Below are 57671 nucleotides of genomic sequence, written 5' to 3'. Positions count from 1 at the left end.
TTTCTCGGGGGTAGCCGTCCTGGTCGGCGCCTTCCTCATCGCCAACGCGTTCTCCATCGTCGTCACTCAGCGCACGAAGGAACTGGCCCTGCTCCGCGCCCTCGGCGCCAACCGGGGTCAGGTCCGGCGGTCCGTTCTCCTGGAGGCGTTGATCGTCAGCGTGCTGTCGTCGATCGTCGGCTTCGCCCTGGGTCTGCTGATCGGCCGGGCTGCGGCATCCGCTCTCGGCGGTTCGACCGGCGTGCCGATCGCCGGCTTCCGCCTCCCGGTGGCCGCGCTGCTGGTTTCCTTCCTCGTCGGAATCGGCGTCACGCTGATCTCGGCCCTCGTGCCGGCACGCCGGGCTTCCCGGGTCGCGCCGGTGGCGGCCATGCGTCAGGCGTTGCCGACCGAGCGGCCCGGCAAGGTCCGCACCATCGTCGGCGCCGTGCTCTTCGGCCTCGGTGTGGCGGCCCTGGTCGCCGGCGCCGCAGGCGGGGCGGTCGGCGCGATCGGCGTCGGCGGGGTAGCGACCTTCGTGGGCATCGTGCTGCTGACCCCGGCCCTGGTGAGGCCCGCGACCGGACTGATCCGGGGTCTGACCCGCTCGACTCCGGCTCGGCTGGGCCGGCTCAATGCCGCGCGGAACCCGCAACGGGCGGCCCTCACGGTGGTGTCGCTGATGATCGGCGTCATGCTGGTTACGCTGGTCAGCACCATCCTGACCTCGTACCGCAGCACGGTCACGCAGACCGTGCAGGACAACCTCAACGCCGAACTCATCATCTACAGCTCCTCGGCCGGTCCCGGCACGACACCACCGAGCATCGACCCGTCCGCGCTGCAGAAGATGCGTCAGGAGCCGGGCGTCGCCGCGGCGGCCGGCTTCTCGTACGAGACGGCACGGGTGGACGGCAAGGACCAACTCGTCTATGCCTGGGACGACGTCGACCAGATGAGCCGGATCGCCTCGGTCCGCGCGCTGAGCGGCACGATCGGCACCGACCGGGTGATGGTCAACGAGTCGACCGCGAAGAGCATGGGTCTCGCGGTCGGGGACCGGACGAACGTTCAGCTCGTCCGGGGACCGGAAGTGCAGCTCGAGGTGGGCGCGATCTTCGCGGACACCCGGGTGGTGGACGGCTTCGTCGTTCCGTGGAGTCAGGCCGGCACCGGATTCCGTTCGCCCCAGCCCAGCCAGGCCTACGTGCAGCTCGCCGACGGCGCGACCCAGGCGGACGTCCGCAACCGGATCAGCACGCTCCTGGCGGGTAGTCCCGAGGTTGACGTGCACGACCGGTCCGAGCTCATCGACGACAACGCTCAGGCCCTGAACATGATCATCTCGATCGTCCAGGTGCTCCTCGCGATTGCCATGATCATCGCGATCCTCGGTGTGGTCAACACGCTCGTCCTGTCGATCCTCGAGCGGGTGGGCGAGCTCGGCATGCTTCGCGCCGTCGGCATGTACCGCCGCGAGGTCCGTCGCATGATCGTGACCGAATCGGTTGTCATGTCGGTGCTGGGTGCGGTGCTCGGAGTCGTACTCGGCGCGGGCGTGGGACTGGCTGCCGTCCGTGCCTTCAACGACCAGGGCATCACGGACGTGGCCATCCCGTGGCCGCTGATGCTGGTCTACGTGGTCGCCTCCGCGATCGTCGGCGTGCTGGCCGCGCTGGCCCCCGCGGGCCGGGCGGCGAAGCTGGACGTGCTCACGGCGGTCCGGGCGGTCTGACCGAACGAACGAGCCGGGAGTCGCGGTCCTGCCGCGGCCCCCGGCTCGTCGGTTTCATCAGGTACGGGCGTACGCGGCGACAAAATCTCGGAGCCGCTCCACACCGTCGACGATCTGTTCCGGCGCCAGAGCGCTGCACGACAGGCGAATCGCGCGGTCCCCACCGCCGTCCAGGTAGAACTCACGCATCGGCGTCCACAGCACCCCGAAGTCGGCGGCCGACACCGCCAAGGCCCGCTGATCGGCCGGGAAAGGCAGCTCCATCACCACGAAGAAGCCCCCGTCGGGGCTGTTCCACCGGGTCCCGCCATCCGCCGGAAAACTCTTCCGCAGGCTGTCGAGCATCAGGTTCATGTTGTCGCGGTAGAACGCCGCCGAGGGCGCGTTCGCTTCGCGCAGCCGGCAGTCGTGCTCGAGCAGCATGCCTCCGATGACCGCCTGGCTGAGGCTGGGGGTGTTGACGGTGACCATGCTTTTGATCTTTGAGATCTCGTCCGCGAGCAGAACGCGCTCACCGTCAGGAACCGCGACCAGCTGATCGGCGACGACGTAGCCGAGACGGGCGCCCGGAAAGCAGGTCTTGGCGAAGGAACCGAGATAGATCACCCGCCCACCGGCATCCATCGACTTCATCGTCGGCCGCGCGGTGCCCTGCCGGACGAAGAACCCGTACGGGTTGTCCTCGATGATCAGCAGGTTCTCGCGTTCGGCCAGCTCCAAGAGGCTTTCACGTACGTCGGGGGCAAGGCTGTGCCCGGAGGGGTTGGCGAAGTCGGGGACCAGGTAGAGGGCGCGTGGGCGACGTCCCTCGGCTCGTACGGCCGCCACCGCCGCCGTCACCGAGGCCACGGTCAGGCCGTCCTCCGACTCCGGCACCGCCCGCATCGTCACGTCCAGGACCCGCGCCGCGCCGCCGATGCCGACATAACACGGGTCCGCGACGAGCAGGACATCGTCGGGCGAGGCGAACAGCGCGCGCAACACCAGGATCATGGCCTCCTGGCAGCCCACCGTCACCACGATGGATTCGGCCGGCACGTGCATGTCCTCGTCGTTGGCCAGCGTCCGGGCGATCAGGTGCCCGATGTGCCCGTTGGTCCGGCCGTACTGAACCAGGTTGTTGTGCACCTGCTCCTTCGAGAAGCCGAGATCGTCACGCAGGTGCGCGGTGTATCGGCCGACGTACCGGTCGAGCTCGGACGGCTCGAAGAGGCCCAGATAGGGCCGGCCCGGCGCGAACGAGATCGCCCGCGGGTAACGGTTCACGATCTCGTTCAGGAAGTTCATCGAGTCCAGCAGCGGATCGCGGAGGCTGCTGTGCAGGTCGGCCGCGTCGAGCACCACCCGCTTTTCTTCCGCGGTCATTGTCACGTCGCCTGCCTCCAGGGCCGAGAGGATGAAGGGTTCCGCGCCGACCGTAGATATCAACCGGACAAAGCGGGACCACGCATCGAATAATCGATGGCAAGCTTTTCGCGGACACCACCCGGAAACGCATATTGACTATTCGACATCGCTGTATCAGCACGCGGAATGCGGCGTTAACCTTCTGGCGTATCCGATCATCTCGGAAGGATCTGGCAATGGATATCACCATTGACAAGACCGCGGCCGACATCTCGGCCCTGCGCGCCCGGATCGACGGCATCGACAACTCGATCGTCGCGCTGTTCAAGGAACGGGCCGAGGTGTCCCGGCACATCGGCTCGGCCCGCATGGCAGAGGGCGGCACCCGCATCGTGCTCGCCCGGGAACGGGAGGTGATCGCGCACTACCGGGAATCCCTGGGCGAGCCGGGTGTGGAGATCGCGCTGCTCCTGCTGCGGGCGGGACGGGGGCGCCTGGGCTGACCACGGCGAACTGAAACGGCTCCGAGGCAGCGTCGCCTCGGAGCCGTGCCGTTTCTCAGCCGCGCAGCATCTCTGCGACCAGGAAGGCGAGTTCGAGGCTCTGCTGGGTGTTCAGCCGCGGATCGCAGGCCGTCTCGTAACGGTCTGGCAGGTGCAGGTCCTCGATGCCCTGCGCCCCGCCGAGGCACTCGGTCACGTCCTCACCGGTCAGCTCGATGTGGATACCACCGGGGTGGGTGCCCAGGGCCCGGTGCACCTCGAAGTAGCCCAGCACCTCGTCGACGATCCGGTCGAAGTGGCGGGTCTTGTATCCGTTCGACGACGAGTAAGTGTTGCCGTGCATGGGGTCGCACTGCCAGACGACCTTGGCGCCGCTGGCATGCACCTTCTCCACGATGACGGGCAGCGCGTCGCGCACCTTGCCGTTCCCCATGCGGCTGATCAGCGTCAGCCGGCCCGGCACATTGCCGGGGTTGAGCCGCTCGCACAACGCGACAGCGGTCTCCGGAGCGGTACCCGGGCCCAGCTTCACGCCGATCGGGTTGGCGATGCGGCTCACGAAGTCGATGTGTGCGTTGTCGAGCTGGCGGGTCCGCTCGCCGACCCAGAGGAAGTGGCCGCTGAGCCCGTAGGCGCGCCCGTCCGAGACCCGGGTCTGCGCACGGTCGTACTCGATCGCCAGGGCCTCGTGTGAGCAGTACAGGCTGGCGGTTCGCAGAGCTTCGCTCTCGGTGAGCCCGCACGCGCGGATGAACTCGAGCGTCCGGTCGATCTCACCGGCGATCGCCTCGTAGCGTTCTCCCGCCAGCGAAGCCTTGACGAAGTCCTTGTTCCAGCTGTGCAGACCATGCAGATCGGCCAGTCCGCCGGCCAGGTAAGCACGAAGCATGTTCATCGCGGCCGCCGAGTTGGCGTGCGCGCGGATCATGCGCTGTGGGTCGGCGATACGGGCGGCCTCGGTCGGCTCCAGCGAGTTGATCATGTCGCCGCGGTACGCCGGCAGGCCCATGGAGTCCGTCAGCGACGATCGCGGTTTGGTGTACTGGCCGGCGACCCGCGCAATCTTCACGACCGGCATGGACGAGCCGTACGTGAGTACCACCGCCATCTGCAGCAGTGTGCGGACGTTGGCGAGCAGGTGGCTCTCGGTGTTGCCGGCGAACGTCTCGGCGCAGTCGCCACCCTGGAGAAGGAACGCACGGCCCTCACACACCTCGGCGAGCTGCCGGCGGAGCTGATCCACTTCGTACGGGACGACAATCGACGGCGCGTTTTCAAGAACCTCGCACACCGCGGCGACCTCGTCCGGGTCGGTCCACGGCGGTGTCTGTTCCCGCGGCAGGGTGCGCCACACGTCCAGTCCCAGCGCCTCGTCCTCGGCCGAGTCGGTCGACGGGCGTGAGGTCTGCAGAACTTCGGCGCTCAGGCCAGGATGGCTGAGCTGGTGCCACTCACGGCGTACGGCCGGTCTGGTCTCGACAGTCATTCTTTACCCTCTGATTCCGTTGTCGACGGCCTTCTCGTCGGCTGTCGTCCAGGTATCACCCGCTTCACGGCAACCTCAGAGTCGCCGTGATGTGTGCCATGACCTCGGCGGCGCGGTCGGTGAGATAGAAGTGGCCGCCCGGGAAGACGCGCAGCCCGCACCCGGCGGTGGTGTGGTGGGCCCAGTCCTTGGCCTCGGCCACGGAAACGCGCGGATCGCTGTCGCCGATCAGCACCTCGATGGGTGACCGGACGACGGCGCCGGGCGGGTCGCACCGGTACGTCTCGACGGCCGTGTAGTCCGCCCGTAACGCCGGCATGATCATTTCGACCACCTCCGGGTCGGCCAGCAGGTCGGTGTCGGTGCCGCCGAGCCGCTTCATCTCGGCCAGCACGCCGGCGTCGTCGCGCTGGTGCACGTCCTCCTCGCGGACGAGGGAGGGCGCGCGGCGGCCGGAGACGAAGAGCACCTGAGGCGCCGGCGCACCACGCCGTTCCAGGCGACGGGTCACCTCGAAGGCGACCACGGCGCCCATGCTGTGGCCGAGGAAAGCGAACGGTCCCGGAACCGCGCCGGCCAGCACGTCGGCCACCCGGTCGGCGAGCTGCCCGAGCTCCGTGACCGCCGGTTCCCGGTAGCGGTCCTGGCGGCCCGGGTACTGCACGGCCAGAATCTCGATGTCGTCACCGGCCCGGCGCCCGAGGGGCAGAAAGGCGCTGGCCGCGCCGCCCGCGTGCGGGAAGCACACGAGCCGGACCGGTGCCTCCGGCCGCTCCCGCACCACCCTGATCCACGTTCGGTCCATGCTCGCCTCACTCCCGGCCACGTCGGTCCCGAGCAGCGGCCAGCATGGCCCGGCCCGGCCGTCCGGCGCGAGCCTGCTTCGAAAATCCTGAGCGACATGTACGCCTGGCCGGGCGGCCCGGGCGTCAGAGAGGCGGCGGGAACCTTCCGTCCGTACGCATCGGCCAACGCGCATGGAACGCAGAACCCTGCTCGGGGCCGCCTGCTCCGGTGGTCCTCGGACGGGCTTCGGCGGTCGGGGGCGTGTGCCCGCCGGCGAGCCGGTCTTTATCGAGCAGGGCCACCGGCTCGGGCGTCCCAGCCGCATCCGGGTCGACCTCGCCGGAAACCGCGTACCGTTCCTGGAACTTACGGCAGAGGTCGTGTCGCCGTGGAAATGGCGCCCGGTCCGTCATAGATTGACAATGCTCGATTTATGACGATGTTGGGAGCATCTGGATGAAGCTGCTGGCCGCCACCCTGACCGCCGCGCTGGTCGTCGCACTGCCGGCACCGGCCTCGGCCGCGCCGCCCGGTTTCGACCCCCTGACCGGCCTGGGCCGCCGGGCGACCGCCGTAGCGACGACAGCCACCGCGGCGGCGGGCTGGGAGTCACTGGGTGGCACCGCGATCTCCCAGCCCGCGGTGACCTCCGACAGCACCGGCCGCCTCGACGTCTTCGTGATCGGGGCCGACAACGCCTTGTGGCACAAGTCCCGCAGCGCCGGGCGATGGTCGAACTGGGAATCGCTGGGCGGCCGCCTGACCTCGGCCCCGGCCGCGGTCTCCTCGGCCCCGGGCCGCATCGATGTCGTGGCCCGCGGCGCCGCCAACGACGTCCTGCACCTGTCGTACGCCGACGGCGCCTGGTCGAGCTGGGAATCCCTGGCCGGGCCGGTGATCGCGGCGCCGGGCATCTCGTCGCGCGGCCCGGGCCGGCTCGACGTCTTCGCGGTCGGCACCAACCGCGAGATCCATTGGAAGTCCTTCGACACCACCTGGTCCGGCTGGACCTCGCTGGGCGGCTACGCGAACTCGCTTCCCTCCGCGACCTCGTGGGGCCCCGACCGCATCGACGTCGTGGTGGCCGGCACCGACGAGGAGGTCTACCAGAAATCGTTCACCGGCGGCGCGTGGTCGGCCCGCTGGACCTCCCGCGGCGGCGCGCTGGCCTCGGCGCCGGCCCTGACCTCGACCGGTGAGGGAAGGCTGGACATCCTGGCCGCCGGTCACGACGCCAACCTCTGGCGGAAGTCCCTGCGGGGCACGTGGTCCGGCTGGTCCTCGGTGGACGCCCGCCTGAACTCGGCGCCGGCCGCCACCACCTCTCCGGCGGGCGTCGAGGTGATGGCGATCGGCAACGACGACGCGGTCTGGCACCGCGTCCTGCCCGTCAGCTGAGTCAGCTGCTGAGCTGAGCGATCCGGAACTCGGAGGAACCGCCGCCGGCGGTGTGGGCCACCACGCGGATGGTGTCGGCCTCGCCCGCTTCGGGGCCGGGCCACCAGGCCGTCCACCAGCCGTCGGCGGTGCTGGTGTGCACCGTGCGGCCGTCGGCCAGAATCAGGTCGATGCCGGTCACCTTGGCGGTGGTGAAGCCGACGACGTGCGAGTACTGGGTGTCGCCGGAGCCGTACGAGCTGCGGGTGTCGACCGACAGCAGGCCGTTGGGCGGGGTCAGCGGCGATCCCGGCAGCAGCTGGGAGGCGAACGTCTTGTCGTCCTCGACGCTCATGCACTCCAGCGCGTCCGCGCCGTGCTTGACGATCAGCGAGATCGCAATACCGCGCTGGTCACTGAGCACGACGTCACCCGCGGTCACCCCGGACGGATCGGCGCCGTACGAGGAGACGCAGTTCTTGGCGGCGGGCAGAACCTGCTGCGGGTCGATCGGCGTAGGGGTGGCCGTCCAGGCGGCGAACGCCTTGTCGGCGGCGCTGGGCAGCAGGGCCGGCACGGCGAGGGCACCGGCGACCGCGACGGCGACCGCGGCCACGCCGATCGCCGCGCGGCGCATCACCGTCCGGTGGGTGCGGCCGTCGCGGGTGGTGCCGGCGATGATGGCGTCGAGGGCGATCTCGGAGCGCCGGCGCTCGATCGGGTCGATCTGGCGGTCGAGGGCGGGGTCGAGGGCGGCGAGGTCGGTCATGGTCGGTTCCATCAGACGTGATCCTTCACAGCGGTTCGGGTGGGGGCGGGGGTGTCGTCGAGGGCGTCCCGCAGCCGTTGCCGGGCCCGGGCCAGCCGCATCGCGAACGTGGTCCGCCGGCAGTTCAGAACGGTGGCCGCCTGCTCGGTGGTGAGGCCGTCGAACGCGATCAGGGCCAGCACCTCCCGGTCGGCCGCGCTCAACGAGCGGAAGGCCCGTTCGAGGTCGACGCGGGCGGCCGCGCCGTGCGCCTCGTCCGGCGTCCCGGTGCTGGTGTGGCCGGCGATACGCACGTCGAGGGCCCGGCGGCGCAGCCAGGACCGGGACTGGTTGGCCATGGTCCGGCGGGCCACGGCGAACAGCCAGGCCCGGGCCTCGGCGGGGTCGGCCGGCACGTCGTCGAGCCGGCGCCACGCGGTCAGGAACACCGTCGAGACCACGTCGGGGGCCTCGCTGGCCGGGACCCGCCGCTCGACGAACCGCAGCAGGTCGGCGTAGCCGTCGGCGTGCAGGGAGCGCAATCGTTGCTCCCGGTCGCCGGGGTCGTTCATTGTCATGCCCCCTAGATGTCCGGCACGGCGAGGACTGTCACACCCGGGTTTCATCCCGTGGGCTGAGCCGGTCCGCGCGGCGCGCAACTACCCTGCTCAGCATGTCCTCCCCACTGCGCGACCGCGGCCGGTTCGTCGTCGCGGCGGCCGCGATGGGCACGTTCTTCGGGGTTCTCAACGTCGTCTACGCGCTGGAGTGGGGCTGGGCGCTGGCGGTGCTGATGGCGCCGGCGTTGATCGTGCGGGTGGTGTGGCGGACGATGCCAGGGTCAACGGCGGCCCCGAACGCACGATGACCTACCACGTGCCGTTCACCCGCATTGCCGTCGGATCCGTCCTGCTGCGACTCGAACCGTTCACCTCGGCCGACATCACCGCCTGGCTCGATGTCTGGAACCGCGTCAACCATGTGCGCATCGCCAGTGGGTGGATGAACGCGGTGGAGCCGGCCGCGGTGACGCGCCATCCGACCCTGGCCGAGCAACCGCTTCTTCTGCTCATGCTCGCTTCCTGCAGCGGGCGCGGCACATCGGCGCGTCGCGGCAGGGCCCGGCGGAAGGGCCTCCGGGGCCGTGCTCGCGCTCTGTCTCTGCGATCCAGGCGAGCAGGCGGATGACGGCGACGTCTCCATCACCATGCTCTACCAGCGGCTGCTGGAGAACCTCGCCCACCGCGAGCTGCGGTCGCAGGACCGGGCGGCCGAGCTCGTGCGCAAGCGGCTGTGGGAGCTCAGCGTCGTGGCGTACGGAATGTTCAACCGGGGCAGCCAATACGTGACCGACGAGGAACTGGGCAGCGATCTGACCGGGCAGGTCCGGCGGTCCGCCATCGCCCAAGAGGTCATCCGGGGATTCTTCTTCGTCCACACGTCCGAGCTGGACCTGCACCACGTCGATGCCCGGCGCAGCTACGAGTTCCTGCACGCCACATTCGGCGAGTTTCTGCTGGGCAACGCCCGGCTGGACCGCATTCGGAAAACGGTCCAGCCGGGCAGTCCGGACGACGGAGAGGTGCGCGACGCCAAGCCGGCGAGCCGGCCTGGATCTGGCCAACACGTCCGCCATCGACGAGTTTCTGGCCAGGGGTCCGGGGGACGCCAAGCTGTGGACGGACCTTGTAGACGCCGGACTGGAGCACGGTCCGGGTGATCTCAGTGGGCTCTTCGGACCGGAGGTCTCCGGAACCGTCCGATTCTGAGCAAGTCTCGGGAACCCTCGTCGACACGTCCCCGAAACGGGAACGCGGCGGTATCGTCCCCTAGCAACGCAGTGACGCGTGGAAGGGGCACGATGACCGTCCTGGGTGTGCTGTCCCCGTTTCTGGGCGGGTGGTATTTCGGCGGCGTGATCGAGGGCATCGCGCGGGCCGCGGCCGACGCCGATGCGACGGTCGTTGCCGTGCAGACGCTCGACGCGGGCACCGATCAGCTGGAACTGACCGAGCCGCCGCACCCGCCGTATCCGCTGGCGTGGGATCACGTGGCCGGGTTTGTCGTCATCGTGAATGCCGCCAGCGCCAAATATCTGCAGGAGATCCGGTCCACCGGGCGGCCGGTCGTGGTGGTCAGCCACGAGTTCGGTGAGCTGGACTGCCCCACTGTGTTTCCCGACAACCGGGTCGGCGTACGGGCGGCGGTCGAGCATCTGATCGGGCACGGGCACCGCCGGATCGGGTTTGCCGGCTTTCTGAACGCCGTGGATCAGCAGGAACGCTACGAGACTTATCGCCGGACGTTGCTCGACCACGGGATCGAACCGGATCCGGAGTTGCTCTTCGAGGCCGGCGACAACCAGGAGGCCGGTGGCGTCGAGGCGGCTCGCGCGATGCTCGCGGCGGGGCTGCCCTCCACCGCGGTCGTGGCCGGCACCGATCTGAACGCGATGGGCATCCTGCGGGTGCTGACCGAGGCCGGGTGCCGGCTCCCGGACGATCAGGCCGTCGTCGGCTTCGACGATCTGTCCGACGCGTCGTTCACCGAGCCGCGGCTGACCACCGTACGGCAGCCGCTCTTCGATGTCGGCGCCACCGCGGCGAAGGTTCTGCTGGCGGCGGTCGACGGCACCGGCGGGTCTCCGGCGCGGCACGAGGTCGCGACGGAACTGGTGGTGCGGGAGTCGTGCGGCTGCCGGGCCGAGGTCGACGAGGCGTCGCTGCAGGCCGAGGGGCGGTCGCAATATCGGGAGCGCACCCGGTTGCAACACTCGCTGAGCAGCCGGTACGACATCGGCCTCGACCTGTTGCGCAGCCACGAGGAGGATCCCCGGGAGTTGGGCTGGCTGCGCCGCACGTCGGCCCGCGCCGGCTGCCTCGGGTTGTGGACCGACGGCGATGCGAACCTCGAGATCCGTACGGCGTCCTCCCCGCCCCCGGCCCCGCCGCTTCCCCTGGTCACGGCGAGCGGGTTCCCGCCGGCCGAGATCCTGGACGAGGCCCGCGCCGAACCCGGCTCGCTGACCTTCGTCGTGCCGGTGCGGGTCGGCAACCGCGACTGGGGGCTGCTCGCCACGGTCGACCGGGTGGACCTGCAGGCGGCCACCGGGCGTGAGTCGATCAACCAGTGGGCCGCCCTGCTGACGGTGGCGCTGGATTACCAGGCCGTGCTGCAGACCCTGCGCGAGCAGGAGGAACAGCTGCGGGCGAGCGCGCTCCACGACCATCTCACGGGCCTGCCCAACCGGACCCACTTCCTGCAGTTGCTGGCCGCCGCCATCGAGCGCGGCCCCGACGTGGCGGTGCTGTTCGTCGACCTGAACGGCTTCAAACAGATCAACGACACGTACGGGCATGCCGTCGGCGACCAGATCCTGGTCGAGGTGGCCGACCGCCTGCGGGCCACGCTCGGCTTCTTCGGAACGGCGGGCCGTTTCGGCGGCGACGAGTTCCTGGTGCTGCTGGACGCCCTCGACAACGGCCACACCCCGGAGGCCACCGCCCGGCGGCTGCTGGCCGCGCTCAACCGCCCCCACCACGTGGACGGACAGGAGTTGACGGTCTCGGCCAGCATCGGCGTGGCCCTGGCCCACCAGACCCCGCACGCCGACGCGGACGCCCTGGTCCGCAAGGCCGACGCCGCGATGTATCGGGCGAAGTCGCGCCGCACCGGCGTCGAGGCCGGCCCGGTCAACCGTTAGCGGCGGGGCAGCACGCCCAGCAGCGTCGCCGTCAGACCCAGCTTCAGGGTGTCTTTCAGCCCGAGGTGGAACTGGGCCAGCTCGGGCTCAGCGTCGTACGCCTGCTGCAGGCTGGGCGGGGGCGTGCTGTACGCCGGCAGCGCACCGGCCAGGACCATCGCCTGCAGGCTGAACAGCACCGCGTCGTCGCCGAGTTCGGGCAGGGCCGTGCGGATCAGGGCGGTCATCGTGGTCAGGCGGCCCAGGGAGGCGCGCTTGTAGCGGGCGGCGACCTCGGCCGAGACGTTGTGTTCCAGGACGCCGCTCTGGGCCCCGAAGAGATCGCACATCACCACACGACCGGCGAGCGTGCGGCTGAGGATCTCGGCCACGGCCTCCGCCCGTACGGGCATGGGCTGCTCCTGGTCGACACCCGCGGCCAGCTCGGTGGCCAGCTCGGTCAGCCACTCCCCCAAGAAGACGTCGAGCAGTTCGAGCAGCACCGCCTCACGGGACTCGAAGTAGCGCAGCACGTTCGGCTTGGCCAGGCCGACCCGGCGGCTGAGCTCGTTCAGGGTGACCGCGGCCACCGGCATCTCGTCCAGCATCGCCGACGCCACGTCGAGGATCGCCTGCCGGCGGACCTCCCGCTGTTCCTCGGTTCGCGCCCGCTGAAATGTCACGACCACCACCCTAGCTTAAGTACCGGGGGTACGTTACAGTCAGACGCACAAGATACCGAAGGTACTTTAAGGAGCTCGACATGACCGCGAAGTGGACCACCGCCGACATTCCGGACCAGCACGGCCGGGTCGCCGTCGTGACCGGGGCCAACACCGGGCTGGGATACGAGACCGCCAAGGCACTCGCCGAGCGCGGGGCGTCCGTGGTGCTCGCCGTCCGCGACGTCGAGAAGGGCCGGTTGGCCGCCGCCCGCATGACCGGCGACGTGACCGTGCAGGCGCTCGACCTGACCTCGCTCGACTCGGTGCGGGCCGGGGCGGCGACGCTGCGGGCCCGGCTCGACCGGATCGACCTGCTGATCAACAACGCCGGCGTGATGTACAACCCGAAGCAGACCACCCGGGACGGCTTCGAGATGCAGTTCGGCACCAACCACCTCGGCCACTTCGCGCTCACCGGGCTGCTGCTCGACCGGATGCTGCCGGTGCCCGGCTCGCGCGTGGTCACGGTCAGCAGCACCGGTCACCGCATCCGGGCCGCGATCCACTTCGACGACCTGCAGTGGGAACGGTCGTACAGCCGGGTCGCCGCCTATGGCCAGTCCAAACTGGCCAACCTGATGTTCACGTACGAGCTGCAGCGCCGTCTCGCCCCGCACGGCACCACCGTCGCCGTGGCCGCGCACCCCGGCGTCTCCAGCACCGAGCTGGCCCGCAACACGCCGGCCGCGCTGCGGCTGCCGATCACGTGGCTCGCGCCGCTGATCACCCAGACGCCGGCCATGGGCGCCCTGCCGACCCTGCGCGCCGCCACCGACCCGGCCACGCTCGGCGGCCAGTACTACGGTCCCGGCGGCCGCTACGAGGTCACGGGCCACCCGCGCCTGGTCACGTCGAGCCCGGCCTCGTACGAGGTGGCCGTTCAGCAACGGCTGTGGGCCGTCTCCGAAGACCTCACCGGGGTCAAGATCCCCGCCACGAAGTTTCTCTCAGGAGCCGCCGCACCCCGTCGATGAAGTCGCTCAGCAACCAGAGGACACGGGGTGGGGCATGAGCAGAATCAGACGAGCAAGCGCCTGGACGGCGGCGGTGGCCCTGGGCGCCTGGTCGCTCACCGGCGCGGCGACCCCGGCGAGCGCGGCCGGGGCGACCGGCACCACCGCCGGCACTTCTCTCAACCACGTCCGTACGGTGATCGGCGCCGACACCGGAGCGGCGGCCTCGCTGACCGGCAAGGGCGTCGGCGTCGCCCTCATCGACACCGGCGTGGCCCCGGTCAGCGGCCTGCCCGCGGCGCAGATCGTCAACGGGCCCGACCTCTCGCTGGAGTCGCAGTCGTCCGATCTGCGCTACCTCGACACCTACGGGCACGGCACGCACATGGCCGGCATCATCGTGGGCAACGACACCGCCACCGGCACCAAGGGCCTGGCGCCGGGCGTCAAGCTCACCTCGATCAAGGTGGGCACGGCCACCGGCGCGGTCGACGTCAGCCAGGTCATCGCGGCCGTGGACTGGGTGGTCGAGCACCGCGACGACGACCCGGCCAACCCGATCCGGGTGATCAACCTGTCGTACGGCTCCGGTGGGGCGCCGAAGACGTGGAAGGACCCGCTCGGCTTCGCCGTGGAGAAGGCCTGGGAGGCGGGCATCGTGGTGGTCGCCGCGGCCGGCAACGACGGCAACGCCGCCGGGACGCTGGCCAACCCGGCGTCGGACGACTGGATCCTCACGGTCGGCGCCACCGACACCAGGGGCACCGCGAGCACGGCCGACGACCAGCTGACCACCTTCACCAACCTGGGCAACGGCGGCAAGCAGATCAACGTGCTCGCCCCGGGGGTCTCGATCCTGTCGCTGCGCGACCCCGGCTCGTACATCGACACCGTCTTCCCCACCGCCCGCACGGGCAGCACGCTCTTCCGCGGCAGCGGCACCTCGCAGGCGACCGCGGTCACCTCGGCCGCCGTGGCCCTGCTGCTGCAGGCCAAGCCGTCGGCCACGCCCGACCAGATCAAGGACTGGATCGTCAAGGGTTCGACCCGGGTGCCCAACGGCACCGCGGCCAACCTGGGCCTGCAGGAGATCAACGTCAACGGCGCCCTGGCCCGCAGCGGCACGGTGCTCCCCCAGGTCTGGACGAAGTCGCTCGGCACCGGCACGCTCGACAGCTCGCGCGGAGACAGCCGCCTGATGATGGACAGTTCCCCGCTGACCGGCCAGCGCAGCGTCTGGGGGCCGTTCAACCCCGTCACCTGGGCGCCCAGGAGCAAGCTGGGCACCTCGTGGGCCGGCGGCGAGTGGATGGGCTTCCGGCTCACCGGCGACGGCTGGGCCGGCACCTCGTGGGCCGGCCGCACCTGGGCGTCGGCGACATGGGCGAACACCGCGCCGTGGACGGCCAAGGCGTCATGGAGCGACCCGGCGTGGACCGGGCGGCGCTGGACCGGGCGGTCGTGGACGGCCGGCACGTGGTCGAGCCGCGCCTGGTCGAGCGACGACTGGGCGTCCGCCTCCTGGAACTGAGGCCGCGCGCCGGGCCGGGTCACTCAACCCGGCCCGGCGGCTGCCGAAGGGAGTAGGGCGGACCGACGACGAGGAGAGCCGCTGATGGAGGGGTCCCCCGCCGTCCGGACCGGCCTGCTGACGTCGGCGCTGCTTCTCGCCACGTCGGCCGTGGTCGCGTTCTGGTTGCTCCGCCACCCGATCCCGTACGGCGGAAGCCTGGGTCGACTGGCGGCCGTGGCGGTGCTGTTCGCGCTGGCCGAGCGGTTCAGCGTGACGTTCCCGGTGCGGCGCGGGTCGCACACGATCACCCTCAGCGAGATCCCGCTGGTGCTCGGCCTGGTCCTGCTGTCCCCGGCCATGCTGGTGTTCGTGCGTCTGGCCGGCGGCGTGGCCGGCATGGCGGTCTTCGGCCGGCAGCGGGGCAGCAAACTGGCCTTCAACACTGCCCTGTACGGCGCCCAGGCCGCAGCCGCCGGTGTCGTCTTCCACCTGATCGTCCGCTCGGCCGACCCGCTCGGCCCGCGCGGATGGCTCGCCTGCTTCGTGGCCGCCTTCGTGGCCGACCTCATCTCGGTCGTGCTGATCAGCGCCGTGATCGCCCTCAACGACGACACCGAGGAGTGGCGGCGGCTGCTCAGCGCCGACCTGCGCGACGTCCTGCAGATGCCGCTGGTCGTGGTCACCACCACGCTGGGCCTGATCACCGCCATCGTGGTCCGCGACCAGCTCGCCGGCGCGGCCCTGCTCGGCGTGCTCAGCTTCGCCATCTTCCGGGTCTTCCAGCGGTACGCCCAGCAGACCCAGGGGCACGCCCAGGTCGAGGCGCTGTACCGCTTCACCCGGGCCGTGAGCGGCTCGCACGACGCCACCGCGGTCGCCCGGGAGGTGCTGACCCAGGTGCGCGACCTGGTGCGGGCCGAGACGGCCGAGCTGATCCTGCCCGAGGAGCACGGCACCGCCCGGATGACGCTCACCGGCCAGGACACGTTCCAGGTGGCGACCGACCCGCCGGGCGGCACCGCCTGGTGGCAGCCGGCCGCCCGGGGAGAGTCGATCATCCGCCCGGCGGACGCGATGGCGGTGCCGGTGGCCCTGGGCGACACCACCGCCGTTCTGGCCGTCACCGGAAGCATGGCCGACCTCGACGCCTTCGAGCCCGGCCACCTGCGGCTGCTGGAGGCGCTGGCCGCGCACGCCGGCGTCGCCCTGACCAACGCCCGCCTGGTGCAGGAGCTCAGCCACAGCTCCCGGCACGACGCGCTGACCGGGCTGCCCAACCGGCGCCAGCTGCTGGCCGAGCTGCGGCGGGCCGTGGGCCACGGTCAGGTCGGTGTCCTGCTGTTCGACCTCGACCGGTTCAAGGACATCAACGACGCGCTGGGGCACAGCATCGGCGACGACGTGCTGCGCGAGGTCGGGCACCGCGTCCAGCGGCGTTTCGGCGACCGGGCGATCGTGGCCCGGCTCGGCGGCGACGAATTCGGCCTGCTGATCACCGGCGCCGACGGCGAGGACGACGTGCTGGCGATCGCGGCCGAGCTGCACGACACGCTGACCGGGCTGACCGAGGTGGCCGGCCTCGCCCTGACCACCCAGGCCAGCATCGGCGTCTGTCTGTCACCGCGGCACGGCACCGACCCCGACCGGCTGCTGCAGCGGGCCGATGTCGCCATGTACGTGGCCAAGCAGGCGCGTACGGGCGTCCACGTGTATCAGCCGGCCGACGACCAGGACACGCCGCGACGGCTGGCCCTGCTCACCGATCTGCGCAGCGCGGTCGAGAACGGCGAGGTGCGGGTGGCCTACCAGCCCAAGGTCGACCCGGTGACCGGGCGGGTGACCGGGGCCGAGGCGCTGGCCCGGTGGACGCGGGCCGACGGACCGGTGCGGCCGGACGAGTTCATCCCGCTGGCCGAGCGGTCCGGACTGATCACGCCGCTGACCGAGCACATCCTCGACACGGCCCTGAGCGCGTGCGCGGCGTGGCGGCGGGCCGGGCACGAGGTGCCGGTCGCGGTGAACCTGTCGCCACAGATGCTGACCGGCCCGACCCCCGTACGGGATGTGGTGGCGCAGGCGTTGCGGCGGAACGACGTACCGGCCGGGTTCCTGACGCTGGAGATCACCGAGGGCGGGCTGATCGCCGATCCGGTCAACGGGGTCCGGGTGCTGCATGCGCTGCGGCACCTGGGCGTACGGCTGTCGATCGACGACTTCGGCACCGGGCACTCCTCGCTGAGCCGCCTGACCGACCTGCCCGTCCAGGAGTTGAAGATCGACAAGAGCTTCGTCCAGGACATCACCCACGACCGCGGCCGGCGGACCGTCACCGTGGCCGCCCAGCAGCTCGGCCACGCGCTCGGCCTGCACGTGGTGGCCGAGGGCGCCGAGACCCAGGAGGAGTTCGACGCCCTGCGCGACCTCGGATGCGACTCCATCCAGGGCTACCACGTGTCACGCCCGCTCGCGCCGGACGACTTCCTGCGCTGGCTGGCCGAGCACAGCGTCCGCGCTGCCGTCAGCCGGTGATCGGAAGCCAGTCCGAGGTGTCGTCGCACCCGCCGAAGGACATGTTCCCGGCCATGCGCACGAGATCCTCGTACGGGATGAAGGTCTTGTCCCGGACCACGACGGTGATGCCGCAGTCGCCGGCCTGGATCATGAACTGACTGCCCTTGCCGCCGTCGGTGAGGTTGTCCTTCTCGCCGTCGAGGTACCAGGTCGGGTGGCCGCCGATGGTGCGCGTCCGGCCGTCGCTGTAGTTCTCCCCCCAGGCGGTCATGATGCCCTTCATCGGCAGCGCCATCACGGTCAACGGCGTGTCGTACGGCATGAAGAACGACGGGGAGACCTGCCCGGCCGGCTCGGAGGGACCGCCGAACCCGATGCTCGCCGACACGCCGTACTCGGCGATGTCCCGGCTCTCGGTGAAGGAGACCGGCAGGCCGCGCGGCACCCAGCCGAACCGCACCGGCGCCCGCGCGGCGCGGGGCGTCGTCAGCCGGACCGCGTCGGCCAGCCGGAGCATCTCGGCCCGGTCTGCGCTCTCGGACACGGTCACCCAGACACCGGACGGATCCTGCCAGCCCACCGCCGCCCCGACCCGGTAGGGCGCTCCCATCGGGCCCGAGCTGGACGGGGCGGGCGGATCCAGCTGCTTCACGTAGAAGGCTTCCCGGCCCTGCACGGTGACCCGTTCGCCCTGACGCAACCGGGTCGGGTCGAACGTGCCGGGGTCGTAGGCCGCGATCGTGCCGCCGGAAGCCTTCTGGGAGTTGGCGATCGGCCGGGCGATGAGGAACTGCGTCTTCCCCTCGGTGCCGTGGGTCATGGTGAAGTACACGCGGCTGGGCGCCAGTTCCAGAGAGAGTTCGTACGGCTCCCGGTAGTAGGTCATGGGACCGGCCGGGTTGGGCCGCGGCGGATCGGCGGCGTACGACCGGACCACCACCGGAACGGTCACCGCGACGGCCACCGCCACGACGACCGCCCCCACCGCGCGGAGCCGGTTGCGGCGGCGCAGCCGTTCGGCGCCGGCCCGAGCCTGCTCGACCAGGCCGATGGCGTCGGGGGCGCGGTCGGCGCCGCGCTCGAGGGTGCGCGTGAGCTCGTCGAGGCTCGTCACGAGAGGATCCTTTCGTTGGTCGTGGGCTCGTCGAGTTCGATCCGGAGCGTCGCCAGCGCCCGGCTGGCGTTGCTGCGCACGGTTCCGGTGCGGCAGCCCAGGACCTCCGAGATCTCCAGGTCGCTCAGGCTCTCGTAGTAGCGCAGCACGATCACCGCCCGCTGCTGACGCGGCAGCCCCATGAGCAGACGCCACAGCTCGTCGTCGGGTTCGGACGGTGGATCGGGCGCGCGCGGCGCCGACGCCCCGTTCACCACCTCGTCCAGCAGCGGCACGGTCCGCACCCGCCGGCGCCGGCGCAGCGACAGGAACTCGTTGGTCACCATCCGCCGGACATAGCCGTACGGGTCCTGCACCGAGCCGATCCGGCCCCACTTCACCAGGGCCCGGGCCAGCACCTCCTGGACGATGTCGCGGGCCTCCTCGCGGTCACCGCTGAGCAGCATCGCGTATCGCAGCAGCGAGGCCAGCCGCGCCGCCGCGAAATCCTCGAAGCTCATCCGTCCCCCCGGTCCCTGTTCGGCGCTCCTAGGCATAGAACGCGATCAGCACCGGATCCGCTGCATCCGGTCGCAGTTGTGGAGGACAACCGGAAAATGTCGTACCCGGCTGGTTTACTCGCCCCACCCAGTGACCGGGGTGGGGTGAGTAACCAGCCGGGCCGGGCCGGGTCAGCGGCCGTGGCTGACGTCGTTGGGTGGGTGCTCGCGCACGTAGTCGGCGAGCCGGCCCTCACGCAGGGCGGCGAACAGCTCGCGGCACTGGGCCGCGTCGGGGACCATCACCGCGCCCACGCCGGGAACGTTGCGGTTCTCGGCGATCGGCAGGGTCATGAACGTCAGGTCCTTGGCCCGCAGGTGCCGCAGTGTCAAAGCGAGCCGCTGCACCGGCATGCTCCGGTCGACGGTGAGCATCCCCGCCGCCGTACGGACCAGTTTGTCGAGTTTCCCCGGGTCGGTGAGCAGGTTCTGGTCGGCGATCTTCTCGGCCAGCGCCCGCAGATACTGCTGGTGGCGCTTGGCCCGGTCGTAGTCGTCGTTGGGCAGGCCGCGCCGCTGGCGTACGTAGAACTCGGCCAGCTTGCCGTCGAGGTGCACGTTGCCGGCCGGGAAAGCGACGCAGCGCCGCGAGCGGCCCTGGGGGTCGGTGCAGGGCGCAGACGGGTACGGGCTGTCGTCGGGCAGGAAGCGGTAGCGGTCGACGCTCTTCTTGTCGATGACGACGTCGACCCCGCCGACGAGATCGGTCAGCTTGCGGATCCCGGCGAAGTCCACGATCAGCGGCCAGTCGACGGTGATCCCGGCGAACCGGTTGATCGTCTGCACGAGCCGGGGCGCGCCACCCCACGCGTAGGCCGCGTTGACCTTGTTGCGGGACCCGCGCTCGCCGTCGGCGGTGGCGATCGGGAGGTACGTGTCGCGCGGGATCGAGATCACGTACGCCTGCTTGGTCGACTTCGGAATGTGCACGAGGATGACGACGTCGCTGCGCCCGTCCCCCTCGTCGTCGGTGCGGCTGTCGGAACCGATGAGCAGCAGGTTCATCGGCCCCTTGACCTTGGGCGGCTCGCTCGGGGCGCCCGCCGACCGCGAGGGGGCGGGCGGCAGCAGATCGGCCCGCTCGACCGCGTCCTCATACCGGTGCGACAGCATCCGCATCCCGGCGACGGCGGCCACCGACCCGCTCACCAGCACCGCGACCACAATGGAGAGCACCAACCACCAGCGACGCCGCACGTCACACCCCCACGAATCGGTAGCCGGAATCGAGGAGCACGGGCAGAACACCCCGCAGAGCCCGTACGGTCTGGGACCGGTCGCCGCCCCCGTCGTGGGTGAGCACGATCGACCGGTTGCCGACCTGGTCCAGGATCTTCGAGCGGATCCGCCCCGCACCGGGATTATCCCAGTCACGAGGGTCTACGTCCCAGGCGATCGAGGACTGCCCGAGCGACGCGCACACTTCGAACACGGTGTGCGACCAGCTTCCGTACGGGGCCCGGAAGAGATGGGGTATCCGGCCCACCGTGGCGGCGACCGTGTCCACGGCGCGACCGACCTCGGTCCGGACGCGCCCCGCCGCCAGCCGGTGCAGATCGGCGTGTGACCAGGTGTGGGTGCCGACCGTGTGCCCGTCGTCGACGATGGACCGGATCAGGTCGGGATGCGCCGCCGCCTGCTGCCCGATCACGAAGAACGTGGCCTTGATGTGGTGTTTGCGCAGCAGCTTGAGAACCTGCGGGGTGTACGACGGGTGCGGGCCGTCGTCGAAGGTGAGCGCCACGACCTTCGGGCCCCGGCCGGTCGGCACGACGTACCGGGGTTCCTTCTGCACCGCGATGGGAGGCAGCTTCGTCGGCGTGGGCGACGGCGTGGGCGACGGTGACGGGCTCGGCGACGACGGCGTCGTTGCCGGCGCCTGCGTCGGCGTCTGTGTCGGCGTCTGTGGCTTGGCGCAGGCGCTGAGCAGGGACAGCCCGCCCAGGGCGAGAAGCACCCGCCGGCTGCCGGTCCACGGTTGTTGCGTCATCGACATCATCACCTCCGGCTCCGCGCGGCCGCCGCAGTGGAAGCGGCAGTTCGTCCGCGGAGAACCGAAAGTGTGGTGACGAGTTGTCAGGATCTGATGAGGCGCCGGTCGGCCGGAGTTTTTCTCACAATTTGCCGAGCGAGGTAACCCGGAGGCGGGTTCACGACGTCCGCGCGCCCGGAGCCGCGCGCCGCGTCAGGCCGTCGAGGATGAGGGCCAGGCCCGCCTCGAACGCGGACTCGTGATCGATCTCCGGCACGCCCGGGGGTAGCTCCGCGCCGTCGCCGGCCTGCTCCTCCAGCACGCTGCCGACGGTGAAGCGGCTCGCGGCCAGCATCGCCATCTGCGCGTCGTGTTCGGGCACCCCGGCGGCGACCAGGAACGCCATCTTGCGGCCGACCCGTTCGAGGTCGCCGGTGGGCGTGCTGCCGGCGTGCAGCCGTGCACCGTCGCGGCGCATCAGCAGGGTGCGCCGGAAGCTGCGGGTGTTGTCGAGAAACCAGGCACGCCAGTCGTCGCCGGGCGCGGGCAGGGGCGCGGTGGTGTGCGGCGTCATCGCCGCCTCGGCCAAGGCCGCGAGCAGGTCTTTCTTGGTGCGGAAGTAGTAGTACAGCGCGGGCTGCTCGACGCCCAGCCGCTTCGCCAGCTGCCGGGTGCTGACGCCGTCCAGCCCGGCCTCGTCGAGCAGGGCCAGCGCTTCGAAGACGACGGTCTCGCGGCGGATCTTGGTCACGTTGCCAAGTTTATCGCCGATAGATAATCTCGTACGAGAATCATTCAGTGATAAAAAAATGGGGTGAGGGTCATGTCGGCTCGTTCGCTGCGCGTCCTGGTCGCCGGTGGCGGCATCGCGGGTCAGGCTCTGGCCTTCTGGCTCACGCGCGGCGGCCACCAGGTTACCGTGGCCGAGCGCTTCCCGGCGCTGCGGGCCACCGGCGCCCAGGTCGACCTCCGCGGTCAGGGCATCGAGGCCGTCCGCCGGATGGGACTTCTGGACGCCGTCCGCGACCGGCTGGTGGACGAGGCGGGCGTCGCCTTCGTCGACTCGCGCGGGCGGGCCAAGGCCACGATCATGGCCAACACCTCGGGCCGGGGCCGGCAGACCCTCACCTCGGAGTACGAGATCATGCGGGGCGACCTGGTGCGCATCCTGCACGACGCGACCAAGGACGACACCGACTACCGGTTCGACCGCAGCGTGGACGGCTTCGAGCAGGACGAGCACCGCGTCGTCGCGCGCTTCTCCGACGGATCCACCGGCGAGTTCGACCTTCTGGTCGGCGCGGACGGGCAAGGCTCACGGCTGCGCCAGGCGATCCTTCCGCCGGGCACCGACCCGTACTGGCGGGTCGGCATCCACATGGCCTACTGGTTCGTCCCGCGTATCGCCTCCGACAGCAACATCCGCGACACGTACATGGCGACCGGCGGCCGCCAGATCATGCGCCGCAGCCACAACCCGGCCGAGACCCAAGCGTACTTCGTGCTGCGGGAACAGTCCGCGGAAGCCTCGGCGATCCACCGGCAGCCGGTCGAGCAGCAGCAGGAGTTCTGGGCCCGCCGGTTCCGCGACGCGGGATGGCAGACCCGGCGCTTCGTCGACGGCATGAAGGACAGCCCCTTCTTCTACTCGCAGGAGGTCGCGCAGGTCCGCATCGGCCGCTGGTGCAGCGGCCGGGTGGTCCTGGCCGGAGACGCCGCCCACTGCGCCTCCCCCTACAGCGGCATGGGTGTCTCGGGTGGGCTGGCCGGCGCCTACGTCCTGGCCGGCGAGATCAACCGGCGCCCGGACGACCTGCCGGCCGCGCTGACGAACTACGAGAGCACCCTGCGGCCCTTCGTCGACCGGATCCAGGGCGAGGTGAACCCGCGCCTGCTGCGCCTGGGCCTGCCGATGACCCGGCGCGCGATCGTCGCCTTCCAGACCGCGACCGCCGTGGCCTGCCGCCTGCACATCCCCGAGCTGGTCGCTCGCTTCGCGACGGAGGACCGCGGCGGCGACTGGCAGCTGCCCGACTGAAATCGTGGCCGGTCGGCGGCAACCCTCGCGACCGGAATCGCATGTACCCGGATGTAGTGCTCCTGCCATCATTCGGGGGAATCTGACATGTTCGCAGCTCACCGGCCCTTGCCGGTCGTCCTCGCCGTCCTGTTCGCGCTCACCGCCTGCGGCTCCCCGGCGTCGTCCGCGCCTTCGTCCGCTCCGGTCTCGTCCGCCCCGGTCTCCGCTCCGGTCTCGTCCGTTCCCGCGTCGCCGCTTCCGACATCGCTGGGGCCCGAGGCCGGGGCCGGCGCCTGCCCGTCGGCGAAGGCCCTGGAGAAGCTGGTCGACCTGCCGAAGGGCTGGCATTTCATCCCGTCGAGCGTGAAGTGCTGGAAAGGCTGGGCGACGGCCGCCCCCGAGGGCCCGGACACCGGCGACGGCATCTACCTCTTCCGGCACGGGTCGAGCACCGGGTGGCGCTATCACAGCCAGGGCAGCGGATACTTCTGCCAGGATCTCGGCATCCACGAGCCCCCGCCGTTCTGTCAGTACCCATGACCTCGGCCCGTACGGAATACGGGGTACCGCACAGCATGTCGGACTCCATCGACGACCTCTTCGGCGACTTCGTCCGGACCCGGTCGGCGGCGCTGCTGAGGACGGCGTTCCTGCTGACCGGTGACCGGCACCTCGCCGAGGATCTGGTGCAGGACGCGCTGGCCCGCACCCACCGCGGCCGGCACCGGCTGGCCGACCCGGGGCACCTGGAGGCCTACACCCGTACGGCCATGTATCACCTGCATGTGAACTGGTGGCGGCGCCGCCGGATCACCGAGTCGATGCCGGGCGACCTGGCCGACGTGGTGCAACCCGGGAGCGACCACACCCGCCGTACGGAACTCAAGCTCGCCCTGCACGAGGTGCTGACCCACCTCACCCGGCGGCAGCGGGCCGTGCTGGTGCTGCGGTTCTTCGAGGACCGCAGCGAGGCCGAGGCCGCGGAACTGCTCAACTGCTCGGTCGGCACGATCAAGAGCCAGACCAGCAAGGCGCTGGCCCGCATCCGCAGCCTGGCGCCCGACCTGCTCACCGCCGTGACGGAGGAAGGCTGATGACCGACGACCTCGGGCGGCTGCGCCAGGCCATGACCGACCTGGCCGAACACGGCGGCCACGCCGACATGTACGAGCGGACCCTGCGCCGCTCACGCCGTACGCAGCAACGCACCCGGCTGGCCACGGCCGGCGCCACCGCGGCCGCGGTTGTCACCATCGGCGGCGCCATCGCCTACAGCTCCCCCGACCGTCCCGCGCCGCCGGTCATCCCGCCCGCGACACAGACGCCGGCCCCCAGCCCCAGCCCCTCATCGGCGGCGCCCAGCGAGACCCCGACATCGAGCCCACCGCGGTCGTCCGCGCCGACCAGCCACCGGCCCCAATATCCCGACTGCCCCTCCGCGAAGACCCTGGAAGAGCTCACCGACCTGCCGGAGGACTGGCATTTCATCCCGTCGAGCGTGAGCTGCTGGCACAACTGGGCAACGGCCGCCCCCAAGGGCCCAACCCCGGGCGACGGCATCTACCTGTTCCACTACAGGTCCGGCACGGGTTGGCGCTACCACAGTCAGGGCAGCAGTTTCCGCTGCCAGGACCTCGGCATCACCACCGGCAACCCACCGTTCTGCGAGATGGACTAGCGGCCGGGGCCGGCCGCCCCTCCATCCACAAGCTCGTACACGATCGAGCGACACCGGCGTTCTATCAGGAGAGGTGGCGGCCGACCAGCCCGGTGCACGACCTGGTCGGCCAATGCACGCGCGGTCACGGGGGTGGATACTCAGCACGGCGATCTCGTGGGTGCGTTTCCTGTTCGCCGACGTCGCTTCGGTGGGCCGGCTGTCAAGTGGCCACTTTCGAGTACCGGCCGACTGCGACAACTCGGTTCCGCAACGGCTGCCTCGTGTCGATCGATGAGCCTGTCGTCGACCGACACGACGCTCATAGGAGGAGTGCCTGGTGAGAGCCACCGATGACGCGGTTCACATTGCGGACCTCATCAACACGGTCAAGGACGCGGTACGAGAGGCCAACGTGTCCGTGATGAATCCTGACCGTGATCTTCGAGTCAGCAAGGTGGATCTGACCCTGTCGGTCGTTGCGAACTACGGCCGCGGAGCAGGGATCGAGCTGAAGGTCCCGGTCATCGGTTCGAAGCTTGGCGGCAAGTACCGGCGTGGCAGCTCGTCCACCCAGACCGTACAGGTGACGCTCGTTCCGCCACCGCCCTCGGACCTGGAAGTTCGCAGCGGAGGCGTGACGGAGACCCTGGTCGGGGCGATCGAGACAGTCCGTGCGGCGATCGCGGCGGGGGCCGGCGGGGACGACCCGTTCGAACTGGAATCCAGCGTCGTCACTTTGATCTTCGCCGTCTCCGACACCGGCTCGATCACCCTGCTCGGCGAAGGCGACCTGGAAGATACGGCTACCAACACCCTCGTTCTCACACTGGTCAGATCCAAGGATTAGCGCGGCGGCTGCAGGTCAGATCCTCGTGAGGGACAGCGCGAGCCAAGAATGAAAGCGTGCATGACGCGCATTAGGGCGGGTTGGTTCGGTGGCAGACTCCGAAGAAAGCACGAGCGTCGTCTTGCAGGTGGGTACGACAGGCGCCGCGCCGGCAGCTGAAACGATCGACCGGTTCCTCACGGACGCGATCCGGAACGCCGGGCTTGATCCAGCCGCCTACCTGCGGGTACAGAACGATCTGACAAGCTCCTTGAGCATCTGGATCACCGGACGCCATCTGGAGGAAGTTCGCGTCGATTTCCAAAGCGTCGCTACTGGTCGCAGTTGGGCCACGATAGTCCTGCAGGTTCGCTACACAGGGACGGGCGACAGCAGGTTCTCACCCGACTCCGCGGAACTACCACAGCGACCGAATGACTCAACTCGTTCAGATCGGAGCGTCTACCGGATAGGCATTACCCTCGCCGACGGCGCGCCTCACCTTGAAGCCTGGGGCACAGGTCCAGTTGTTGCCGCCTCCGACCCGCGCCGACAGAACGACGGTGTGGTTTACATAGTGCCGCGCAGTAACGCACGCGACGAGGACACGCCTGGTGTCGATCGTGCATCGACGCGTGGGCTGCCCCACGCTGACCCGCCGGCCGGCATTGCCTCGTCGAGCTTCGAGCCCGGCAACGTCAAGGCCGGTCGACCACGTGGACTGATTCTTTCCGAGACCAAGCTCCCGCGTTTCCGGCTGGGCCGGGTGACGTCGGCGCGCACCGGGGTTGCGATCGTGGTGCAGACGGCGACCGGGCGGACCGAGGTGGTGCCCGGTCAGCGCACGGCCGGTGAGTCGTTGTTCGGTCCGCATTCGACGCAGTACGAGGTGGACACCGCCGAGCACCACACCACGATCGAGGCGGCGGTCAAGACCCGGGACGACTCGTACGCATTCCAGGTCGTGGTGACCGTCGTGTGGCAGGTCGCCGACCCGGCCGAGGTGGTGCGGCGACGGCTCGACGACGGCGCGGCGACGATCTCGGCGGCCGTACGGGACCGGTTGAAGGAATTGGGCCGGCGGTTCTCGCTCGAGCAGACGGTCGACTTCGAGCATTACCTGCGTGACGAGTTCGCCGGTCCCGGGGCGCAGGTCGGATGCCTGCGGATCGTGCTGGTGGCCCCGGACGTGTCGCTGGACGGACCGGGCGCGGCGCATCTGGCCGAGGTCCGGGCGGCCCGGGAGCAGATGCGGATCATCCAGTTCAACCACGAGATCGAAGTGTTGCGCCGGAAGAACGCCGACGAGATCGCCGGGATCGCCCACCGGTACGAGGTGGAGCGGCAACGGATCAGCCGGGCCTACGAGATCGAGAACCAGGAACGCGAGGCCGCCCGGCAGCAGCGCGAACGCGACCGGACCGCCCTGTTCCAGCAGGCCATCGAACACGGCGACCAGGCCATGCTCGCCGTGCACCTGGGCGCGCATCCGGAGGACGCCGCGGATTTCATCCGAGCCGTCGCCCAAGACAAATCCGCCACCGCTGAACGCCACGCCGCCCTGCTGAGCGCGCTGATCGACCGCAAGCTGATCATCGCAGCCGACCTGGGAAAGCTGGCGATCGTGCCACCCGACGGGGGTACGCCCACGCCGACCGGCCCGACGCCGGAGCCCGACCGTCTCCTCGTTGCCCAGATGCCGGCCGCCGCCGCCCCGGGAGAACTTCTTGGGCTTCAAGTTCGCATCGTCATGGCGGACTCCTCGGCGCCGCGAACCAAAGACGCGCCGCTGAAAGCGCTTGCCATTCCGGCTGACGGTGCGGATGTCACCATCACCGCCCAGCCGGAACACGGCCTTCTCGCGGAGGGCCCCCCTGTTGCATGTTCTCCGGGTTCCCGGACGAGGTGATTCAGAGCCCATTCTGTTTGCCTTCCGTGCGGCAAAGCCGGGACTGCACAAAGTCGAGGTGATCGCGTACGCCGGCGGCACATTTCTGGCTGGGCTGCAGGTCGAGGTCTCAGTCGGGGACCACGCCCGATCGGTGGACGGCCCGCGACGGACCGCTACGATCGAATCGCTCGAGTTTGTACCCGGCGAAGTGACCTTGCAGGTCAGCTACGCCGGAGCCGGGGACCGCTACCTGTTTCAGATCCTGAGTGATCACGCAACGTTCAGCCCCGTGCCCGTCGAATCGCTCACCGGCCAGCCCGGCGCCGCGGTGAACATAGCGCGTGACGCTCTCAGCCGCCTGGCTCGCGGCTCGACCACCTACGGCACCGGAACTGCTGAAGAATGGCTGCGACAGGTCGGGATGAACCTGTGGAGCGAGATGGTTCCCGCCGTCATCAAGGAGCAGTTCTGGCAGCTTCGCGGAACAATGGCATCGCTCTCCATCGCTTCCGCCAACGACGTCATACCCTGGGAGTTGCTGTATCCGGTTTCCGGCGACAACGACAACGGATTTCTTGTCGAGCAGATCCCCGTCATGCGCCGCGTTCACGACCAGACGCGTAGCCGGCGTGTCAGCGTCTCACCGCCACACTTCATCGTGCCGGAGAAATCTCCTGGAAATGCGCTCGACGAAGTTGCCGCCATCGGACGCCACGTCGGCCCATCCGCCGCCGGCCAGCCGATCGACGATCTCAGCGCACTCTTGGAACTCCTCCGGAGCGGCGACGCGGGACTGATGCATTTCGCCTGCCACAACAACTTCCGGCCGGACGGAGGTGGATCGATGATAGAGCTTCGGAACGGACGCTTCGTCCCCGTCATGCTCAGTGAGGCAAGGCTCCGGAGAACCTTCTCGCGTCGCCGACCACTGGTATTCATCAATGCATGTCACAGTGCCAGCGAGGTACCTCAATACACCGAGATGATGGGCTGGGCACGGCAGTTCATGGCGGCCGGAGCCGGGGCGTTCCTCGGAACACTGTGGGACGTCGAGAGTCGAAGCGCGGCGGCCTTCGCAGATGCTTTCTACTCCGGCTTCACTGCCGGATCATCGTTGGGCGCCGCCACGTTGCAGGGTCGCCTGGCCGCCAAAGCCGAGCGGAGGGGAGATCCTACGTGGCTGGCCTACTCCGCATACGGGGACCCAGCCGCCACAGCGAGCATTTGAGGCGGCCTCGTCAGGGGCGGAAGCGGTAACCCATGCCGGGCTCGGTGAGCAGGTGCTGCGGGCGGGCCGGGTCGAGCTCGAGCTTGCGCCGCAGGCGGGCCATGTACTGGCGCAGGTAGTTGCTCTCGTTCAGGTACTGCGGGCCCCAGACGTCGTTCAGCATGGCCCTCTGGCTCAGCAGTTTGCCGGGGTGGCGCAGCATGTAGTCGAGCAGCCGCCACTCGGTGGGGCTCAGCCGCACGTCGCCTGTGATGGTGCGGGCGCCCAGGTCCACCGTGTGCCGGCCGATCGTGACCGTGGGCTCCTGGTCGCCCGGCTGGTGGCCTCGGCGGGTCACGGCGCGGATGCGGGCCAGCAGCTCGTCGACGCCGAACGGTTTCGTGATGTAGTCGTCGGCCCCGGCGTCCAGGGCGTCGACCTTGTCCCGGCTGTCGGCGCGGCCGGACAGCACGATGATCGGGATGCTGGTCCACCCCCGTACGCCGCGAATGACCTCGGTGCCGTCCATGTCGGGCAGGCCCAGGTCGAGCACGATCAGGTCGGGGTGGTGACGGGACGCGGCGTGCAGGGCGGTGGTGCCGTCGGGGGCGGTGTCGACCTCGTACCGGCGGGCCCGGAGGTTGATGCGCAACGCCCGGACGATCTGTGGCTCGTCGTCGACAACCAGGATGCGGGTCATGCGGCGCGCCCGGTGGGCAGGGTCAGAACCATGGTGAGTCCCCCTCCGGGGGTGTGTTCGGGAACGAGGGTGCCGCCCATCGCCTCGGTCAGCCCGCGTGAGAGGGCGAGCCCGAGACCGACGCCGGTGTGGTTGTCACGGTCGCCGAGACGCTGGAACGGGAGGAACACGTCGCCCCAGCGGACCTCGGGGATGCCCGGACCGTGGTCGATGACCCGCAGCTCCAGGGTCGCGCCGAGCGTGCTGGCCGTGATGGCGGGTGGCCGGTCGGCCGGGCTGTAGCGCAGGGCGTTGGCGACCAGGTTGATCAGGATCTGTTCGAGCAGGCCGGGGTCGGCGTGCACGGGCGGCAGGTCGTCCGGGATGTGCACCGCCACCTCGCGCCCCTCTGGTCCGAGCTCGTCCAGCGCGCGCGGCACGGCGTCCTCGGCTCCCAGGTCGACCGCGTTCACCCCGAGGGCGCCGGCCTGCAGGCGGCTCATGTCGAGCAGGTTGGTGACCAGACGTACGAGGCGGTCGAGGGATTCGTCGGCGGTGGCCAGCAGTTCCCGGCGGTCGTCCTCGTCGAAGTGGACCTCGTCGCTGCGCAGACCGGCCACGGCGGCCTTGGCCGAGGCGAGCGGCGTCCGCAGGTCGTGGCTGACCGCGGCCAGCAGGGCTGTCCGCATCCGGTCGGCCTCGGCCAGGGGCTTGGCCGTGGCGGCCTCGGCCGCGAGCTGTTCCTGGCGCAGCGCGACCGAAGCCTGGGCCGCGAAGGCCTCGACGATCCGCCGGTCCGACGCCTCCAGCGGGTGCCCGCGCAGCAGCATGGTCAAGTTGTCGTCGACCTTGACCTCGACGTCGGCGTCGTGCGGAACCGTGCAGACCTCTCCTACGTGGGCGGCGACCGCACCGCGGTCGAGCAGGGTCACCGAGTCGAGGGTGAACGTCTCCCGCAGCCGTTCGAGCAGCGCCATGAGCGGCCGTTCTCCGCGCAGCACGCTGCCGGCCACGGTGGCCAGGGTCTGGGCGTCGGCCGAGGCGGCCGCGGCCTGCCGGGTCTTGCGGGCCGCGGTGTCGACCACCCAGCTCACCGCGAGCGCCACCACCACGAAGATCGCCAAGGCGAGCAGGTTGTCGCCCTCGGCGATGGTGAACTTGCCGAACGGCGGCGTGAAGAACCAGTTCAGCATCAGCGACCCGGCCACCGCGGCCAGCAGCGCCGGCCACAGCCCACCGATCAGCGCGACCCCGACGACCGCGGCCAGGAACAGCAGAATGTCGTTGGTCAGCGACAGCGACGGCCCGACCTTCAGCACCGCCGTCAGGGCGGGCAGCCCGAGGGCGGTCACGACGAACCCGGCGACCCGGCGCTGCCGGGACAGCGCCGCGGGCAGCCGGGTTCTCCGGCGGCCCTGCGCCGCGCGTTCGTGGGTCACCAGGTGCACGTCGATCGACCCCGACATGGCGGTCGTGGTGACACCGACCCCGGCCGAGAACAACTGGGCCGCCTTGCCCCGGCTGGACGCGCCGAGCACGATCTGGGTCGCGTTGACCGCGCCCGCGAAGTCGATCAGCGCCCGCGCCACGTCCGCCCCGACGACCTGGTGGTAGGTGCCGCCCAGGCTCTCCACGAGAACCCGCTGCCGGGCCAGCACGGCCGGGTCCGCACCGGCCAGCCCGTCGTTCCGCGTGACATGCACCGCCATCAGGTCGGCCCCCTTGTCACGGGCGGCGATCCGCGCGGCCCGGCGGATCAGCGTGTCCCCCTCGGAACCACCGGTCAGCGCCACCACGATCCGTTCGCGGGTCTCCCAGGTCGCGCTGATCCGATGCTCGGCCCGGTACTTGTCGAGCTGTTCCTCGACCTTGTCGGCCAGCCACAGCAACGCGAGCTCACGCAGGGCGGTCAGGTTCCCCGTACGGAAATAATTGCCGAGCGCAGCGTCGATCTTCTCGGGCTGGTAGATGTTGCCGTGCGCCATCCGCCGCCGCAGCGCCTCGGGCGTCATGTCGACCAGTTCGACCTGCTCCGCCGCCCGCACCACCGCATCCGGAACCGTCTCACGCTGCTGCGCACCCGTGATCTGCGCGACCACGTCGTTGAGCGATTCCAGATGCTGAATGTTGACCGTCGTCAGAACGTCGATCCCCGCGTCCAGCAGATCGTTGACGTCCCGCCACCGCTTCTCGTGCCGCGAGCCCGGAACGTTGGTGTGCGCCAACTCGTCCACCACAGCCAGCTCGGGCCGCCGCGCCAACAAGGCGTCGAGATCCATCTCGGTGAACTCGGCCCCCCGATAGCCGACCACCCGCCGCGGCACCACTTCGAGGTCAGCAATCATGGCCTGGGTGTGCTTGCGCCCATGCGTCTCGACCAGCCCGACCACGACGTCGGTGCCCCGTTCGGCCCGCCGGTGCGCTTCCTCGAGCATGGTGTAGGTCTTGCCGACACCGGGAGCGGCGCCCAGATAGATCCGCAGTTCTCCGCGTGCCATGTTCGCTCTCTCAACGGCGTCGTCATTTTAGAACCACAATCAAGAGCCCTCGAAACCACAATCAAGAGCCATCAGGACCAGGATCAAGAGCCGGATGTCCCAGCCGGGTGGGCGGTACGGACCGTCGCTCCCGCGGGGACCCGGGCGGGCTTCGCTGGCCGCTGACGCGTCCAGAACGCGAACCCCACCCGGGCGACCTGAGTGAGTGGTGACGCTCAACCCCACACCATCCTCGGGCCCAGCAGCCTCCGACTCGCACCGTTTTCAGTTTTGCCGCCGTCCCCAGCCTTTGGCGCATTCGTCAGGGAGCGTGGCCGTTTCACCCGCCCTGTGCTTGCAGTGCATTCGGCGGGGAGCGCAGCCCTCTCGCGCGTGCCGGGCTTCCGGCGCATCCGGTCGCGAGCGCAGCCCTTTCCCCCGCAGCCTTCTCGCCTGCCCGGGCCAGACGCTGCGCCCGGAACTGGACCGTCGAGTCCGTGGCCCGCACTCCCCCGCGTACCGCCTCCAACTGCCGCACGCCGACCAGTCCGCACCGCGCAGTCGCAGCGTCGCTCGCGCATCGCCCAGACCGCCGCACCCCGAACGCCATTACGCATCACCAAATCCGCCGCACCGAGCCGCCACAAGCTGTCCGGGCCGCACCGCACGAGCCGCCGCGCGCCGCCCAGACCGTCGCCCTCGAACGCATCGCGCATCACCGAATCCGCCGCGCCCAGCCACGTGCCGTCTGGGCCGCACACCGCACGAGTCGCCGCAACACCGAAGCCGCCGCGGGCCATCCGAGCAGCCGCGCCACCGACACCGCCGCGGGCCGTCCGAGCAGCCGCGCCACCGACACCGCCGCATGCCGTCCGAGCCGTCGCCCGCACCCGCCACGCGTTGTCGAGGCCGTCGCGTCCAGCCGTCGCTCGCCGCCCGAAGGTGCTACCGGTTTGTCGCATATGTCGATTGTCGCAGCCACCCCCGCAGACCGCCCCCACCCCGGTCACTGGGTGGGGACGAGTCCAGCAGGTGGGTACGACATTTTCGCGCCGCTGTCCACAAGCACCACTTGCCGTCCTGTGCCGAACGGACATCACGTGCTGTCCAGGGCCGAAGACATCACTTGCCGACCAGGGCCGATCAGAAATGACATGCCGTCCAGGCAGAAAGGACATCACTTGCCGTCCAGGGCCGCCAGACATGACTTGCCGACCACTGCCACCAAACACGACCTGCCGACCATAGCCGCCGGACACCACCTGCCGACCACAGCCGCCAAACACCACCTGCCGACCACGGCCGCCGGACATCACTTGCCGTCCAGGGACAAGTTGAGTTCGAGCACGTTCACGGCCGGCTCGCCGAGGAAGCCGAGCGCCCGCCCGTCGGTGTGGTCCGCGATGAGCTTGTGCACCTGGTCGAGCGTCAGCCCCCGCTCCCGCGCTATCCGAGGCGCCTGCAAGGTGGCGTATGCGGGGCTGATGTCGGGGTCCAAGCCACTTCCGCTAGCCGTGACCGCGTCGGCCGGGACGACCGGGGACGACGGGGCGTTGCCGCGGATCGGGGTGATCACGCCGCCCAGGGCCTGGTAGTCCTTGCCGTTCTGGGCCGGCTCTACGGTCACACCGCCGTACGTCGGCAGGAAAGGCTTGTCGGTCTGGTTGACCGACACGACGCGGGTCACTGGACCGGTCAGGCCATCCCGGTAGAAGACGGCTAGCACCGCGCCCACGCCGTCGGCTGTGCAATACGGGCGGCTGCCGTTTACGCCCTCGAGCTTGCCTACGGCCAGGCTGCGGGCGCATACCTGAGTGAGCAGGCTCTGAGAAGCGTCGTCCGGGTTGTCCGAGAGAGTGTCGACGACGCTTTCAGGGCCGAGATTACTGGCCGATGTGGACGTCGGGTCGTAGCCGTCACCCGCTGCGGACGGGCGGCTCTGGAAGTAGCGCGGGTCGGGATTGCCGTCCGCGTCGGTGTAGGACTGGCCGACCAAACTGCTGCCGACCGTGGTGTCGCCTACGGTGACCAGGGAACCGTCGGCCTTGTCGGACAGGCCGGGAACGCGGCCGATCGCGACGAAGGCCAGCGGATAGGCCAGTCCGAGAAGAACGGTGAAGACCAGCAGGGCGCGTAGGGCCGCGATGTGCTGAGTGAGCCACGTGGGGAGTCGCATTGTCAGATCCCGGGGATGAACTGGATGAGGAGGTCGATGAGTTTGATGCCTAGGAACGGCAGGACCACGCCGCCGAGGCCGTAGATCCACAGGTTGCGGCGCAGCAGGGCCGACGCGCTCGACGGGCGGTAGCGCACACCGCGCAGGGCGAGCGGGATCAGCGCCACGATGATGAGCGCGTTGAAGATGACCGCGGACAGGATCGCCGAGCCGGGCGAGTGCAGCCGCATGATGTTGAGGGTGCCCAGGCCGGGGTAGACCGCCGCGAACATGGCCGGGATGATCGCGAAGTACTTGGCGATGTCGTTGCTGATCGAGAACGTGGTCAGCGCGCCCCGGGTGATCAGCAACTGCTTGCCGATCTCGACGATCTCGATGAGCTTGGTCGGGTCGGAGTCGAGGTCGACCATGTTGCCGGCCTCTTTGGCGGCCGACGTGCCGGTGTTCATGGCCACGCCGACGTCGGCCTGGGCCAGTGCGGGCGCGTCGTTCGTGCCGTCACCGGTCATCGCGACCAGCCGGCCGCCGTCCTGTTCCTTGCGGATGTACGCGAGTTTGTCCTCGGGCGTGGCCTCGGCCAGGAAGTCGTCGACTCCCGCCTCGTCGGCAATTGCTTTCGCCGTACGGGGATTGTCGCCCGTGATCATCACCGTACGGATCCCCATGCGCCGCATCTCGTCGAAACGCGCCCGCATCCCGGGTTTGACGACGTCCTTGAGGTGGATGACGCCGAGGACGCGACCGGTCTCGGCGACCACGAGCGGCGTGCCACCCTCGTCGCTGATCCGGTCGACGATCGCGGCGACCTCCGGGGACGGCCGGCCGACCCACTTCATGACGGCCGAGGCGGCGCCCTTACGAATTTGGCGTTCGGGCAGGTCGACCCCGCTCATCCGGGTCTGCGCGGTGAACGGGACGAAGACGGCGTGAGGGATGAGCCCGGGCTCACGCTCACCAAGACCGGCCAGTTTCACCACCGAGCGGCCCTCGGGCGTCTCGTCGGCCAGGCTGGACAGGTGAGCCGCCTCGGCCAGCGTGGCGGCGGTGACGCCCTCGACGGGGACGAACTCGGCCGCCTGCCGGTTGCCCAACGTGATCGTGCCGGTCTTGTCGAGAAGCAGCGTGTTCACGTCACCGGCGGCCTCGACCGCGCGCCCCGACATGGCCAGGACGTTCCGCTGGACGAGCCGGTCCATCCCCGCGATACCGATCGCCGAAAGGAGCGCCCCGATGGTGGTCGGGATCAGGCACACGATCAGCGACACGAGCACGATCCCGGTGACCCCGTTGCCGTCGAGGGCCACGGTGTCGGGGGCCGCCGCGTTGAACGCCTTCGAGAAGATCGCGAGCGGCTGCAGCGTCACCACCGAGAGCAGGAAGATGATGGTCAGCGCGGCCAGCAGGATGTTGAGCGCGATCTCGTTCGGCGTCTTCTGCCGGTTGGCCCCCTCGACCAGGGCGATCATGCGGTCGACGAAGCTCTCGCCGGGCTTCTGCGTGATCCGTACGACGATCCGGTCGCTGAGCACCTTGGTGCCGCCGGTGACGGCCGAGCGGTCACCGCCGGACTCGCGGATGACGGGCGCCGACTCGCCGGTGATGGCCGATTCGTCGACGCTGGCGATGCCCTCGATGACGTCGCCGTCACCGGGGATGGTCTGGCCGGCCACCACCACGACCACATCGCCCTGTTTGAGCTGGGTCGCGGAAATCTCCCGGCCGTCCTTCAGAACCGCGACGGTGTCCTGCTTGGCCGCGCGCAGGGCGGCCGCCTGGGCCTTGCCCCGCCCCTCGGCGACGGCCTCGGCCAGGTTGGCGAAGACGACCGTGAGCCAGAGCCAGACGGTGATGATCCAGGCGAACACGCTCGGGTCGGTGATCGACAGGACGGTCGTGAAGACCGCGCCGATCTCGACGATGAACATGACCGGGTTGCGCCACATGACGCGCGGGTCGAGCTTCTGCAAAGCGCCCGGCAACGACTGCCAGAGCTGGTGGGGTTCGATCAGGCCGGCCCGCACCGGCTTCGGCGACTCCACGGCCGGTTTTTCGGCAAGCAACGTCATGACAGGCCCTCCGCGAGGGGTCCGAGAGCGAGAGCGGGCAGGAAGGTCAGCGCGACCAGCACGACGGTGACGCCGACGACGAGCCCGACGAACAGGGGCTGGTGGGTGGGCAGGGTGCCCTCGGATTCGGGCGTGGCCTTCTGGCGGGCGAGGGAGCCGGCCAGGGCGAGCACGAGTACGAGCGGCAGGAACCGGCCGAGCAGCATCGCCAGCCCGAGCGCGGTGTCCCACCACGGTGTGTTCACGGTGATGCCCGCGAAGGCCGAGCCGTTGTTGTTCGATGCGCTCGTGAAGGCGTACAGGACCTCGGAGAGACCGTGCGGCCCGACGTTGAGCGCCGTGCTGTTGTGGCCGGTGGCGAAGGCCGCCGCCGTTCCGATGAGGACGAGCGCCGGGGTGATCAGGAAGTACGACGAGGCGAGCTTCATCTCCCGCGCGCCGATCTTCTTGCCGAGATATTCCGGCGTACGACCGACCATGAGCCCGGCCACGAAGACCGTGATGACGGCGAGGACGAGCAGGCCGTACAGCCCGGATCCGACGCCGCCCGGCGCGACCTCGCCCAGCATCATGTTGACCATCGGCATCATGCCGCCGAGAGCCGTGTACGAATCGTGGAACGAGTTCACGGCGCCGGTCGACGTCAGGGTGGTGGCCGCGGCGAAGGCGGCCGAGTTGGGGATGCCGAAGCGGGTCTCCTTGCCCTCCATGGCCGCCCCGACCGCCTGCGGAACCGTGCCGGCGCCGTGCACCTCGAACGCGACGGTCAACGCGACCGAGGCGATCGCCAGCACCGCCATCACGGCGACGATGGCGTACCCCTGCCGGTTCTGACCGACCATGCGGCCGAACACCCGGGGCAGGCTGAACGGGATCAGGAAGATGAGGAAGATCTGCAGCCAGTTGGTCCAGGCGGTGGGGTTCTCGAACGGGTGGGCCGAGTTGGCGTTGTAGAAGCCGCCACCGTTGGTGCCGAGCTCCTTGATCGCCTCCTGCGACGCGACCGGGCCGCCGGTGATGTGCTGGGTGGCGCCGGTCAGGGTGGTCACGTCGGTGCCGCCGGACAGGTTCTGCACCATGCCCGCGATCATGAAGATCAGGGTGGCCACGACGCAGATCGGCAGCAGGACGCGCAGGGTGATCCGGGTCAGGTCGACCCAGAAGTTGCCCAGCGTTCCCGACCGGCGGGCCGCGAACCCGCGGACGAAGGCGACCGCGACCGCGATGCCGACGGCGGCCGACACGAAGTTCTGCACCGCGAGACCGGCCATCTGGACAAGGTGACCCATGGTCGACTCGCCCGAGTAGGCCTGCCAGTTCGTGTTGGTGACGAAGCTGACCGCGGTGTTCCAGGCGACGTGGCTGTTCACCGGGTCGACCCCGAGCGAGAGCCACAGCTTGTCCTGCAGACGGACGAACGCGAAGAGGAACAGGATCGACACGGCGGAGAACGCGAGCACGCTGCGGGCGTACACGCCCCAGGTCTGCTCGGCGTTCCGGTCGACCCCGACGAGCCGGTAGACGCCCCGCTCGACGACGTTGTCGCGGGGGCCGCTCACGACGCGATACATGTAATCGCCGAACGGCCGGTAGACCGCGGCCAGCGCGAGCACGAGGGTGATGACGAAGAGCCAGCCGGCCATCAGAACTTCTCCGGGAAGAGCAGGGCCGCCACCAGAAAGGCGGCCAGCAGAACGGCCACGATCAGGCCGACGACGTTGACGGCGCTCACCAGCGTTCGACCGCCCGGATCAGCACGGCCAGCGCTGCGAACAGCGCCACCGTAAGCACGACGAACACGAGATCAGCCATGGTTCCTACTCCTGGACGAGGGGGTGGGGTGGCGCTTCGAGAGGAAGCATTCGCGCCCCGGAAACCCCTTGTCATCGGCGTTCACGCGATGACTACGCCCGCCCGCCGATCGTTAACGCCCTATTGACGACGGGCGTGACCGCGGCCACGTGGACCACACCGGGACGCTGGCGGTGAGCGGCCAGACCGCAAGCGGCCGGGGCGCAAATTTTGACGCGTTATTAACGCCTGGCCCGCGACCCGCCCGCACCGCCCGAGCGACCCTGGTTCGGTGAATGACCAATCCACTCCGATCGAGGCTCCGGCCGAGTACGCCGTACCGGCAGTCATGGCCTCTCCGGCCCACGAGATCACGCCGTCGAAGGGTGTGGCCGGATGGCTGCTACGGCACCGGGTGCAGCCGGTCGGGCCCGAGGCGGGTGAGGGACACACCGAGCAGCACTCGTGGTGGAAGGTGATGTGCCTGACGGGAGTGGACTACTTCTCCAGCCTCGCCTACGTCCCGGCGATCGCCGTCGCCGCGGCCGGGGCGGTCTCGCCGCTGGCCACGTTGCTGATCGTCGCGCTCACCCTGTTCGGTGTTCTGCCCATGTACCGGCGGGTGTCCCGGGAGAGCCCGCACGGCGCCGGGTCGGTCGCGATGCTGGAGCGGCTGCTGCCGTTCTGGCAGGGCAAGCTGTTCGTGCTGGTGCTGCTCGGGTTTGTCGCCACGTCGTGGCTGATCACGATCACCCTGTCGGCGGCCGACGCCAGCGTCCACGTGGTCGAGAACCCGTTCTTCCCGTCGTTCCTGCACGGGCACGAGGTGGCGCTGACCGTCGCGTTGCTGCTGCTGCTCGGCTTCGTCTTTCTGCTCGGCTTCAGCGAGGCGGTCAGCGTCGCCATCCCGTTGGTCGCCCTCTTCCTCGGCCTCAACGCGCTGGTCATCGGGGCCGGCCTGGTCCAGGTCATCACCGACGGCGCCGTGTGGTCGGCGTGGACGTCGGCCCTCGATGACACCGGCAACCTGTTCCAGCCCGCCCTCGTAGCGTTTCCCCTGCTCGTCCTCGGGCTGTCCGGCTTCGAGACCGGGGTCAGCATGATGCCGCTGGTCGCCGCCTCGAACCTGGAGAACCGGGTCCGCAACAGCCGGCGGCTGCTCACCACCGCCGCCGTCATCATGAGCGTCTACCTGCTCGCGGCCAGCCTCGTCACCACCGTGCTCATCCCGGCTGAGGAGTTCGAACCGGGCGGCGAGGCCAGCGGGCGGGCGCTGGCCTGGCTGGCCCACGAGCAGCTCGGCGAGGCGGTCGGCACCGCGTACGACATCAGCACGATCCTGATCCTCTGGTTCGCCGGCGCCTCGGCCATGGCCGGTCTCATCAACATCGTGCCGCGGTACCTGCCCGGTTATGGCATGGCGCCGGAATGGGGCCGGGCCGTGCGCCCGGTCGTGCTCGTCTACACCGCGATCACGGTCGTCATCACGATCGCGTTCGGCGCCGACGTCAACGCGCAGGCCGGCGCCTACGCCACCGGGATCCTGGCCATGATGGTCTCCGGGGCCTTCGCCGTCACCGTGTGGGCGATCCGCCATCGCAGGCGCGGCGCCACGGCCGGCTTCGCGGTGCTCACCCTGATTCTCGCGTACGCGCTGGTCGCCAACATCATCGAGAAGCCGGACGGCATCGCCATCTCGGGGCTGTTCATCGCCGGGATCGTCGTCGTCTCGCTGATCTCGCGGGTCAGCCGCACCACCGAGCTACGCGTGGACAGCATCGAGTTCGACGACACCGCCCGCCGGTTCATCACCGAGTCGCTGGAGCTCGACGGCGCCCTCGACCTGGTCGCGCACCGCCGCCAGAACGGTGACGCCGCCGAGTACCGGCTCAAGGAGCGCGAGCAGCGCGGCGACAACCCGGTTCCGGGCGCCAACGACATCCTCTTCCTCGAGATCGACGTGGTCGACCCCTCCGGTTTCAGCGACACCCTGTCCGTACGGGGAATCGAGGTCGACCGCAACCGCATCCTGCGCACCGAGGCCCCGGCGGCACCGAACGCGATCGCCGCGATCCTGCTCGCGCTGCGGGACGCCACCGGGGTGCGCCCGCACTGCTACTTCGCCTGGGCCGAGGGCAGTCCGCTGGTCCACATGGTGCGCTATTTCCTGCTCGGCCGCGGCGACACGGCCCCGGTCACCCGCGAGATCATCCGCAAGCACGAGCCCGATCAGGCCCGTCGCCCCGGCATCCACGTGGGGAGCTGACCAACGGCGGTCAGGCCTCGGGCGTGGGGTCGTCCGGGGTCTCGGGGACGGTGGTCACCGGCGGCGTGGTGGCCGGGGGCTCGGTCGCCGGCGGGTCGGTCGGCTCGACGACGGGCGGGTCCGTGGGTGACGGGCTGGTGTCCGGGGTCGGCGACGTCGAGGGCTTCGGCGGCGTGGAGGTCGGCGGCGGGCTGCTCGGCACGGCCGGGGACGACGTGGCCGGCGGCGTGGCCGTCTTGCTCGGGGACGGGCTCACCGTCTCGCGGCGAGGAGCTTCCTTCCGCCGTACGGTCGTGGTCGTCGCCCCGGTCTGGGAGATGCCGGCGGTCGGCGACATCGACGGCGCCGGGCGGCTGGGACTCGGCGAAGTCGTGGCCGGGTGGGCGCCTTCCAGAGCGGCCTCCGCCTCGCGACCGCCGGGCGTGGCGGTGCCGTTGGCCAGCTGCGCGCCGACGACGCTCACGATCGCGGCGACGACCGCGACGGCTCCCATGGCCATGGCGCGGCGACGCGACCGGTGGGGCGCCGCGGCACTGACCGCGTGGGGCACCGGGCCGGTGATGCGGCGCAGGGCTTCGGCGACGGCGGCGGCCGAGGGGCGAGCGCCGGGGTCGTCGGCGGTGCAGGCCTTGTAGAGACGGACCATCTCGCGGGGCAGGACCAGCTTGCGGGGCAGGCGCGGCGCCGGCCGGCCGTGGCGGGTGGCGAAGATCTGGCCGATGCTCTCGCCGGGCCAGGCCCGGGCGGCGGTGAGGCTTTCGAACAGCAGCAGGCCGAGGGCGTAGACGTCGGCGGCCGGGAACGCGGGCTCGCCGCTGAGTTGTTCGGGCGCCACGTGGGCCGGGCTGCCCCAGAGTTCACCGTTGCTGCTGTGGCCGGCCGCGACGGCGATGCCGAAGTCGAGCACCTTCACGCCGTCGGCGGTCAGCATGACGTTGCGCGGGTTGACGTCGCGGTGCACGAGACCCTGCGCGTGGGCGGCGGCCAGCGCGGCGGCGGTCTCGGCACCGATGCCGGCGGCCTGGCGCCAGCGGAGAGGACCCGTGCGGGAAAGGCGGTCGGCCAGCGTCTCGCCGTCGACGAACTCCATCACCAGGAACGGCGTCGGCCGCCGGCCGCCCGGGACCTGGCCGTAGTCGTAGACCTGCGCGATGTTCGGGTGGCTGAGCCCGGCCGCGGTGCGGGCCTCGCGGAGAACGTCGGTCGCGGTCTCGTCGAACAGCTTGATGGCGACGGAGCGTTTCAGGACGTTGTCGAATCCGTGATGCACCACGGCACTCCCACCGTGGCCAAGGGCGTCACCCAATCCGTAACGCCCCGCGAGCAACTGCACAGCGACCTCCCCGACGGCCGTCCCCCGCGCCGTTGTCACCGCGAGCTTCCGCAGGTTACCCGCCGGACGTGGGGTGAAACTACGGCGCAGGTCACGTATTGATCAATGAACTTTCCCGTTCCACCACTGTGGACATTCACCGCTTCCGCGTCACGGCGCACTGACGGTGAGCGATTTATGAAAAGCATTCTGATCATTCCGGGCCGAGGCAATGGGCAGGTCACGGGCCGGTTGATGCTTCTTGACACTTTGTTAATCAATAAGCAGACTTCAATGCGTTTTCCCCATGTCCCCTGACGAGGAGCTCCCCCATGGCTCGCCCGTACCGGTGGATCGCGGTTGCCGCAGTTGCGGTGACGGCGGTCGGCCTGACCCCCCTCATGAGTTTCGCCGACGACACGCCGGATCCCTCGCCCTACCCGCGGGTCGACGTGGCCCAGACCCTGGACCTTCCGGCCGGTGTCGTCGCGGCGATGAAGCGCGACCTGAAGCTCACCGACGAACAGATCGCCGAGCGGCTGCGCACCGAGGCCGCGGCCCCGGTCGTCCAGACGCGCCTGAAGGCCAAGCTGGGCAACGCGTACGGCGGCGCCTGGATCAAGAAGGGCCAGGAACGGCTCACCGTCGCCGTCACCACCGAGGCCGCCGCGAAGCAGGTGCGCGCCGAGGGCGCCGAGGCTCAGCTCGTTGGCCGCGCTGAGAGCGCTCTCGCGGCCGACCGGGCGAAGCTGGACAAGCGCGGCGCCAAGGCGGCCGACGCCATCCGCGCCTGGCGCATCGACCCGGCCACCAACAGCGTCGTCGTGACGGTGAAGCCGGGCGCCGAGGCCCAGGCCCGCAAGTTCGCGAAGGACAGCGGCGTCGATGCGGTGACGGTCGAGACCTCGGCGGTCGCGCCGAAGCCGGTCTACGACATCCGCGGCGGCGACCAGTACGTGATCAACGGCAACACGTTGTGCTCGGTCGGCTTCCCGGCCCGCCGCGGTGGCGCGCCCGGCTTCGTGACCGCCGGTCACTGCGGCGGCCGGGGCGCCGCGGTCAAGGGCTTCAACAACGTCGACCTGGGCAGCTTCGGAGAGTCGGAGTTCCCCAACACCGACATGGCCTATGTCGCGGCCAACGGCAACTGGACCCCGCAGCCGTGGGTCAACAACTACGCCGGCGGCAACGTGATCGTGGCCGGCTCCAACGACGCCGCGATCGGTTCGTCGATCTGCCGCTCGGGCCGCACCTCCTCGTGGACCTGCGGCACCCTGCAGGGCCGCAACGAGACGATCAACTACTCGAACGGCCCGGTGTACGGCATGAGCCGGATGAGCGCCTGCGCCAACCCGGGCGACTCGGGCGGTTCGGTCATCGCCGGCAACCAGGCCCAGGGCGTCACCTCCGGCATCTCCGGCGGTTGTGGCTCGGCCAACCCGCAGACCTGGTTCCAGCCGGTCAACCCGATCCTGTCGCGCTGGGGCATCAACCTGGTCACCAGCGGGGGCGGCAGCTCCGGGGGCGCGCTGATCAGTGCCCTGAACGGCCGCTGCCTGGACATCCCGAACGGCGACTTCTCGGACGGCGTCCGCGTGCAGATGTGGAACTGCAACGGCTCGGCCGCGCAGAAGTGGGAGTTCGTCAACGGCACCCTGCGTACGGGGAACAACAAGTGCCTGGACGTGGCGTGGGGCTCGACCGCCAACGGCGCGATCCTGCAGATCGTCGGCTGCTCGGGCAACCCGGCCCAGGGCTGGGTCCTCTCGGCCGCCGGTGACCTGGTGAACCCGCAGGCCAACAAGTGCGCCGACATCGAGGCATGGAACCCCAACGACGGCGCCAAGCTGGTGCTGTGGGAGTGCCACGGCGGCGCGAACCAGAAGTGGCGCCGCGGCTGAGCAGTTCGTTCGTGATGTGCCGGCCGTACCGCGTACGGCCGGCACGTCGGCCGGGGCAGCGCGCGACGCCCCGGGCCGGTATGGTTCCCCCGCTCTGACTTTGATCTTCGGGGGATCTCGCATGAAACACCTGGTCCGTGCGCTCGGCGTTGCCGCCGTCACCGCTGCCGCCGTCACGCTGCCGTCGACCGCGTGGGCCGCTGATCCGGAACCGCAGCTCGTGGCGCTGACCAACGCGAGCGCGGGCGACACGCAGACCTACCGGCCGTTCCAGAAGGGACAGTCGCTGCCCGTGGCGGCCGGCATCGCGAACGTCGGAGCCGCGCCCGTACGCGGAGTGGTCGTCGACCTCTATGTCTCCGGCGAGATGGAACTGCCGCGCGACTGGACCAACTGCGAGTACTACGGCGACGACATCGTGCAGGGCGCCTGGTGCGAGTTCGACACCGAGCTGCAGGCCGCCACCAGCTACCTGCTGAACCCCCTGAGCATCGCCGGCCAGGCCGACGCGAGCCGCATCAAGTATCCGCACTGGTTGCTGTTCTCCTGGTACCCGAAGTCGTACGCCGAGGAGAACGGCGGCATCCGCAACCTGGCCCGCAACGCCTCCTCGCAGGAGGGCCGCGACCCGGTGCGGGGCACGAAGCTGCCGCTGACCCTGCAGAAGGCGGACCTGCCCGTCCCGACCGGCGAGGGCAGCAACAACCCGCGCGGCTCGATCGCCTACTACTTCGTTCTCAAGCCGCCGGCGAGCCCGACCGCGACCCCGACGACCAGCCCGACCCCGACCGTCGTGCCGCCCGGCAACCCGACGTCCCCGGTGCCCTCCGACTCCCCCGGCCCCACCGAGACCGTCACCACCGACCCGACGCCGACCGCAACCTCCGCGTCCCCGTCGGCCACGGCCGCACCCGCGACGACGACCGACGCGTCCACCGGCCAGGGCGGCGGTGGCGGCTTGGCCCTCACCGGCGCGAACACGGCCCTGGTCGCCGGCGGCGGCCTCGTCCTGCTGCTGGCGGGGGCGGGCGGTTTCCTGTTCACCCGCCGACGCCGGACGAAGTTCGTCGCCTGAGATCAGCGGCCGCGCCCGCTTCCACCGGCCGGCGCCTCCCCGGCCGTCACCGTGGCGATCTTGGTCGCCGAGCCCAGCGTGCCCGATTCGGCCAGTCCGCCGACGCTCGCGCCGGACGCCGAGCCGCCGGAGTAGATCGCGTACTCCTCGCCCGTGGTGATGGCGGGCGAGGAGAAGACGATGTTCTGCATCGCCTTGGAGGTGACGAACGAGGCCACGACCTCGCCGTCGCCGTCGACCACCTGCAGCGTGGTGCCGGCCGGGACGGTCGCGTCGAGCGTGGCCGACAACCAGCCCTGAGCGGAGTCGGTGCCGGGCGCCACCGCCATGCCCGAACTGCCGGCCGCGACGAGGACGCCGCCGCTGATGGTGAAGCTTCCGTTGACGTCGAGCGCGCCGTTGCCGCCCTGAACCGGGCCGTTGACCACCACGGTGCCGCCGGTGATGGACGCGGTGCCGTTGGAGTCGAGGCCGTCGCCCTCGGCATCGATCACCAGGGTGCCGCCGGTGATCGTGGCCGTGAAGTCGCCGACGCTCTCGCCGCCACCACCGCGCTGCTCGGTGTCGGCGCCGCCGGAGTCGCCCGCCGCGTTGAGACCGTCGTCGCTGGACGTGATGTCGGTGTCGCCGCCGTTGACGACGATGGTCGCCGACTCGATGCCCTCGACCGACGAGGTCACCTCGACCGTGCCCGTGTCGATCTGCAGGGCCTGGTCGGCGTGCAGCCCGTCGTCGCCGCTGGCCGCGGTGAGCGTGACCCCGTTCACCCGGATCACGCCGTTGCTGTGCACGGCGTCGTCGGCCGAGTCGACGGTGGCGGTGCCGCCCTCGAGCACGGTGATCACCCCGGACTTGAGCCCCTTGGTCGACGTCTCGTCGGAGGGAGCGACCGTGTGGCCGCCGCCGGACGTCACCTTCAGGGTCCCGCCGGTCAGGACCAGGTCGGTGGTGGCGTCGACGCCGTCGCCGCCCGCCGTGACGGACACCGCACCCCCGGAGACAGCGATGTAGCCGGAGTCGGCGTCCTCCTCGTTGTCCGCCTTGAGCCCGTCGCCGCCCGCGGTGACCTTGATCGTTCCGCCGGTGACGACCAGGTAGTCCTTGCCGCGGAGGCCGTCGTCGGTCGCCGTGACGGTGATCATGCCGGACTCGATGAGCAGGCCGTCCTTGGACGCGATGGCGTCGTTGCCGTTCCCGGTCACGGTCAGCGTCCCGGTGCCGGTGACGGTCAGGTCGCCGGCGCTGAACAGGGCCGCGTTGACGTCGGCGTCGTCGGCGTAGGAGTCGGTGTCGGCCAGCTCGTTGGTGCTGCCGTCGGCCAGGTCGACGACGAGCTGGCCGACCTCGGTGGCCGCGATCGCGGCGGTGGTGGAGCTGGAGATCTGAGCGCCGTCGAGGATCAGGACGACATCGGCGTCGGCAGCGTTCACGACGATCTGACCGTCGGTGAGCGAGCCGGTGATCCGGTAGGTTCCGGCCGCGGTGATCGTGACGGTGGAGCCGTCGACGGTGACACCGTCGCCGGACGCCGTCGCGGAGCTGCCCGACAACGTGATCGAGACCGCGTTGCCGGTGTCGGCCTCGGCGGCGGTGTGGACCGTTTTGTTCGCGGCGAGGACGTCGGCGGCGCTCTGCGCGACGTCGACCGCCGCGGTGGTCGTGGAGGCGGCTGCGGCCGTGGTTTCGGCGGTGCCGGAGCAACCGGCCAGCGCGGCCCCGGCCAGAACGGCCGAGGTGACGGCGGCGAGAAACTTCTTCCGGATCCTCATGGTCAGCACCTTTCTGCAGCGGCGGTGGACTCGAAATGGCGCCGCAGAACCGAGCGCCAGCGGTTGGCGGGCAGGTCCGGGCGCAGGGCGGCCAGCCCGGTGGCGTACTTGGAGACCGGGCACGGCCGGTGCGACAGCGACCACAGCAGCCGGTCGACCGGCGAGGTTGACCGGCCCGACTTCGTCTCGACGATCACCCGGCCCGGCGTGGTCAGCGCGGGCCCGCCGGGCAGCGTCCAGGTCAGGTGCTCGTCGATGGTGACTCGGCTGCTGGTCGAGGGGAGGAACAGCGTGGTGCGTTCGTACGCGGTGGTCAGGGCCAGATCGAAGCGGAACCCCTCGGCGGCGACCCCGGCGTCGGCCAGCGCGGCGACGGCCAGATCGCGCATGTCGGGGTCGAGGTGGGTGCGGCCACCCTCGTACGGGAACCGGGTCTTGACCGTCGTGCCCCGGGGACCGCGGGTCTTGGTCTCCAGAAAGTGCGTGCCGGAGTCGAGATAGCTGCGGATCCGCACCTTGAACCGCCGTCGCCGCCGGTGCGCCGTCGTCAGGTAGCTGTCCAGGCCGGGGGTGTCGAGATAGGCCGACCGGTATCGGAATCGCTGCCGGCGGTCGATCCGCAGGACCCTGGTGCCGGCGGGCAGTCCGGCCAGCACCTGCGGCAGCACGGCGACCGGCAGCAGATATTTGCGGTCGACCCGGGTCAGCAGCCCCGCACGGTCGACCAGCTCGTCCAGCCCGATCGGCGCCAGCTCGTCCAGGCTCATCGGACGGCCATCCGCTCGGCCCGGGCCGGCTCAACCGGAGCGTGGTGCGGTGACGCGGTCGTCACCACGTAGCGGACGTCGGCCAGGGTGGTGTCGTTGACCAGGTCGACGTGCTTGATCGAGAGGTTGACGACGCGGCCGTTCAGCACCATCTCGAGATGCGCGCGCAGCGACTCCTCATCGGTCCAGGCGACGTCCAGCTGCAACGTCCGGTGGCGGTAGCGGCGGAACAGCCGCGGATGATCCCCGACGTAGAGCGCCCCGACGATCAGCACCATCAGGCTGCCGACCAGCAGATCGACCGAGCCGCCGAGCCCGACGAGCAGGCCGAGGGCGAGCGCGGCGAAGTAGTACGCCACCTCGTGCTGGGCGATCTCGTCGGAGCGCAGCCGGATGATCGACAGCACCCCGAACAGACCCAGGCCGAGGCCGGCCCCCACCGTGGAGGAGCCGAGGACGAGGGCGACCGCGAGCACCCCGATGTTGACGCCCAGGAAGGCGACGACGAGGTCGCGCCGGTGGTGGCGGGGAAAGTAGATCCCAAAGGTCAGAACCCCGATGGCGACGAGGTCCACCCCGACCGCGAGCAACTGGTTCACGAAGACGTTCCCTCACTGGAGGCCGATGACCTTTCCAGTACGCCCGGGGAACCTTTTCGCATCCTGTGGATCCTCTATACCTCAGATGTGGCGTTAACCCCGCGTCCACCGGGGGTTTACGTTCCCCGTACGAGGAACTGACACCGGTCGTTCCGGGAGTGCCTACGGTCGGCTGGATGACGAACCTTCGCAGGCTCGGGCTGCTCGCCGCTGTGTTGCTGCTGCCGCTGACCACTGCGGGCGCGTGCACCGGCCGTCTGGAAGCGGCGCCCGGCCGGACCAACGTCGTCCTGGTCCTCACCGACGATCTGGCGACGAACCTCGTGCAGTACATGCCCAACGTCCAGAAGCTGGCGGCTGAGGGCACCACATTCGCCAACTACACAGTGACCGACTCGCTGTGCTGCCCGTCCAGGTCGTCGATTCTGACCGGGCGATTCCCGCACAACACCGGCGTCTTCACCAACACCCCGCCCGACGGGGGCTATTCGGTGTTCGCGGAGCAACAGGAGAAAGACACCTTCGCCACCGCGCTGCGGGACCACGGCTACCGCACCGCGATGATGGGCAAATATCTCAACGGGTACGGGCCGGGCGAGCACGGTGTGCGCCCCGGCTGGACCGACTGGGCGGTCGCCGGCAACGGCTACGGCGGGTACGACTACGACCTCAACGAGAACGGCACCGTGCGTCACTACGGCAAGGGGCCCGGCGACTACCTGACCACGGTGATCAGCGGCCGGGCCCAGCGGTTCATCACCGACTCGGCCGAGGCCGGCGATCCGTTCCTGCTCGAGGTCGCCACGTTCACTCCGCACGGGCCGTTCGTTCCGGCGCCCGAGGACAAAGATGCGTTCCCGGGCCTGAAGGCGCCTCGCGGCCCGCCTTCGACACCCTGCCCACCGACGCGCCGGGATGGCTGGCCGGCAGGGAGCCGTTGACTGCGCAGGATGTCCGGCGTATCGACACCGCGTACCGCAAACGCGCCCAGACCGTGCTGTCGGTCGACCGGATGATCGGCGATCTGCGCGCGACCCTGGAGAAGGCGGGCGTGGCCGACCGTACGGTCGTGTTGTTCACCTCGGACAACGGCTTCCACATGGGCGAGCACCGGCTGACCCCGGGCAAGCAGACCGCGTTCGACACCGACGTCACCGTGCCCCTGATCGTGGCCGGCGAGGGAGTGCGGGCGGGCGTCACCGTGGAGCAGCCGGTCGAGAACATCGACCTGCGGCCCTCGTTCGAGCAGCTCGGCGGGTTGACCAGCGGGCCCGGCGTGGACGGCCGCAGCCTGGTGCCGCTGCTCGCCGGGGAGGCGCCGGCCGACTGGAAGAAGGTGGGGCTGGTCGAGCACCACAGCCCCCGGCACCGACCCCGACGATCCCGACAAGCAGGGGAAGGACGCGGCGAATCCACCGACGTACGCGGCGCTGCGCGCACCCGGCTGGACCTACGTCGAATACAGCGACCGCACCGCCGAGTACTACGACAACGTCAAGGATCCCGACCAGCTCGAGAACCTGGCGGCGACCCTGCCGGCCGAGCGGCGGGCCCAGCTGCACAGCCGGCTCAGCCGCCTGCAGGACTGCTCCGGCGCCGCCGGTTGCCGGGCCGCCGCCGGTTAGCGACGCCGCCGACAACACGACGCTACGGTTGCGTTCCGTCGTGAAAGGGCCTAGGTTCATGACGTCGATACGAACCCGTTTCGTCCCGCGACAGCGTCGAGATCGGAGCACGACGGCATGACCCAGGCGACCGTCGCCGGGCCCTCCACCGGGCCGGCGACCGAGGAACTGGACCCGATCCTCGTCCACATCGAACTAGTTCGGCACGCGTTGATGGACGACGTCCTCCTGACCGGCCGGCCGCTGTGGCTCTGGACCGAAGCCGCCGTCTGGGCACTGGTCGCCGGCGTCGGCGGCTACACCTGGTTCTGGCGCGGCGAGAAGGACTACGGCCGTGGCTGACGTCGAGAAGGTGCCGACCGTCATCGCCGACAACGCGCATGTTGTCTATCGCGTGCACGGGTCTGTCGGGGCTTCCCGGTCCTCGCCGGTGAGCAGCTTCCGGCGGCTGGTCACCGGACGCCGCCGCAGCGGCACGCGGGAGATCCACGCGGTCAAGGGCGTCAGCTTCGTCGCGTACCGGGGTGAGGCCATCGGGCTGATCGGCACCAACGGCTCGGGCAAGTCGACCCTGCTGCGGGCGATCGCCGGCCTGCTGCCGGTCGAGCCGGGCGGCGCGATCTATGCCGCCGGGCAGCCCTCGCTGCTGGGGGTCAACCCCGTGCTGGTCGACAACCTCTCCGGCGCGGGCAACGTCAAGCTCGGCCTGCTGGCCATGGGCCTGAGCCCGGCCCGGGCCCGGCAGCAGGCGCCGGGCATCATCGAGTTCTCCGGCATCGACGAGCACGACGACTACAGCTCGATGCCGATGAGCACCTACTCCAGCGGCATGGCGGCCCGGCTGCGCTTCGCGATCGCGGCGGCCCGCCGGCACGATGTGCTGCTGATCGACGAGGCGCTGGCCACCGGGGACGCCCGGTTCCGCCGCCGCAGCGAGCAGCGGGTCCGCGAGCTGCGCGCCGAGGCCGGCACCGTCTTCCTGGTCAGCCACAGCGAGCAGTCGATCCGCGACACCTGCGAACGTGCGATCTGGCTCGAGTCCGGTGCCATCCAGGCCGACGGGCCGACCGGGGAGGTGCTGCGGGAGTACGAGACCTACGTCCGGAAGGGACCCGCTACTCCTCGGCCTGGTCCGGGTTCTCGTAGCGCGTGAGCATGGCGTCCCAGTCGAGCACGCCGACCCGGTCGGCCCACTCCTGCCAGCGGCGGGCCATCGCGGCGACCCGGGCCGGGTCGGCGGCGGACCGGTCGTCCAGTTCCGTACGGTCCTCGTCGATGTTGTAGAGCTCCCACCGCCCCGGGTGGTCGCGGACGAGCTTCCACGGTCCGATGCGGATGGCGGCGTTGCCGATGTGCTCCCAGAACAGCGGCGCCTCCTCCACCGCGCCGCCGCGCAGCGCGGGCAGCATGGACCGGCCCTCGACCTCGGCCGGGGGCAGCCCGGCCGCCTCGAGCAGCGTGGGCAGCACGTCGACCAGCTGGAAGGCCTCGTGGACGACCGCGCGCGAGGCCAGCCCGCCGGCCGGCCAGCGCATCAGGAACGGGGTGGAGATGCCGCCCTCGTGCACCCACCGCTTGTATTTGCGCATCGGGGTGTTGGACAGGTTGGCCCACGGCACCCCGTAACTGGCGTACGTGTCCTCGGGCCCCGGCTCGATGTCGGTGAAGTTGCCGGGGCGCACGGGGCGGCCGTCGCGGGTGCCGGTGCGCAGCACGCTGTCCTTCTGAGCGAACTGTTCCGGCGTCCCGATCGGCAGTTCCTCGGCCGAGGCGCCGTTGTCGGACAGGAACACCACGATGGTGTCGTCGGCCCGGCCCGAGCGTTCGATCGCGTCCAGCACCGTCCGCACGCCGTCGTCGAGGGCGCGCACCTGGGCCGCGTACGTCTCCATCCGCCGGGCCTGCCAGGCCTGGTTCTCGGCATGGTCCCAGGCCGGCTGGGACGGGTCGCGTTCGCTCAGCGGGGTGCCGTCGGCGATGATGCCCTCTTCGATCAACCGGCTCAGGCGCTTCTCCCGCAGCGCGTCCCAGCCCTCGTCGAACTCGCCGGCGAACGACGCGACATCGGAGGACCGGGCGTGCAGTGGCCAGTGCGGAGCGGTGAAGGCCAGATAGAGGAAGTACGGCTGGTCGCCGGGGTGCGCGTCGATCCAACCGGCCGCCTCACGGGCGATGGCCGAGGTGTAGTAGAAGTCCGGGTCGTCGCGGGCGTCGGTGGCCGGCGCCTCCTGGCGGGTCAGCGTCTGCGGGTCGTAGTAGCTGCCGCAGCCGGCCAGGGTGCCGAAGAACCGGTCGAAGCCGCGCCGGGTGGGCCAGGAATCGTTGGGGGTGCCGGCGTCGGCGGCCAGGTGCCACTTGCCGCTGAGCCAGGTGGTCCAGCCGTGGTCGCGCAGCCGTTCGGCGATGGTGGCGCAGGCCGGGTCGAGCGTGCCAGGGTAGCCGTGCGGCCGGTCGGGGCGGGTGAGCACGCCGATGCCGGTCTGGTGCGGGTGCAGGCCGGTCAGCAGCGACGCCCGCGACGGGCTGCACCGGGCCGTGTTGTAGAACTGCGAGAGCCTTACTCCGTGGCGTCCGAGCGCGTCGAGCGCCGGCGTCGCGATCTCACTGCCGTAGCACCCCAGATCCGAGAAACCGAGGTCGTCGGCGAGGATGAGAACGATATTGGGCGACGGCATGCCGTCATGAGAACAGATATAGTTACCGCATGCAACTAACCAGCTTCGGCACCTCCGAGGACCTGGGCCGGGTCAATGCGTCGCTCGTGCTGCGGAAGGTGCTGGCCGAGGGGCCGCTGGCGCGGGCCGAGATCGCCGACCGCCTGGGGTTGCGCCGCGCCACGGTCACCCGGGTCGCGGCCCGGCTGCTCGAGATCGGCGTGCTGCGCGAGGGCGAGCCCAACCGGTCCAATCCGGGGCGTCCGACCGTGCCGCTCGAGCTGGGCGGGCACGACCGGGTGGTGCTCACGGCCCACTTCGGCACCCGGGAACTGCGCGTGGGCTCGGTGAACATCCGCGGCGAGATGCTGCAGGAGAGCCGCCGGCCCTATGCCGACCCCTCCCCCGAGGCGGTCGCCGACATGGCCCGCGAGGGCCTCGCGACGCTCGCCGGCGAGCTGCGCGGCGGTGAGACGCGGGTGCTCGGGGTGGGCGCCAGCATCGCCGGCTGGGTCGACCCGGCGACCGGGGTGGTGGCCCGGTTCGCGCCGCTGGGCTGGACCGACGTGCCGTTCGGCCGGCTGCTGACCGACGAGCTCGAGCTGCCGCACTATTTCGACCAGACCGTACGCGGCCTGGCCCTGGCCGAGCGGATGATCGGCGCCGCCCGCGGCCACCAGGACCTGCTGATGCTCTGGGTCGGCAACGTGCTCGGGGCCGCGATCGTCAACGAGGGCGTCGCCCGCCAGGGCCCGCGCGGGGCGGCGGGGTCGATCGCCCACTTCCCGGTGGCCGAGCACGGCCACGCCTGCGAGTGCGGGCGCACCGACTGCCTGCAGCAACTGCTCACCGACGGCGCGATCCTGCGCGACGCGATCGCCGCCGGCATCGTCCGTCCGAGCGCCTCGATCCGTACGTTGGTGCAGGTGGCGGCGGACGGCGACGAGGCCGCCACCACGCTGATGGCCGAGCGCGGCGCGGTGCTGGGGCGGGCCGCGGCGGCGATGAGCAACCTGGTCAACCCGCCGCTGGTCGTCGTGGGCGGGCTGGTGCCGACCGCCCGGGGGTTCATGCCCGCGTTCACCGAGGCGTTCGAGCGCGACGGTGAGCGCGCGGGCGAGATCGAGGTGGCCGGTTCGGCCTTCGGCGACGCCGCCCCCACGATCGCCTCGGCCGCCTTCCTGCTGGACGCGTTCTACCGGGATCCGTTCGCCTTCAGCCCGGCCTGAGACCGACGCGCCGAAAACATACCCATGCGGTATAGGTTGCATTTAGTTGTAGGCGGTAACTATGGTGTGACGATGATCGCACTGAAGCCACGCGCCACCGCAGTGGCCGCCGCCGGGGTGGCATTGGTCCTCGCCGCCGCCGGGTGCACCTCCGCCGTGAACCAGCAGGGTGACGCGGGCGGCACGCCGTCGCGCGGCGGCACGCTGCGCATCGTCCAGGGCGCCGACGTCCAGCCGGCCACCCTCATGTCGCAGAACAATCCGAACTTCAGCCTGACCCGCACGGTCTTCAATTCCTTGATCCAGTACGACCACAAGACGCTGGAGCCGCTGCCCGAGCTGGCCACCAAGTGGGAGACCTCGGGCGACGGCAAGACGCTCACGTTCACGCTGCGCGAGGGCGTGAAGTTCCACGACGGGCGCGCCTTCACCGCCGCCGACGTCATCGCCGACCTCGAGATCATCCAGAAGGCCGAGGTCGCCTCGCAGGTCAAGGGCATCGCCAAGCAGATCGCCGAGATGAAGGCGGACGGCGACACCAAGCTGACGATCACCTTCAAGCAGGCCATGAGCAACACGCTCGACCTGTTCCTGATGATGCCGATCATCGACCCGAAGACGGCCGACGACATCTTCGCCGGCAAGTCGTTCAACGGCACCGGCCCGTTCAAGGTCGAGAAGTACACGCCCGGCCAGGGCTTCGACCTCAAGCGCAACGACCAGTACTGGGACAGCGGCAAGCCCCTGCTCGACGGCGTGACCATCACCGTCGTACGGGACTCGCAGTCGATGCTGTCGTCGCTCAAGGCGGGGCAGAGTGACCTCGCGCTCGACCTGGCGCCGCTGGACGCCACCACGATCAAGAACGACCCGGCGTACAAGCTCGTCGAGTCCGACGCCAACGACTCGGTCGCCTACGCCGGCTACAACGTCACCGTGCCGCTGCTGGGCGACAAGAAGGTGCGGCAGGCCATCTCGTACGCGATCGACCGCGAACGCATCCTCTCGCAGGTCTACGGCGGCATCGGCCAGGTCACCTCGCTGCCCTGGGCGCCCAGCTCCCCCGCCTACGACCAGGCCAAGGCCAAGCACTTCACGCACGACGTGGACAAGGCCAAGAGCCTGCTGCAGGAGGCCGGCGCGACCGGCAAGACGGTCAACGTCTACTACGACTCCGGTTTCGGGCCCAACAACGGCCTGGCCGAGATCGTCCAGTTCGACCTGACCGCGGCCGGGCTCAAGCCGAACCTGCAGCCGTTGCAGGCCAGCGACTTCCTGAGCAAGCTGCGCTCGGGCGGTTTCGACGGCATGTTCCTGACCGCCCACGGCTTCGGCCAGATCAGCCCGGCCACGCTGCTGGGCGGCGCGTTCCCGTTCAACTTCACCAAGAACGCCTCGTCCTTCGTGAGCCCCGACTACCAGCAGCTCGCCGAGAAGGTCTGGTTCAGCCCCGGCAAACCCGACGCCCAGGCCCTCGCGCAGGTCAACGACTTCCTGCTCGACCAGCAGTTCGTCAGCGACCTGGTGACCAGCACCCACACCTTCGCGACCACCAGCAAGCTGCAGGGCCTGGAGTGGACGATGCTCGACTACCTCGACCTCGACGACGCGTCGCTGGCGAAGTAGAAGTGATGCTCCGTTATCTGTTGCGCAGGCTGCCGGCGGCCCTGGTGGTGCTGCTGGCGGCCTCGCTCGCCATCTTCTTCCTGCTGCGGCTGTCGTCCGGTGATCCGGCGGCCACCCTGGCCGGGCCGGACGCGAGCGACGAGACGGTGGCCGCGATCCGCAGCAGCCTCGGCCTGGACGAACCGCTGATCACGCAGTATCTGATCTGGCTCAAGGGCGTGGTCACCGGCGACCTCGGCACCTCGTACATCCTGCACGCCCCGATCGCCCAGCTGATCGGGGAGAGCCTCGGCAACACGGTGCTGCTGGCCGCGGGCGCGCTGCTGCTGGCGGTCGTCGGCGGCAGCATGCTCGGCTATCTGATGGGAACCGTGCGCAACCGCGCGGTGCAGAACGTGCTCGGCGCGCTCACCTCGCTCGGGGTGGCCGTCCCGACGTACGTCACGGGTGTGCTCCTGATCCTGGTCTTCGCCGTGACGTATCGGGTGCTGCCGTCGGGCGGCGTCGGGCCCGGCCTGAGCGACTTCGAGATCGGCGTGCAATACCTGCTGATGCCCGCGGTCGCGCTGAGCCTGCCGACCGGTGCCACGCTGGCCCGCTTTCTGGCCGCCTCGCTGCGGCACACCCTCGACCAGGACTTCGTGCAGACCGGCATCGCCAAGGGCCTGCGCCGCCGGCGGCTGATGACCGCGCACGTCGTGCCGAACGCGCTGCCGCCGGTCACCACCGTGCTCGGGATCCAGATCGGCCAGCTGCTCGGCGGCGCCATCATCGTCGAGACGATCTTCGCCTGGCCCGGCGTCGGTCAGCTGCTGCTGCAGGCCGTGACCGGCCGGGACTACCTGCTCACCCAGGATCTGCTGCTGATCGCGGTGGCCGTCTTCATCGTCGTGCAGATCGCCACCGACGTGATCGACGCGGCGATCGACCCCCGCATCCGGATGGAGCGCGCATGAACGGCCTGATGCGCGGACTGCGCTCTCAAGAAGCGGTCATCGGCCTGGCCGTCGTCGTGGTGATCCTCGGCGCGGGCCTGCTGGCGCCGCTGCTCGCACCCCATTCCCCGTACGCACAGACCTCCGAGACGTTCCTGCCGCCGTCGGCGTCGCACTGGCTGGGCACCGACGAATACGGCCGTGACCTGTTCAGCCGGGTCCTCTACGGCATCCGTCAGGACCTGCTGGTCGGGGCGGTCGCCGTGCCGATCGGCGCGGTCGCGGGCACGGTCCTCGGGCTGGTCAGCACCGTGTGGGGCTGGCTCGACACGGTCATCCAGCGGCTGTTCGACGTCACGCTGGCCTTCACCAGCCTGGTCATGGGCGTCACGGTCGCGGCCGTGATCGGGCCCGGCCTCCCCGCCGTGCTGATCACCGTGAGCCTGGTCAACGTGCCCCTGTTCGGCCGGCTCACCCGCAACGCGGTCAAGAGCCTGCAGACCCGCGACTACGTGACCGCCGCCCGCATCGTCGGTGTGCAGCCAGTACGGCTGCTGTTCCGTCACCTGCTGCCCAACGCGCTGGACGCACTGGTCGTGCAGGCCGCGCTCAGCCTCTCGCTCGCCGTCTTCATCGAGGGCGCGATGAGCTTCGTCGGCATCGGCGTGCGCCCGCCCGAACCGTCGCTGGGCTCGCTGCTGCGCACCAGCATCACGTTCCTCGACCGCTCCCCGCTCTATGCCCTGGCGCCGATGGTCGTGGTCACCGCGCTGGTGCTGGCGTTCAACCTGATCGGGGACGGCCTCAACAAAGGACTCCTGCGGCGATGACACTCCTCGAGGTACGCAACCTCGTCACCACGTTCCACACCGCCGACGGCCCGGTCGAGGCGGTCCGCGACGTCAGCTTCGACCTCGACGCGGGCGAGACCCTGGCCCTGGTCGGCGAGTCCGGCTCGGGCAAGTCGGTGACCGCGCTGTCGCTGCTGAACATGGTGCGCCGGCCCGGCCGCATCGAGGGCGGCGAGGTGCTGCTGGACGGCCGCAACCTGCTCGGGCTGGGCGGGAACGAGATGCGAGCGGTCCGCGGCGGCGAACTCAGCATGATCTTCCAGGACCCCGTGTCGTCGCTGAACCCGCTGCTCAAGGTGCGGGCGCAGCTCACCGAGGCCGTACTGGCCCACCGGCGGATGCCGAGGCGGGCGGCCGAGCAGCGCGCGGTCGAGCTGATGACCCGGGTCGGCATCCCCGACCCCGAGGCCCGCTTGTCCGACCATCCCCTGGCGTTCTCGGGCGGCATGGCCCAGCGCGTGATGATCGCGATGGCGCTGGCCGGCGACCCCAAGGTGATCATCGCGGACGAGCCGACGACCGCGCTCGACGTGACGATCCAGGCCCAGATCCTGGAGCTGCTGGCCGAGCTCAACCGCGAGAACGGCACCGCGGTCATCCTGATCACGCACAACCTGGGCATCGTGGCCCGGCTGTGCCAACGGGTGGCCGTCATGTTCAACGGCGAGATCGTCGAGCAGGGCACCACCGACGAGATCTTCAGCGCGCCCCGCCACACGTACACCAAGGATCTGCTGGCCGCCACGCCCTCGCTGCGCCGCCCGCGCCCGGCCCTGCCCACTCCGGAACAGCCCGAACCGCTGCTCGAGGTGCTCGACCTGACCAAGGCGTACAAGTCCCGGGGACGCACGCTGCAAGCCGTGGCGGGGGTGTCGTTCGACGTCGGCCGGGGCGAGACGGTGGGGCTGGTCGGCGAATCCGGCTGCGGCAAGTCCACGATCGCCAAACTCGTGCTCGGCATCGAGGAGCCGAGTTCGGGCCTGATCTCGTACGGCGGAAGGCCCGTCACCGGTCTGCGGGGCGCGGCCCAGCGCTCGTACAACGGCAAGGTCCAGCTGGTCTTCCAGAACCCGATGTCCTCGCTCAACCCCCGGATGACGGTCGGGCAGGCGATCGGAGAAACCTTGCGCGTACGGGGTTCGGGCCCGTCGCGGGTGGCCGAACTGCTCGAGCTGGTGGGTCTGCCGGCGAGCGCGGCCGGTCGCTATCCGCACGAGTTCTCCGGCGGGCAGCGTCAGCGCATCGTCATCGCCCGCGCGCTGGCCGTCGAGCCCGAACTGATCGTCTGCGACGAGGCCG

General features: G+C 70.2%; 50 protein-coding genes and 1 pseudogene (2 of these 51 running past the window's edge). 29 read left to right on the top strand and 22 right to left on the bottom strand.

Translation table 11 applies throughout. The features are described from left to right. Positions 1-1714, top strand: partial view of an ABC transporter permease gene (locus JIG36_RS28510; protein ID WP_203379488.1) — the 3' portion only. 806 nt of this gene lie to the left of the window's left edge; the window shows 1714 of its 2520 coding nt (coding positions 807-2520); its start codon lies off the left edge, out of view; its stop codon occupies positions 1712-1714. A 57-nt stretch (positions 1715-1771) separates the two neighbouring features. On the opposite strand, the gene JIG36_RS28505 is transcribed toward JIG36_RS28510, so the two are convergent. After that, positions 1772-3079 carry an aminotransferase-like domain-containing protein gene (locus tag JIG36_RS28505; protein WP_203379487.1) on the bottom strand — a complete coding sequence of 436 codons (1308 nt, stop codon included), beginning with the start codon at positions 3077-3079 and terminating at the stop codon, positions 1772-1774. Positions 3080-3297: 218 nt separating this feature from the next. On the opposite strand from JIG36_RS28505, the gene JIG36_RS28500 reads away from it, so the two are divergent. Beyond that, entirely contained in the window at positions 3298-3564 is a 267-nt protein-coding gene (locus JIG36_RS28500) for a chorismate mutase (RefSeq protein ID WP_203379486.1), read from the top strand. A gap of 55 nt (positions 3565-3619) precedes the next feature. On the opposite strand, the gene JIG36_RS28495 is transcribed toward JIG36_RS28500, so the two are convergent. Together JIG36_RS28495 and JIG36_RS28490 are read right to left on the bottom strand one after the other, a co-directional pair. Next, entirely contained in the window at positions 3620-5050 is a 1431-nt protein-coding gene (locus tag JIG36_RS28495; RefSeq protein ID WP_203379485.1) for a class II 3-deoxy-7-phosphoheptulonate synthase, read from the bottom strand. A 64-nt stretch (positions 5051-5114) separates the two neighbouring features. Beyond that, entirely contained in the window at positions 5115-5855 is a 741-nt protein-coding gene (locus tag JIG36_RS28490; protein WP_203379484.1) for a thioesterase II family protein, read from the bottom strand. Positions 5856-6292: 437 nt separating this feature from the next. Between JIG36_RS28490 and JIG36_RS28485 the strand changes: the two genes are divergently transcribed. After that, on the top strand, positions 6293-7234 hold the full coding sequence (locus JIG36_RS28485) for a PLL family lectin (RefSeq protein ID WP_203379483.1): 942 nt from the start codon (positions 6293-6295) through the stop codon (positions 7232-7234). A 1-nt stretch (position 7235) separates the two neighbouring features. Here JIG36_RS28485 and JIG36_RS28480 read toward each other — a convergent pair whose 3' ends face one another. Both JIG36_RS28480 and JIG36_RS28475 read right to left on the bottom strand, forming a co-directional pair. After that, entirely contained in the window at positions 7236-7994 is a 759-nt protein-coding gene (locus JIG36_RS28480; protein WP_203379482.1) for a hypothetical protein, read from the bottom strand. Continuing rightward, positions 7994-8539, bottom strand: coding sequence for a sigma-70 family RNA polymerase sigma factor (locus JIG36_RS28475; protein ID WP_203379481.1), 546 nt, complete (start codon positions 8537-8539; stop codon positions 7994-7996). The genes JIG36_RS28480 and JIG36_RS28475 overlap by 1 nt, the downstream gene beginning before the upstream one ends. Before the next feature lie 95 nt (positions 8540-8634). Here JIG36_RS28475 and JIG36_RS28470 point away from each other — a divergent pair, with 95 nt between their 5' ends. The 4 genes from JIG36_RS28470 (at position 8635) to JIG36_RS28455 (ending at position 11664) form a co-directional block, all read left to right on the top strand. Further along, positions 8635-8829 (top strand): hypothetical protein, encoded by a 195-nt coding sequence (locus tag JIG36_RS28470; protein ID WP_203379480.1) that lies wholly within the window; start codon positions 8635-8637, stop codon positions 8827-8829. After that, positions 8784-9149 carry a hypothetical protein gene (locus JIG36_RS28465; RefSeq protein ID WP_203379479.1) on the top strand — a complete coding sequence of 122 codons (366 nt, stop codon included), beginning with the start codon at positions 8784-8786 and terminating at the stop codon, positions 9147-9149. The genes JIG36_RS28470 and JIG36_RS28465 overlap by 46 nt, the downstream gene beginning before the upstream one ends. After that, on the top strand, positions 9106-9681 hold the full coding sequence (locus JIG36_RS28460; protein WP_203379478.1) for a hypothetical protein: 576 nt from the start codon (positions 9106-9108) through the stop codon (positions 9679-9681). Before JIG36_RS28465 ends, JIG36_RS28460 begins: the two co-directional genes overlap by 44 nt. Before the next feature lie 141 nt (positions 9682-9822). After that, entirely contained in the window at positions 9823-11664 is a 1842-nt protein-coding gene (locus JIG36_RS28455) for a substrate-binding and GGDEF domain-containing protein (RefSeq protein WP_203379477.1), read from the top strand. Here the strand turns inward: JIG36_RS28455 and JIG36_RS54220 are convergent. Continuing rightward, positions 11661-12326, bottom strand: coding sequence for a TetR/AcrR family transcriptional regulator (locus JIG36_RS54220; RefSeq protein WP_203379476.1), 666 nt, complete (start codon positions 12324-12326; stop codon positions 11661-11663). The two genes, JIG36_RS28455 and JIG36_RS54220, sit on opposite strands and share 4 nt — an antisense overlap. Before the next feature lie 80 nt (positions 12327-12406). Here JIG36_RS54220 and JIG36_RS28445 point away from each other — a divergent pair, with 80 nt between their 5' ends. The 3 genes from JIG36_RS28445 (at position 12407) to JIG36_RS28435 (ending at position 17363) form a co-directional block, all read left to right on the top strand. Next, entirely contained in the window at positions 12407-13342 is a 936-nt protein-coding gene (locus JIG36_RS28445; protein WP_203379475.1) for an SDR family NAD(P)-dependent oxidoreductase, read from the top strand. A gap of 34 nt (positions 13343-13376) precedes the next feature. Continuing rightward, a complete protein-coding gene (locus JIG36_RS28440) occupies positions 13377-14852 on the top strand; it encodes a S8 family serine peptidase (protein ID WP_203379474.1) in 1476 nt (491 codons plus the stop codon). Between the two features lie 84 nt (positions 14853-14936). Further along, positions 14937-17363 (top strand): putative bifunctional diguanylate cyclase/phosphodiesterase, encoded by a 2427-nt coding sequence (locus JIG36_RS28435; protein WP_203379473.1) that lies wholly within the window; start codon positions 14937-14939, stop codon positions 17361-17363. On the opposite strand, the gene JIG36_RS28430 is transcribed toward JIG36_RS28435, so the two are convergent. From JIG36_RS28430 to JIG36_RS28410, 5 genes are all read right to left on the bottom strand, one after another. Next, positions 17353-18459: a hypothetical protein gene (locus JIG36_RS28430; protein ID WP_203379472.1), complete on the bottom strand. Its 1107-nt coding sequence runs from the start codon at positions 18457-18459 to the stop codon at positions 17353-17355. The two genes, JIG36_RS28435 and JIG36_RS28430, sit on opposite strands and share 11 nt — an antisense overlap. Continuing rightward, on the bottom strand, positions 18456-18959 hold the full coding sequence (locus tag JIG36_RS28425) for a SigE family RNA polymerase sigma factor (protein WP_203379471.1): 504 nt from the start codon (positions 18957-18959) through the stop codon (positions 18456-18458). Before JIG36_RS28425 ends, JIG36_RS28430 begins: the two co-directional genes overlap by 4 nt. A gap of 171 nt (positions 18960-19130) precedes the next feature. Continuing rightward, entirely contained in the window at positions 19131-20195 is a 1065-nt protein-coding gene (locus tag JIG36_RS28420; protein WP_203379470.1) for an LCP family protein, read from the bottom strand. Position 20196: 1 nt separating this feature from the next. Next, the gene (locus JIG36_RS28415; protein ID WP_203379469.1) at positions 20197-20988 is read right to left on the bottom strand and encodes a polysaccharide deacetylase family protein; all 792 of its coding nucleotides are present in this window, start codon (positions 20986-20988) and stop codon (positions 20197-20199) included. 160 nt (positions 20989-21148) lie between these two features. Then, the gene (locus tag JIG36_RS28410; RefSeq protein ID WP_203379468.1) at positions 21149-21721 is read right to left on the bottom strand and encodes a TetR/AcrR family transcriptional regulator C-terminal domain-containing protein; all 573 of its coding nucleotides are present in this window, start codon (positions 21719-21721) and stop codon (positions 21149-21151) included. Between the two features lie 72 nt (positions 21722-21793). On the opposite strand from JIG36_RS28410, the gene JIG36_RS28405 reads away from it, so the two are divergent. The 7 genes and pseudogenes from JIG36_RS28405 to JIG36_RS54215 all read left to right on the top strand — a co-directional run. Then, the gene (locus tag JIG36_RS28405) at positions 21794-23008 is read left to right on the top strand and encodes an FAD-dependent monooxygenase (RefSeq protein ID WP_203379467.1); all 1215 of its coding nucleotides are present in this window, start codon (positions 21794-21796) and stop codon (positions 23006-23008) included. Between the two features lie 87 nt (positions 23009-23095). Beyond that, on the top strand, positions 23096-23530 hold the full coding sequence (locus tag JIG36_RS28400; RefSeq protein ID WP_203379466.1) for a hypothetical protein: 435 nt from the start codon (positions 23096-23098) through the stop codon (positions 23528-23530). A 35-nt stretch (positions 23531-23565) separates the two neighbouring features. Continuing rightward, entirely contained in the window at positions 23566-24084 is a 519-nt protein-coding gene (locus tag JIG36_RS28395; protein ID WP_203379465.1) for a SigE family RNA polymerase sigma factor, read from the top strand. Further along, the gene (locus tag JIG36_RS28390; protein WP_203379464.1) at positions 24084-24668 is read left to right on the top strand and encodes a hypothetical protein; all 585 of its coding nucleotides are present in this window, start codon (positions 24084-24086) and stop codon (positions 24666-24668) included. The genes JIG36_RS28395 and JIG36_RS28390 overlap by 1 nt, the downstream gene beginning before the upstream one ends. A 319-nt stretch (positions 24669-24987) precedes the next feature. Further along, complete coding sequence (locus JIG36_RS28385; protein WP_203379463.1) at positions 24988-25497, top strand: trypco2 family protein; 510 nt, start codon at positions 24988-24990, stop codon at positions 25495-25497. 88 nt (positions 25498-25585) lie between these two features. Then, positions 25586-27385, top strand: coding sequence for an SPFH domain-containing protein (locus JIG36_RS28380; protein WP_203379462.1), 1800 nt, complete (start codon positions 25586-25588; stop codon positions 27383-27385). Next, a pseudogene (locus tag JIG36_RS54215) lies at positions 27300-28457 on the top strand (CHAT domain-containing protein); the annotation flags it as partial. The gene JIG36_RS28380 and the pseudogene JIG36_RS54215, both read left to right, overlap by 86 nt. Before the next feature lie 148 nt (positions 28458-28605). Here JIG36_RS54215 and JIG36_RS28370 read toward each other — a convergent pair. The 6 genes from JIG36_RS28370 to kdpF all read right to left on the bottom strand — a co-directional run bounded on the left by JIG36_RS28370 (position 28606) and on the right by kdpF (position 37704). Further along, positions 28606-29274: a response regulator gene (locus JIG36_RS28370; protein ID WP_203379460.1), complete on the bottom strand. Its 669-nt coding sequence runs from the start codon at positions 29272-29274 to the stop codon at positions 28606-28608. Beyond that, positions 29271-31751 carry a DUF4118 domain-containing protein gene (locus JIG36_RS28365; protein WP_203379459.1) on the bottom strand — a complete coding sequence of 827 codons (2481 nt, stop codon included), beginning with the start codon at positions 31749-31751 and terminating at the stop codon, positions 29271-29273. The genes JIG36_RS28370 and JIG36_RS28365 overlap by 4 nt, the downstream gene beginning before the upstream one ends. Positions 31752-33042: 1291 nt before the next feature. Beyond that, positions 33043-33906, bottom strand: coding sequence for a potassium-transporting ATPase subunit C (locus JIG36_RS28360; protein WP_203379458.1), 864 nt, complete (start codon positions 33904-33906; stop codon positions 33043-33045). A gap of 2 nt (positions 33907-33908) precedes the next feature. Then, positions 33909-35972, bottom strand: a complete 2064-nt coding sequence (gene kdpB, locus JIG36_RS28355; RefSeq protein WP_203379457.1) for a potassium-transporting ATPase subunit KdpB — start codon at positions 35970-35972, stop codon at positions 33909-33911. Beyond that, the gene (gene kdpA, locus JIG36_RS28350) at positions 35969-37615 is read right to left on the bottom strand and encodes a potassium-transporting ATPase subunit KdpA (RefSeq protein WP_203379456.1); all 1647 of its coding nucleotides are present in this window, start codon (positions 37613-37615) and stop codon (positions 35969-35971) included. Before kdpA ends, kdpB begins: the two co-directional genes overlap by 4 nt. Further along, entirely contained in the window at positions 37615-37704 is a 90-nt protein-coding gene (kdpF, locus tag JIG36_RS54210) for a K(+)-transporting ATPase subunit F (RefSeq protein ID WP_203379455.1), read from the bottom strand. Before kdpF ends, kdpA begins: the two co-directional genes overlap by 1 nt. A 408-nt stretch (positions 37705-38112) precedes the next feature. Here kdpF and JIG36_RS28340 point away from each other — a divergent pair, with 408 nt between their 5' ends. Beyond that, positions 38113-40029 carry an APC family permease gene (locus JIG36_RS28340; RefSeq protein ID WP_203379533.1) on the top strand — a complete coding sequence of 639 codons (1917 nt, stop codon included), beginning with the start codon at positions 38113-38115 and terminating at the stop codon, positions 40027-40029. 10 nt (positions 40030-40039) lie between these two features. Here the strand turns inward: JIG36_RS28340 and JIG36_RS28335 are convergent, their stop codons facing one another. Further along, positions 40040-41362 carry a serine/threonine-protein kinase gene (locus JIG36_RS28335; protein WP_307872939.1) on the bottom strand — a complete coding sequence of 441 codons (1323 nt, stop codon included), beginning with the start codon at positions 41360-41362 and terminating at the stop codon, positions 40040-40042. Positions 41363-41673: 311 nt separating this feature from the next. Between JIG36_RS28335 and JIG36_RS28330 the strand changes: the two genes are divergently transcribed. Next, the gene (locus JIG36_RS28330; protein WP_236048370.1) at positions 41674-43242 is read left to right on the top strand and encodes a ricin-type beta-trefoil lectin domain protein; all 1569 of its coding nucleotides are present in this window, start codon (positions 41674-41676) and stop codon (positions 43240-43242) included. Between the two features lie 121 nt (positions 43243-43363). After that, positions 43364-44317 carry a hypothetical protein gene (locus JIG36_RS28325; RefSeq protein WP_203379453.1) on the top strand — a complete coding sequence of 318 codons (954 nt, stop codon included), beginning with the start codon at positions 43364-43366 and terminating at the stop codon, positions 44315-44317. Between the two features lie 2 nt (positions 44318-44319). Here JIG36_RS28325 and JIG36_RS28320 read toward each other — a convergent pair whose 3' ends face one another. The 3 genes from JIG36_RS28320 to JIG36_RS28310 are packed head-to-tail and all read right to left on the bottom strand — an operon-like array spanning position 44320 to position 47452. Then, positions 44320-46086 (bottom strand): carbohydrate-binding domain-containing protein, encoded by a 1767-nt coding sequence (locus JIG36_RS28320; protein ID WP_203379452.1) that lies wholly within the window; start codon positions 46084-46086, stop codon positions 44320-44322. A gap of 2 nt (positions 46087-46088) precedes the next feature. Beyond that, on the bottom strand, positions 46089-46853 hold the full coding sequence (locus tag JIG36_RS28315; RefSeq protein ID WP_236048369.1) for a VTC domain-containing protein: 765 nt from the start codon (positions 46851-46853) through the stop codon (positions 46089-46091). Continuing rightward, positions 46850-47452, bottom strand: coding sequence for a DUF4956 domain-containing protein (locus JIG36_RS28310; RefSeq protein ID WP_203379451.1), 603 nt, complete (start codon positions 47450-47452; stop codon positions 46850-46852). Before JIG36_RS28310 ends, JIG36_RS28315 begins: the two co-directional genes overlap by 4 nt. A gap of 176 nt (positions 47453-47628) precedes the next feature. Here JIG36_RS28310 and JIG36_RS53440 point away from each other — a divergent pair, with 176 nt between their 5' ends. The 4 genes from JIG36_RS53440 (at position 47629) to JIG36_RS28295 (ending at position 50230) form a co-directional block, all read left to right on the top strand. Next, positions 47629-48393 carry a sulfatase-like hydrolase/transferase gene (locus tag JIG36_RS53440; protein WP_268919725.1) on the top strand — a complete coding sequence of 255 codons (765 nt, stop codon included), beginning with the start codon at positions 47629-47631 and terminating at the stop codon, positions 48391-48393. Next, positions 48390-49121, top strand: coding sequence for a sulfatase-like hydrolase/transferase (locus tag JIG36_RS53435; RefSeq protein WP_268919724.1), 732 nt, complete (start codon positions 48390-48392; stop codon positions 49119-49121). Before JIG36_RS53440 ends, JIG36_RS53435 begins: the two co-directional genes overlap by 4 nt. A 73-nt stretch (positions 49122-49194) precedes the next feature. Then, positions 49195-49419 (top strand): hypothetical protein, encoded by a 225-nt coding sequence (locus JIG36_RS28300; RefSeq protein ID WP_203379450.1) that lies wholly within the window; start codon positions 49195-49197, stop codon positions 49417-49419. Continuing rightward, positions 49412-50230 (top strand): ABC transporter ATP-binding protein, encoded by an 819-nt coding sequence (locus JIG36_RS28295; protein ID WP_203379449.1) that lies wholly within the window; start codon positions 49412-49414, stop codon positions 50228-50230. Before JIG36_RS28300 ends, JIG36_RS28295 begins: the two co-directional genes overlap by 8 nt. Here JIG36_RS28295 and JIG36_RS28290 read toward each other — a convergent pair. After that, on the bottom strand, positions 50193-51752 hold the full coding sequence (locus tag JIG36_RS28290; RefSeq protein WP_203379448.1) for an arylsulfatase: 1560 nt from the start codon (positions 51750-51752) through the stop codon (positions 50193-50195). The genes JIG36_RS28295 and JIG36_RS28290 overlap by 38 nt on opposite strands. 29 nt (positions 51753-51781) lie before the next feature. Here JIG36_RS28290 and JIG36_RS28285 point away from each other — a divergent pair, with 29 nt between their 5' ends. The 5 genes from JIG36_RS28285 to JIG36_RS28265 all read left to right on the top strand — a co-directional run. Beyond that, entirely contained in the window at positions 51782-52960 is a 1179-nt protein-coding gene (locus JIG36_RS28285; protein ID WP_203379447.1) for an ROK family transcriptional regulator, read from the top strand. A 72-nt stretch (positions 52961-53032) separates the two neighbouring features. Then, positions 53033-54586 carry an ABC transporter substrate-binding protein gene (locus JIG36_RS28280; RefSeq protein WP_203379446.1) on the top strand — a complete coding sequence of 518 codons (1554 nt, stop codon included), beginning with the start codon at positions 53033-53035 and terminating at the stop codon, positions 54584-54586. Positions 54587-54591: 5 nt separating this feature from the next. Next, positions 54592-55542 carry an ABC transporter permease gene (locus JIG36_RS28275; protein ID WP_203379445.1) on the top strand — a complete coding sequence of 317 codons (951 nt, stop codon included), beginning with the start codon at positions 54592-54594 and terminating at the stop codon, positions 55540-55542. Continuing rightward, complete coding sequence (locus JIG36_RS28270; protein WP_203379444.1) at positions 55539-56351, top strand: ABC transporter permease; 813 nt, start codon at positions 55539-55541, stop codon at positions 56349-56351. The genes JIG36_RS28275 and JIG36_RS28270 overlap by 4 nt, the downstream gene beginning before the upstream one ends. Beyond that, positions 56348-57671: the 5' portion of an ABC transporter ATP-binding protein gene (locus JIG36_RS28265; protein WP_203379443.1), read on the top strand. The gene runs 470 nt beyond the window's last position; 1324 of the gene's 1794 nt are visible here — the first part of the coding sequence; the start codon lies at positions 56348-56350; its stop codon lies off the right edge, out of view. Before JIG36_RS28270 ends, JIG36_RS28265 begins: the two co-directional genes overlap by 4 nt.

Source organism: Paractinoplanes ovalisporus, assembly GCF_016834655.1.
GTDB classification, from domain to species: domain Bacteria; phylum Actinomycetota; class Actinomycetes; order Mycobacteriales; family Micromonosporaceae; genus Actinoplanes; species Actinoplanes ovalisporus.
The sequence above is the reverse complement of the archived record's forward strand: the minus strand, read 5'-3'. Positions and strand labels throughout refer to the sequence as shown.

Coding starts and splice junctions, on each gene's coding strand:
- JIG36_RS28325 (WP_203379453.1), top strand. CDS start 43,364: ATGAAACACCTGGTCCGTGCGCTCGGCGTTGCCGCCGTCACCGCTGCC.
- JIG36_RS53440 (WP_268919725.1), top strand. CDS start 47,629: ATGACGAACCTTCGCAGGCTCGGGCTGCTCGCCGCTGTGTTGCTGCTG.
- JIG36_RS28275 (WP_203379445.1), top strand. CDS start 54,592: ATGCTCCGTTATCTGTTGCGCAGGCTGCCGGCGGCCCTGGTGGTGCTG.
- JIG36_RS28490 (WP_203379484.1), bottom strand. CDS start 5,855: ATGGACCGAACGTGGATCAGGGTGGTGCGGGAGCGGCCGGAGGCACCG.
- JIG36_RS28440 (WP_203379474.1), top strand. CDS start 13,377: ATGAGCAGAATCAGACGAGCAAGCGCCTGGACGGCGGCGGTGGCCCTG.
- JIG36_RS28495 (WP_203379485.1), bottom strand. CDS start 5,050: ATGACTGTCGAGACCAGACCGGCCGTACGCCGTGAGTGGCACCAGCTC.
- JIG36_RS28485 (WP_203379483.1), top strand. CDS start 6,293: ATGAAGCTGCTGGCCGCCACCCTGACCGCCGCGCTGGTCGTCGCACTG.
- JIG36_RS28360 (WP_203379458.1), bottom strand. CDS start 33,906: ATGCGACTCCCCACGTGGCTCACTCAGCACATCGCGGCCCTACGCGCC.
- JIG36_RS28435 (WP_203379473.1), top strand. CDS start 14,937: ATGGAGGGGTCCCCCGCCGTCCGGACCGGCCTGCTGACGTCGGCGCTG.
- kdpA (WP_203379456.1), bottom strand. CDS start 37,615: ATGGCCGGCTGGCTCTTCGTCATCACCCTCGTGCTCGCGCTGGCCGCG.
- JIG36_RS28285 (WP_203379447.1), top strand. CDS start 51,782: ATGCAACTAACCAGCTTCGGCACCTCCGAGGACCTGGGCCGGGTCAAT.
- JIG36_RS28445 (WP_203379475.1), top strand. CDS start 12,407: ATGACCGCGAAGTGGACCACCGCCGACATTCCGGACCAGCACGGCCGG.
- JIG36_RS28475 (WP_203379481.1), bottom strand. CDS start 8,539: ATGACAATGAACGACCCCGGCGACCGGGAGCAACGATTGCGCTCCCTG.
- JIG36_RS28400 (WP_203379466.1), top strand. CDS start 23,096: ATGTTCGCAGCTCACCGGCCCTTGCCGGTCGTCCTCGCCGTCCTGTTC.
- JIG36_RS28365 (WP_203379459.1), bottom strand. CDS start 31,751: ATGGCACGCGGAGAACTGCGGATCTATCTGGGCGCCGCTCCCGGTGTC.
- JIG36_RS28405 (WP_203379467.1), top strand. CDS start 21,794: ATGTCGGCTCGTTCGCTGCGCGTCCTGGTCGCCGGTGGCGGCATCGCG.
- JIG36_RS28500 (WP_203379486.1), top strand. CDS start 3,298: ATGGATATCACCATTGACAAGACCGCGGCCGACATCTCGGCCCTGCGC.
- JIG36_RS28390 (WP_203379464.1), top strand. CDS start 24,084: ATGACCGACGACCTCGGGCGGCTGCGCCAGGCCATGACCGACCTGGCC.
- JIG36_RS28470 (WP_203379480.1), top strand. CDS start 8,635: ATGTCCTCCCCACTGCGCGACCGCGGCCGGTTCGTCGTCGCGGCGGCC.
- JIG36_RS28280 (WP_203379446.1), top strand. CDS start 53,033: ATGATCGCACTGAAGCCACGCGCCACCGCAGTGGCCGCCGCCGGGGTG.
- JIG36_RS28290 (WP_203379448.1), bottom strand. CDS start 51,752: ATGCCGTCGCCCAATATCGTTCTCATCCTCGCCGACGACCTCGGTTTC.
- JIG36_RS28300 (WP_203379450.1), top strand. CDS start 49,195: ATGACCCAGGCGACCGTCGCCGGGCCCTCCACCGGGCCGGCGACCGAG.
- JIG36_RS28480 (WP_203379482.1), bottom strand. CDS start 7,994: ATGGAACCGACCATGACCGACCTCGCCGCCCTCGACCCCGCCCTCGAC.
- JIG36_RS28340 (WP_203379533.1), top strand. CDS start 38,113: ATGGCCTCTCCGGCCCACGAGATCACGCCGTCGAAGGGTGTGGCCGGA.
- JIG36_RS28370 (WP_203379460.1), bottom strand. CDS start 29,274: ATGACCCGCATCCTGGTTGTCGACGACGAGCCACAGATCGTCCGGGCG.
- JIG36_RS28505 (WP_203379487.1), bottom strand. CDS start 3,079: ATGACCGCGGAAGAAAAGCGGGTGGTGCTCGACGCGGCCGACCTGCAC.
- JIG36_RS28320 (WP_203379452.1), bottom strand. CDS start 46,086: ATGAGGATCCGGAAGAAGTTTCTCGCCGCCGTCACCTCGGCCGTTCTG.
- JIG36_RS28425 (WP_203379471.1), bottom strand. CDS start 18,959: ATGAGCTTCGAGGATTTCGCGGCGGCGCGGCTGGCCTCGCTGCTGCGA.
- JIG36_RS28330 (WP_236048370.1), top strand. CDS start 41,674: ATGGCTCGCCCGTACCGGTGGATCGCGGTTGCCGCAGTTGCGGTGACG.
- JIG36_RS28415 (WP_203379469.1), bottom strand. CDS start 20,988: ATGACGCAACAACCGTGGACCGGCAGCCGGCGGGTGCTTCTCGCCCTG.
- JIG36_RS28455 (WP_203379477.1), top strand. CDS start 9,823: ATGACCGTCCTGGGTGTGCTGTCCCCGTTTCTGGGCGGGTGGTATTTC.
- JIG36_RS28270 (WP_203379444.1), top strand. CDS start 55,539: ATGAACGGCCTGATGCGCGGACTGCGCTCTCAAGAAGCGGTCATCGGC.
- JIG36_RS28395 (WP_203379465.1), top strand. CDS start 23,566: ATGTCGGACTCCATCGACGACCTCTTCGGCGACTTCGTCCGGACCCGG.
- kdpB (WP_203379457.1), bottom strand. CDS start 35,972: ATGACGTTGCTTGCCGAAAAACCGGCCGTGGAGTCGCCGAAGCCGGTG.
- JIG36_RS28315 (WP_236048369.1), bottom strand. CDS start 46,853: ATGAGCCTGGACGAGCTGGCGCCGATCGGGCTGGACGAGCTGGTCGAC.